This window comes from Streptomyces sp. WAC 04229 (genome assembly GCF_003947455.1).
In the GTDB taxonomy this organism is placed as follows: Bacteria; Actinomycetota; Actinomycetes; order Streptomycetales; family Streptomycetaceae; genus Streptomyces.
In genome coordinates, this window is record NZ_QHJH01000002.1 from 1 (window position 1) to 57,671 (window position 57,671).

Here is a 57,671-nt window from a genome sequence, read left to right on the forward strand (position 1 = left end):
CGCCGCACCCACCCCTCCAGCGCAGCCCGCTCCTCATCCGACAGGATCAGCTCGGCCTTCGGCCGCCCAGTACGCGCCATCAGGCAACCCTACACATCTGAACAGAATTCCTGACTCAGAAGACTAGCAGGACTTTCACGTCCAAGGCCTGTCCCGGGCTCAGCGTTTTCACCGCTGAGCACCCGAGGAGATGCCCGGGCACCGGAACCGGTGTGACGCTGACGGCATGACCGTCATCCCGCGCATGACCGAGTCGGGCACCACGCCGCCCTCCCTCCCTCGCCCCCTTCCCGCCCCGTCCGAGTTGTCCGAAGGGGCCCGGGCCGTCGCGTCCGGGCCCTTCGCACGCCGACGTGCCGGGGCAGCACAGTGACCCGGCCGCTGACCGGGGACGAATACGTCGAGAGCCTCCGCGACGACCGTGAGGTCTTCCTCAACGGCGAGCGGGTCAAGGACGTCACCACACACCCCGCCTTCCGCAACCCGGTGCGGATGACCGCCCGGCTCTACGACGCGCTGCACGATCCGGCGCAGCGCGACGTGCTGACCGCCCCCACCGACACCGGCTCGGGCGGCTTCACCCACCCCTTCTTCCGCACCCCGCGCACCGTCGACGACATGGTCGCCGACCAGCGGGCCATCGCGGCCTGGGCCCGGATGAGCTACGGCTGGATGGGCCGCAGCCCCGACTACAAGGCGTCGTTCCTCGGCACCCTCGGCGCCAACTCCGGCTTCTACGCGCCGTACAGCGGCAACGCCGAGCGCTGGTACCGGGAGTCGCAGGAGAAGGTGCTCTTCTGGAACCACGCCATCGTGCACCCGCCCGTGGACCGCAACCGCGCCCCCGACCAGGTCGCCGACGTGTACATCCGGGTCGAACGCGAGACGGACGCCGGGCTCGTCGTCAGCGGCGCCAAGGTGGTCGCCACCGGCTCGGCACTGAGCCACTACAACTTCATCGCCCACTTCGGCCTGCCGGTCCGCAAGAAGGAGTTCGCCCTGATCGCCACCGTGCCGATGGGCGCGGCCGGGGTGAAGCTGATCTGCCGCCCGTCGTACGGGGCGAACGCCGCCGCCGTCGGCACCCCGTTCGACTACCCGCTGTCGTCGCGGCTCGACGAGAACGACACCATCCTGGTCCTCGACCAGGTGCTGGTGCCCTGGGAAAACGTGTTCGTCTACGGAGACCTCGGCAAGGTCCAGATGTTCGCCGGCCAGTCCGGATTCTCCGAGCGCTTCACCTTCCACGGCTGCACCCGGCTCGCCGTCAAGCTCGAGTTCCTCGCCGGCCTCCTGGCCAAGGCCCTGGAACTCACCGGCACCAAGGACTTCCGCGGCGTGCAGAGCCGCCTCGGCGAGGTGCTCGCCTGGCGCAACCTGTTCTGGGGGCTCTCCGACGCGGCCGCCCGCAACCCGGTGGAGTGGAAGAACGGCGCACTGCTGCCCAACCCGCAGTACGGCATGGCGTACCGCTGGTTCATGCAGGTCGGCTATCCACGGGTCAAGGAGATCATCCAGCAGGACGTGGCAAGCGGGCTCATCTACGTGAACTCCAGCGCCGACGACTTCCGCAGCCCGGAGATACGGCCCTACCTCGACCGGTATCTGCGCGGCTCGGACGGCTCGGACGCCGAGCAGCGGGTCAAGGTGATGAAGCTGCTCTGGGATGCGACCGGCACCGAGTTCGGCGGTCGGCACGAGCTCTACGAGCGCAACTACGCCGGCAACCACGAGAGCACCCGGGTCGAACTGCTGCACGCACAGACCGCGACGGGCCTCCTCGACGGTTACAAGGCGTTCGCCGAACAGTGCCTGGCCGAGTACGACCTGGACGGCTGGACCGCCCCCGACCTGTGGGCACCGGAACGCTGAGAGCCCGCGGGGCGCCGGGGCGCGGACACCGGCTCTGAGAGCGTGCGGGCAAAAAAGACGGAAAGGCGGAAAGGGCGGAGGGGGAGGAAACGGTGCAACCCCTCCTCGTATCGTGCTCTCTTCGCCCCGTGGGCACGCTGAGAGGAGACCCGCGGCCCGCCGTGGCGACACGCTCACGGCATGACAGCCGATGCCGTACACCACCTCGTCCGGCAGCCCGGGCCCGAAGGCGCTGCCCTGCTCTGGGACTCCGAGGAGTTCACCACGGAAGACCTGCACGACCGGTCCGTCCGCATCGCCGCCGCGCTCGCCGGTCTCGCCGGCCGCCCGGTCGCGGTACGGGTGCCGCCCGGACCGGACCGCTACGCGGCGCTGCTCGGCGTGCTGCGCGCCGGGGCGCACGTCGTCTGGTTCGACACCGGGGCCGCCGGTGAGCGCGCCCGGATGATTTTGGACGACGTCCGCCCGGCCGCGGTGCTGACCGCGGGCCCCCCGGACGCCCTCGTCGCCTGGTACGCCGGGCACACCGGGACCGCACCCCTGGACGTGACGGAACTGCCCGCTGCGGCCGCGCCCGATCAAGAGGTCCGGCCCGACGACTGGGCGTACATCGCGCACACGTCCGGCTCCACCGGCCGCCCCAAGGGGGTGCCGCAGACGCACGCCGCGTTGGCCCAGTTCGGCCGCTGGTTCGCCGATGCCTTCGGCCTCGCCCCCGGCGTCCGGGTCGCCCAGTGGGTGCACCCCGAGCACGACCCGGCGATCTGCGAGACGTTCGCCGCTCTCTTCTCGGGGGCGACGCTGTGCCCCGTACCGCCGAAGATCCGCGCTCACCCGGCCCGGCTGCTCGACTGGCTCGCCGAGACGCAGGTCGACGTGCTCCAGACCGTCCCGAGCTTCGCGCGCGAGCTGGCCCGCGCGAGCGACGGGCGGCCGCAGCCGGTGCGGCGACTGGTCCTGATGGGCGAGGCGATCTCGCCGGACCTGGTCGGGGCGCTGCACGCCGGGTCCCCGGACATCGAGCTGTACAACCTCTACGGCCCCACCGAGACGATCGCCGCGACCTGGCACCGCATCCCGCGCGGCGCGGCCGGCCCGGTCCCCGTCGGCCGGGCCATTCCTGGCCGGGAGGTGCTGCTCCTCGACGACGCGGACCGCGAGGCGGACGAGGGCGAGATGGTGGTGCGCAGCCCGTACGTCACCCCGGGCTATCTGCGGGGCGGCCGCGAAGGTCCCGCGTTCCGTCCCGTCCCCGGGTGCGGCCCCGGCCCCTGGTACCGCACCGGCGACCGGGGGCGGAGACGGCCGGACGGACTCCTGGAGTTCCGCGGCCGGCACGACGCGCAGGTGAAGATCCAGGGCCACCGCATCGAACTCGCCGAGGTCGAGGCTGTCCTCGACGGGCACTCCTCGGTCGCCGAGTGCACCGTGCTGGCCGCCCGCAACGACGACGGCCTCGTCACCTCGCTCATGGCGTACGTGGTGTCGCGGGAGGAGGAGCCGCCGCAGCGCCAGTGGCGGGCGTCTGTGCGGCAGCGGTTCGGTGACGTGCGGCTGCCGATCAGGTTCCGGATCGTGCCGGGCGCGTTGCCGCGCACCGCGACCGGCAAGGTCGATGGTCGCCGGCTGACGGAGAGCCGGGGAGAGCCGGTGCTGTGACGACAGGTGCGCCGGGGAGGTCTTCCGGGCGGTTGGCCGCGCGGTGGTTCGCTCCGGCCGCCGAGGGGGTGGGTGGTGGCTGAGACGGTCCGCCACAAAGGGCCCGTCGTGCAGGGGAGGTTGCACGACGGGCCCTTTGTGGCGGACCGGCTGAGCTCAGCGCCTGCGTACGAACCCCGGGCGGGGCCCGCACGCGGGCTCTCAGCGCGTCCGGGCGAGAGCCGGCTGCCGCGGCGGGGCGGCGGCGGGCCGGGTGAAGGCGCCGCGCAGAACGCGCCACAGCACGGCTGGGCGCATCAGCGACTGCGGGGTGTCGACCATGCCGGCGGCCCGCAGGTACGCCGTGGTGACCTTCGGGTCCCGGGTCGCCGCCACCTGGACGAGCCGCAGGTAGCGCTGGACCATGCGCATCTTCAGGGAACGGTTGCCGGGGACGTCCGGGAAGTTCAGGTCGACCGTCGTGGTCATCTCCCAGGGCGCGTCGATGCAGTCGCGGGCCAGGTCGCGGAAGTACGTCGCCGGGTCGGGCTCACCGGCCGGGCGCAGGTGTCGGCGCAGCGTCAGCGCGGAGATCGCGGCCACGGTCATGCCCTGCGCGTACACCGGGTTGAAGCTGGTGACCGCGTCCCCGGTGACGACCAGGCCGGCCGGCAGCCGGGACATCCGCTCGTACCGGCGGCGCAGCGTGACCGGGTAGTGGAAGGGCACCGGATCGTCGACCGGGCGGGCCGTCTTCAGGGCGTCGGCGATGTCCGGGATCGCCAGCGACCGGACGAACTCGTAGAAGCCCTCCTGGTCGGTCGGAGGATGGTCGCCGAGCAGGCCGTACGTCGTCAGCTCGACCCGGCCGTGGTCGGTCTGCGTGAAGATCGCGCCACGCGGGGAGCCCGGGTACGCGACCGGGATGATGGCCAGGTCGCCGCGCCACGGGTCATCGTCCAGCTCGTAGTGCTGCGTGACGTACCCGAGGTTGATCTTGATGCGTTCCTCGGGGACCGTCCCGTAGCCGAACCGCTTCAGCATCGCCGGGGTCCGCGAGCCGCGGCCGGTGGCGTCGACGACCAGGTCGGCCTCGATGACGACCTCGCGCCGGTCGTCGTCCAGGTCGGCCAGCCGGGCCCCGGTGATCCGGGAGTGGTCCGGCGTGGCTTCGAGGCCGACGATGTCGTGGCGTTCGACGAACCGCACCCGGGGCAGCCGCTCCACGCGCTCCCGCAGGTGACGTTCCATCAGCGGGGCCGTGGCCGGTACCGCGATGTAGCCGATGTCCTCACGGACCAGCGGCTGCCCGTTGAAGAACCAGCGGCACGAGCCGGCGTAGTCGCCGGTCGGACAGCCGTCGGCGACGAGTCCGTCGACGAAGCCGGGGAACAGCTCCTCGGTGACCTGGAGGCCGCGGACGTGCATGGCGTTGATGTGCCGGCCCTGTGGGCGGCCGCGGCGCGGTCCCCGCTCGCCGACCAGTCGGTCACGGTCGACGATCAGGACCTCGTCGTACTGCTCGGTCAGGACGCGCGCGGCGAACAGGCCGGCGTAGCTGCCGCCGAGCACCAGCGCCCGGCGTGGCTTCTTGCCCATCAGTGGTCCACCCTTCCTCGTGACCGCTCGGCCCGTTGGCGGCGGCGTGGGGCGCAGGGCGTCGAGGACTACGGAACCTCGCTGGATCCGCCCATGCGGTGGAGCGTCGCAGTCAGGCGGACGGCCCCACATCTTTCCGCGTGCCTTCCTGCGGTACGAGCCGCCCGACCGTCCGGCGGGCTGCGGAGAACGCTGCCCAGGAGGTCAGTTCGATCAGCTGCGCGTCGTCCGCGCGGCATTCCGCGACAAGCTCGGGGGTGACGCGGTAGGACGCGACGGCGGTCGTCAGCGCCAGGCGCGCGGCCGGTCGGTCCTGCGCGGGCAGCGGTTGGACCGCCCCCTCCAGCCATCCGGGGAAGTCCACCGGCGGAGTACCGGAGTCCGGGTCGTCGAGCCGGGTTTCGACGAGTGCGCGCACCCCGGCCGGGACACTCCGCTCACCGGCGGCGGCGATGGCGGCGGCCCCCCGGTGCACGGCCTCGGCGATGTGCGGTACGGGTGCGGCCCAGCCGGTGTCCGCGGGCGGCGCCGCCGGGCACAGCAGGCCGAGCGACTCGCCCGGGGCGACCTGGACCCGGCCGAGCCGTCTCATGACCGAGGCCGCAGTGCGCCGCAGGACCCGTTCGGCGGGCTGCGGCACGGAGGGCAGCGGCGAGTCCCGGAGGAACACGTTGACCATGCGGTTGATGTAGTGGAAGGTCAGCGCGACCCCGGCGAATTCGGGCCGCTGTTCGGCCGGGAACGGCTCCGGCCCCCGGCCGGTCCGCGCCCAGCGGACCAGGGCGCGCAGCCCGGGGTCGGAGATCTCGTCGGTCCCGTCGGCCGCGATGCGGGCGGCGTCCGGTCCGGCCAGCAGTCCGGTAAGGGCGGCACCGTGCACGTCCACGCAGTAGGGGCAGCGGTTGGCCAGCGACACCGCCGCGGCCACCGCCTCCTTGTCGGCGCGGCCGGCCAGGCCCGGTACGAGCAGTGTCTCCCGCAGGATGCTCCAGCACGCCGCGAGCACGTCGGGTGCCGCGGCGTGCAGGGCGAGCGGCGGGGCGAGCATCCCGAAGTCGGCCTCGACCTGGCGGTAGACACGCGCCACGGGTTCGGCGGCGGCCCCCGGTGGTATCGGCCGGACGAACCGGAGGTGTGCGGGCACGACGCGCCGGGTCGCCGTCCTGAGCAGTCTTCCCATGGCGGGCCTCCTAAGCGAAGGTGTGGGCGGCGAAGGTGTGGGCGATCTCGGTGAGGTAGCGGCCGTAGTCCGACTGCCACATGCGGGCGCCGAGTTCGTAGCAGGTCTCGGCGTCGATGTAGCCCATGCGCAGCGCGATCTCCTCCAGGCAGGCCACCCGCACCCCCTGACGTTCCTGGATCACCTGCACGTACTGGCTGGCGGCGGTCAGGGTGTCGTGCGTCCCGCAGTCCATCCAGGTGTAGCCGCGGCTGAGCGGTACGAGTCTGGCCCGGCCCTGCCGCAGGTACTCCTGGTTGACGTCGGTGATCTCCAGCTCGCCGCGCTCCGAGGGCCGCAGCCCGGCGGCGATGCCGACGACGTCGTCGTCGTAGAGGTAGAGGCCCGTGATGGCCTGGTCGGAGCGCGGGCTGCGGGGTTTCTCGCAGATCGACAGCAGCCGGCCGGTGTCGTCGGTCTCGGCGATGCCGTACCGCCCGGGATCCGCGACGGAGTAGCCGAACAGCGTGCAGCCGTCGACCGCACGGGTCTCCCGCTGCAGCACGTTGTAGAAACCCGCGCCGTGGAAGAGGTTGTCGCCGAGGACCAGCGCGGACCGGTCGTGCCCGATGTGGTCGGCGCCGATCAGGAATGCCTCGGCGATGCCGCGCGGCTCCTTCTGCTCGGCGTAGCTGATGTTCAGGCCGAGCCGGGACCCGTCACCGAGCAGGTCCTGGATGCGCGGGACCACGTCGGGGTTCGAGATGATCAGGATGTCCCGGACACCGGCCAGCATCAGCACCGAGACCGGGTAGTACAGCATCGGCTTGTCGTGGACGGCCAGCAGCTGCTTGGACGTCGCCAGCGTCAGCGGGTAGAGCCGTGTGCCGCTGCCGCCGGCGAGAACGATTCCCTTCACCTTCCGCTCCGTTCGTCGAGTCGGATCTGGCGGAGACGCAGGCTCCGAGTATGTGGCGGGCGACCCGCGGCCGGATCTCCTGGAATGCGGTCTGCACATGCCCCGCGAGGTGGCCCGGCGGTGCGCATTCTCAAAGGCGTGACCCGCCGGGGAACGGCGTGATACTCCACTGCGCCGGGCCGCCCAGGCCCATCACCCTCATCGAGGAGGCTTCGACGATGATCGTCGAGCAGGACACCGAGACACTGCGGGGATTCCGGGCCGATGACGCCAACTTCAGGCTGACACTGTGGGATCCGCGGACCAACGGGGTGCGCTACCTGAAGACGCTGCTGTACAGCGCCGCCGGCCGGCTGAGCCCGCTGGAACGGGAGCAGCTGCGCCGCATCAGCCCCCGTGACGTCGGCGGCCCGATCACCGTCCGGCACGGCGGCGAAGAGATCGACATGGACTACCTGCGGGCGGTGCAGGAGGTCGGCTACCTCGCCGAGCAGGTCCGGCTGGACGGTGCGCGGATCGTCGAGATCGGCGCCGGGTACGGCCGTACGGGCCATGCGCTGATGACCGCCCACGACGTCGCGGAGTACCACATCGTCGAGCAGGAGGAGTCGCTGCCGCTGGCCCGCGCCTACCTGCGCACGGTGCTCGGCCCCGAACAGTTCGCCAAGGTGTCGTTCCACTCGGCCACGGACGCCGCGGACACCTTCCCGTACGACGTCGACCTGGCCGTCAACATCGACTCGTTCGCCTGCATGCCGCCGGACGCGGTACGCGGCTACCTCCGGCTCGTCGACGAGCGGTGCCGGGCGTTCTACGTCAACGGGCCGGTCGGCAAGTTCCTCGACAAGGAGCTGGACAACCACGCGCGGGGCGCCGACGAGGTGGCCACCGCGCTGAGCAACGGACTGCTGACCGAGGTCATCGACATCTTCGACAGCGAGGCCGTGCACGAGCAGTCCCGCCGGTTCGTGTCCGTCTACGCCCCGGGCGACCGCTGGGAGTGCGCCGCCGAGGCCGCCACACCGGTGTGGAGCTACTACTGGCAGGCGCTGTACCGCTCCTCCAAGCGGCGGCACGCCGCGTAGTCGGGCAGCAGACCGGCGTCCAGCGCCTCGTCGAGACTGGGCGCCGCCTGGTCGCGCGGCGACAGAACGGGTTCGATGTCGCCGGGGATCGGCAGCGCGAGCCGCGGGTCGAAGGGATCGAGCGCCAGCTCGTTCTCGGGCCGGTACTCCAGCGACAGGAGGTAGTTCATCACCGTGTGGTCCTCGAGGGCGACGAACAGGTGGCCCACCCCGAGCGGGAAGTACAGGGCCGGGCTGTCCTCCCGGCCGAGCTCCACGACGTCGTAACTCCCGAACGTCGGCGAGCCGACCCGCAGGTCGACCACGAAGTCCAGGGCGCGGCCGTGCGCACAGTAGACGTACTTGGCGGTGCCCGGCGGGGTCGCGGTGTAGTGCAGGCCCCGCACCGCACCGCGGCGCGAGACGCTGAAGTTGACCTGGGCCACCGGGAAGAGCGGATGTGCGGCCGCGGGCGTGAACGCCGACGACCGCAACGGCGTACGGAAGACACCGCGCTCGTCGGGGAACGACGGCACGGCGAAGGCCAGGGCACCGCCCACCAGCCGGGTGGGCGTGGTCTCGTCAGTCACCGCACCAGGGTTACCGAGGCACGCGCGGCAGGGCCACTCGCCGATTGCGGGCCGTGGCACGCTGGGAGATGCCCGCGCGGCGACCGGCGGCGACGATCAGGACATGGATCGGATTCTGGTCACCGGCGGGGCAGGTTTCATCGGCTCGCAGTACGTCCGCGCGCTGCTCACGGACGGCAGCCCGCCCGCGACGGTCACCGTGCTCGACAAGCTGACCTACGCGGGCCGCTTCGACAACCTCGCCCCCGTCGCGCAACACCCCTCGTTCCGCTTCGTGCGGGGCGATGTCTGCGACGTCCCTCTGGTCGACACCCTGGTGGCCGAACACGAGCAGATCGTGCACTTCGCGGCGGAGTCGCACGTGGACCGGGCGATCGCCGACGGCACTGCCTTCGCCCGGACCAACGTGCTCGGCACCCAGACCCTCCTGGAGGCCACCGCCCGCCGCCACGGCGATGCCGCCGTGTTCGTGCACGTCTCGACCGACGAGGTGTACGGCTCGGTGCCCACCGGCAGCAGCAGCGAGCGGGATCTCCTCGACCCGAGCTCGCCGTACTCGGCGACCAAGGCGGCGAGCGACCTGCTCGCCCTCGCCTACCACCGCACCCACGGCGTGGACGTGCGGGTCACCCGGTGCGCCAACAACTACGGCCCCTACCAGCACCCGGAGAAGTTCATCGCACGGTGCATCACGAATCTGCTCGACGGCGGGGACGTACCGCTGTACGGCGACGGGCTGAACGTGCGGGACTGGCTGCACGTGGCCGACCACGCCCGGGCGCTCGACCTGGTGCGCACCAAGGGCGCGGCCGGCGAGATCTACAACATCGGCGACGGCACCGAGCTGCCCAACCGGGAGATCGCCGAGCGGCTGGTCGCGCTCTGCGGCCGGGGCCGCATCCGCCGGGTCGCGGACCGCCCCGGTCACGACCGGCGCTACTCGGTGGACTGCTCGAAGATCGCCGGCCTGCTGGGGTTCGTGCCCCGGCACGACTTCGACACGGGCCTCGAGCAGACCGTGCGCTGGTACGCCGACCACCGCGCGTGGTGGGCGCCGCCGACCTCCGGGAAATCCGTCGGCTGAGCGTGCGCGGCTCCGCAATCAGAGAGATGACCCCGGGTGGCGCGCCGACCACTATGGGATTTCGCCCCGAAGTCCGGGGAATTGCGGAGCCGGATGCCGATGAGAGCGCATGGACCGGCCCCTTTCCGGCGCGCTTGCGACGACCGGCCGTCGAACAATCGGGACAGAAGACAACCATTCGGAGGTGTCGCCAGCCATGGCACTGGCCACGCAGGACATTGATATCGCTCAGGTCGAATACCGGACTGCCGGATATCATCGCCACACCGAGTCGCTCAGCGCCGATGAAACAGGCAGAATCCGCGACAGCATCGACCGGATCAGCCGTCAGACCCGTCCCGAGGTGGTGTTCGAGAAGGACACCGAGGTCGTGCGGGCGGTCCACGGCTGCCATCTCTTCGACGAGACGAGCGCGCGGCTGGTGCGGCACCCGCTGCTCCTCGGCCTGGCCGAGTCGATCATCGGCGAGCCGGTCTACGTCTACCAGTTCAAGGTCAACCTGAAGCAGCCCTTCGAGGGCGCGGCCTGGCCGTGGCACCAGGACTACACGTTCTGGCGGAACGAGGACGGCATGACCGACGACCGTGCGGTCAACATCGCCGTCCTCCTCGACGACACCCACGAGGGCAACGGCCCGCTGCAGGTCCTGCCGGGAACCCATGAGCTGGGGCTGGTCGAGACGGCCGGCCGAGCGGGGCGTTCGGGCGACTGGCGCCAACACGTCGCGGCGGACCTCGAGTACACGGTCCCCGACGACGTCGCGGAGCGGCTGCGGGAGGAGTACGGCAAGGAGCTGATCGTCGGCCCGGCCGGCTCGGTCTTCGCCTTCCACCCCAGCATCGTGCACGCCTCGTCGTCGAACCGTTCCCCGGACCGCCGGGCGATGCTGCTGATCACCTACAACGCGGTGAGCAACGCCCCCCATTCGTCGCCGCGCCCGGAATTCCTGGTCAGCAAGGACACGACACCGGTGACCGCATTCGCCGGCACCACTCTTTGAGAGGCCATGCCTGAACTCCCGTCGACTGACATGCTGTCAGGCGACGGGAGTTCAGGCATGGCCTCTGCTCTTGCGTGTCAGTGAACGGGGAAGACTCCGCCCGTCGGGCCCGGAGAACGACCGGCGAATACCGGGGAATGTCCGGACCCCCGGGAAGGAACCTCCCCGGAAAGGAAACCTCCGCGGAAGCAACGGCTTTGACGGCGTCTCAGCTGTATGGTCTACGCCATGGACATGGAGAAACTGAGAGCGGAGGGCCGGGCCCTCATCGACAGAAACAGTTTCATGACCCTGGGAACCGCGAACGCCGACGGCGAACCCTGGGCGTCCCCGGTCTACTACGTGGCCGACGGATACGCGACGTTCTACTGGATCTCGTCCCCCGAGGCGACCCAGGTCCGCAACATCGCGGCACGGCCCCAGGTCGGCATCGTGGTGTTCAACTCGCAGCAGGTGCCGGGCTCGGACGAAGCGGTGTACATGTCCGCCACGGCATGCGAGCTGACCGGGGACGAACTGGACCGGGGCCTGGAGATCTACCTGGACAAGGCACCGTTCAGCCGGGGCCCCGAGGTCTTCCGGCCCCCCGGCCGGTACCGGGCGTACCGGGCCACGGTGACCGAACACTCCATGCTCTGCCCGCATGCGTCCAGCGAGCCCTGCCCCGAGCACGGCCGTGTCTCCGACCACCGCATGGCAGTGTCCCTCTGACCCCGAACCTCTGACCCCGAACCTCTGAAGCCGAATCTCTGACGCCGACTCTCTGATTCCGAACCTCTGACGTCGCGCCCTCAACACCGCGGTCGCCCGCACCCGTACGTCCGAACCCCCGTCATGTGCCCTCCGGAGGGCACATGACGGGGGTTCGGACGTACGGGCCCTACGAGGCCCGCTCCATCTCCCGGACCAGGCTCATCGGCCGCATGTCCGTCCAGGTCCGCTCGACGAAGTCGAGACTGCTCTGCCGGCTGTCCGCGGGCCGCGCGCACCGCCAGCCGTCCGGCACCCGGACCGCCTCCGGCCACAGCGAGTACTGGCCCTCGTCGTTGACCAGCACCAGGTACCGGCCGTCGGCGTCCTCGAACGGGTTCGTCATCGTGTCTCCTTCAGCTCGGCGGCGATGATCGGACCGATCTCGGTGAGCGGGCCCTGACGCATCATCGTCGTGTGGTGGCAGTCGATCCGGTACTCGTTGATCTCCCCGTCGACGTGGCCGAGCCAGGAGTCGACGGCCGGTGCGCCATCGCGGGCGGCGGTCAGGTAGACGACGTTCCCGTGGAACACCCCCGGCGGGGTCTCGTGCAGCAGCCGGTGCGTGTGCAGGCCGCTGTCCACCAGGACGTCCAGGTCCTCACCGGTGACACCCACGTCGTCGCCGATCGCACGGGCGATCGCGGCACGGTCCATCCGGCCGTCCGCGGGAGCGGAGTCGAGCAGGGCGAGGAACCGCACCTGCTCACCGTCGCGCTGCAGCCGACACGCCAGCGCGTGCGCGATCGTCCCGCCCGCCGACCAGCCGAGCAGGTGGTACGGGCCGGCCGGCTGGACCGAGCGGAGCTGCGCCAGATAGTCGTCGACCATCGCGTCCAGGTCCGCCGCAGTCTCTTCCCGGCGCGCCTGCAACCCGTACAGGGGATGGCCCGGCAGGTGCGGCAGCAGGCCCGCGTAGCACCAGCTGAGCCCGGAGACCGGGTGCACGCAGAACAGCGCGGGCGCGGTGCCGACGGCCCGGACGGGTAGCAGCACGTCGACCGCGGCGTTCGCCGGGACGGCCAGGTCGAGCTGCTCCGCGAGCGCCTCGGGCGTGGGCGCCGCGAACAGCGTCCGCATGTTCAGCTCGGCGCCGAGTGCGGACTGGATCCGCTTCAACAGCTTCACCGCAAGCAGGGAATGGCCGCCGAGTTCGAAGAACCCGTCGTCGACCCCGACCCGCTCCAGCCCGAGCACCTCCGCGAACAGACCGCACAGCGCGACCTCACGGGCGGTACGGGCGGGCCGGTTCGCGACGCCGGCCTCCGGCGCGGGCAGCGCCTTGCGGTCGATCTTGCGGCTGGGCGTCAGCGGGAACGCGCCCAGGAGCACCACGGCCGACGGCACCAGATGCGCCGGGACCCGCTCCCGCATCCATGCGCGCAGCTCCGCCGGGGCGGTCTCCGCACCGGTGGTGGTCACGTAGGCGACCAGACGGCGGTCGCCCGGCCGGTCCTCGCGGACCACGGCGGCGGCCTGGCTCACCGAGGGGTGGCCGGTGAGCACCGCCTCGACCTCGCCCAGCTCGATGCGGAAACCGCGGATCTTCACCTGGTCGTCGGTGCGGCCCAGATACTCCAGCGTGCCGTCGCCCCGCCACCGCACCAGGTCACCGGTGCGGTACATCCGGGCGCCGCCGCTGCCGTACGGGTCGGCGACGAACCGTTCCGCGGTGACGGCGGGCCGGCGCAGATAGCCGCGGGCCAGCCCGGGCCCGGCGAGATACAGCTCACCGGGTACCCCCGGCGGCACCGGCCGCAGCGTCCCGTCGAGGACGTACAGGCGCATGTCCCGCACCGCACGCCCCATCGGCGGCGCGCCGCTACCGCTCAGCGGGTCGCTGACGGTGCCCACCACGGTCGCCTCGGTCGGCCCGTACACGTTGATGAGGGTCCGGCCGTCCGACCAGGTCGCCGCCACACCGGCCGGGCAGGCCTCGCCGCCGACCATGACCGTCACCGACGCCGGGACCTCCGCCGGGTCCAGCTCCGCGAGCGACGACGGCGGCAGGCACATGTGGGTGATCCCGTGCCGCCGGATCAGGCCGGTCAACGCGGGCCCGGGCAGCAGCTGTTCCGGCGGCGCGAGCACCAGCCGGGCGCCGGAGAGCAGGCCGAGGGACAGGTCCCACACCGACGCGTCGAAGCTCGGCGAGGCGAACTGCAGGACCACGTCGCCCGGACCGGTCCCGATGCGCTCGCGCTGGGTCGCGGCGAACGCGGCCAGACCGGCGTGCGAGACGACCACACCCTTGGGCCGGCCGGTCGACCCGGACGTGTGGATCAGGTAGGCCGGGTTGCGCAGGTCGACGGCGGCGGGCACCGGCCCGTCGGCCGGGGCCTCGGGCAGCGCGTCGAGGCGGAGCACCGGGCAGTCGAGCCGGGGCAGCACCGCGGCGGTCTCCCCGGTGCTGACGACGAGCGCGGGCGCGGCGTCGGACAGCAGGTAGGCGATCCGCTCGGCCGGATACCCGGGGTCGACCGGCATGTACGCCGCACCGGCCTTCTGCACCGCGAGCAGCGCGGCGACCATCTCCGCCGACCGCGGCAGGGCCAGGCCGACCACGTCCTCCGGTCCGGCCCCGTGCGCCGCGAAGAGCCGGGCCAGGTCGTCGGCGCGGGTGTCGAGTTCGGCGTACGTCCACTCCACCCGGCCGTCGGCCACCGCGATCTCGTCCGGGTACGCGGCCACCGTGTCCGCGAACAGCTCCGGGAACGTGCGAGGCGGCACCGGCGCAGGGGACGCGTCGGGCAGGACACGGCGCCGCTCGTCGTCGGAGAGCAGCTCGAACGCGGACACCCTGGTGTCGGGTTCGGCGGCCGCGGCGGTCAGCAGCCGCAGCAGCCGCTCGGCCAGCGCGGCGACGGTGGACGCGTCGAACAGGTCCGTCCGGTACTCCAGGGAGCCGTCGACACCGTCGTCGGTCTCGCTGAAGTTGAACGTAAGGTCGAACTTGGCGTTGACGCCGCCCACCGGCTCCGGCTCGACCCGCAGACCGGGCAGCACCACCTCGGCCCGGCCGGTGTTCTGGAGCACGAACGCCACCTGGAACAGCGGGTGCGCGGCCGGCGACCGGACCGGGTTGAGGATCTCCACGAGCCGGTCGTACGGCAGGTCCTGATGGGCCAGCGCCGCCAGGTCCCGTTCCTTGACCCGGGCCAGCAGGTCGCGGAACGTCGGATCGCCCGAGGTGTCGGTGCGCAGCACGAGCGTGTTGACGAAGAAGCCGACCAGGTCGTCGAGCGCCTCGTCCTGGCGCCCGGCCACCACCGTGCCGATCGGCAGGTCGGTACCGGCGCCCGACCGGGTCAGGAGTGTCGCCAGTCCGGCCTGCAGCACCATGAACAACGTGCAGCCGTGTTCCTGGGCGAGCCCGGCCAGCGCGCCGTGCACCTCGGCGGGGATGCGGAAGTCCAGGACTCCGCTGTGCCCGTCGGCGCTCGCCCCGCGCGGCCTGTCCAGGGGCAGGTCGAGGAGCTCCGGCGCGCCGGCCAGGGTGTCGCTCCAGAAGGCGATCTGCCGGGCCAGGGTGCTCTGCGGGTCGTCCTCGTCGCCGAGGATCTCCCGCTGCCAGAGCGTGTAGTCGGCGTACTGAACGGGCAGCGGACGCCAGTCGGGGGCGGCCCCGGTGAGGCGGGCCCGGTACGCGGTGCCGAGGTCCTCGACCAGCGGTGCGAGGGACCAGCCGTCACCGGCGATGTGGTGCAGCACCACGACGAGGACGTGCTCGTCGTCGGCGAGCCGGAACAGGTGCGCCCGCCACGGAAGTTCGGACCCCAGGTCGAAGCCGGTGGTGCAGGCCCTCCCGACGGCCTCCTCCAGGCCGGCACGCGCCACGTCCGTGACGGTCATCTCCGGCCGGGCGCCCGGCCCGGCCAGGACGACCTGGCGCGGCTCCCCGTCCACTTCGGGCAGCACGGTCCGCAGCGCCTCGTGCCGGCCGGTCACGTCGGCGAGGGCCTGCCGCAGCGCGCCGGGGTCGAGCGTGCCGGTCAGCCTGAGCGCGAACGGCAGGTTGTACGTCGAGTCCGACCCGGTGAGGCGGTCGAGGAACCACAGCCGTTGCTGGGCGAACGACAACGGCAGGATCTCCGGCCGCTCGAAGACGCGCAGCGCGCTGTCGCAGGCGCGGCCCGCCGCGGCGAGCTGCTCGGCGAGCCCCGCCACGGTCGGCGTCTCGAACAGCGCTCGCACCGGGAGGTCCGCGTCGAACGCGGAGCGGATCCGGGTGATCAGCCGGGTGGCCAGCAGCGAGTGCCCGCCCAGCGCGAAGAAGTCGTCGTCGATGCCGACCGGCGGTACCGCGAGCAGGTCGGCGAACAGGTCGGCGAGCGTGCGCTCCGCCGGGGTGCGCGGCGCCCGGGACGCCGCCGCGGCGGCGAACACCGGCGCGGGCAGCGCCTTCCGGTCGGCCTTGCCGCTGGTGTTCAGCGGGATGCGGGCGAGCGGCACGACCGCCGCCGGGACCATGTAGTCCGGCAGCGACCGGGCGGTCCAGGCCCGCAGTTCGGCCGCGTCGGCATCGGCCGGGACCACGTAGGCAACCAGGCGTGCGTCGCCGGGCCGGTCCTCGCGCGCCACGACGACGGCCTGGGTGACCGCCGGGTGGCCTTCGAGGACCGTCTCGATCTCGCCCGGCTCGATCCGGAAGCCGCGGATCTTCACCTGGTCGTCGGTGCGGCCCAGATACTCCAGGGTGCTGTCGCCCCGCCACCGCACCAGGTCACCGGTGCGGTACATCCGCGAGCCCGGCTCGCCGTACGGGTCGGCGACGAACCGTGCGGCGGTCATCCCGGTCCGGCCCCGGTAGCCGCGGGCCAGCCCCGCACCCGCGTGATACAGCTCGCCCGCCACGCCCGGCGGCACCGGCTGCAAGTCCGGGCCCAGCACGTACGCACGGGTGTTGGCGAGCGGACGGCCCAGGGTGACCGGACGGCCGGCCACGATCGGACTGCCGAGGGTGTCGACCGTGCACTCGGTGGGCCCGTAGTAGTTGTAGCAGTCGGTCCGCGGCGCGGCACCGATCTCGTCCCACAGGGCGGCGTCGATGGCTTCACCGCCGACCGACAGGATTGCCGGGGCGTGCCCTCCGCCGTCGCCGCCGTCCAGGAGACCGGCGGCGATCAGCGGTTTCGCGTACGACGGGGTCACGTCCAGGAAGTCGATCCTCTCGTCCCGCACGTATCGGACGAGGGCCTCCGTGTCGGCGCGCAACTCCTCGTCGATGACGTGCAGGGTGTGCCCGTCGGCGAGCCACAGCAGCTCGTCCCACGACGTGTCGAAGGAGAACGACGCGGTGAGCGCCACCTGGACGGTCCCGGCCCGTGCGGCCAGCGGCGCGATCAGCGTGGTCCGGTGCTCGTGGAACAGGTTCACCACGTTGCGGTGCTCCACCACGACGGCCTTGGGCTTCCCCGTCGAACCGGAGGTGTAGATCAGATAGGCCGGGTGGCGCGGGTCCAGGGGCCGCACCCGCTCCGCCGGGTCGAGGTCACCGTCCGGGAAACCGGCGAGCACCTCGTCGTCGAGCCCGGTGACGACGACGGCGGGTGCCGCGTCCTCCAGCATCGCGCCGGCCCGGTCGCGGGGCATGGCGAGGTCGACCGGAACGTAGGCGGCCCCGGACTTGAGCACCCCGAGGAGCGCCACCACCATGTCGGCCGTACGGGGCAGGACCAGCGCCACCCGGTCCTCCGGGCCGACCCCTTGCGCGATCAGATGACGGGCCACCCGGTTCGCGCGGGCGTGCAGTTCGGCGTGGGTGAGCCTGCCGTCCCGGGCCACGACGGCGACCTGGTCCGGCACGCGGCGTGCGGCCCGCTCGAACATCTCCGGCACGGTCACCGGCTCGACCGGGCAAGCGGTGTCGTTCCACTCCTCCAGGAGCCGCCGCCGCTCCGCCGAGTCGAGGAGCTCGCAACTGCCGAGCGCGGCACCCGGATTCGCGGCCAGCGCGGTCAGGAGCGTCTCGAAGTGGCGCAGCAGCCGATCGGCGGTCGCGGCGTCGAACAGGTCGGTGTTGTACTCCAGGCGGCACAGCAGGCCGTCGTCGCGCTGGTAGATGTCCAGCGACAGGTCGACCTGGGAGCTGCCGAGCCCGGAGCCCGGCCGGTCATGCGCCGCGACCCCGGTCAGGTCGAGCGGGTCGTCGTTGAGGTTCAGCAGGTTGAACATCACCTGGAACAGCGGGTTGCGGCTGGGGTCACGGGCCGGGTTGAGCTCCTCGACGAGCCGCTCGAACGGCACCTCCTGGTGCGCGAAAGCACCCACCGCCGTCTCCCGTACCCGGGCCAGCAGGTCGGTGAAGGACAGTGTGCGGTCGAGTTCGGTGCGCAGCACCAGCGTGTTGACGAAGAAGCCGATCATCCGCTCCAGCTCGACCTCGGTGCGCCCCGCCACCGGGGTGCCCACGCAGATGTCGGTCGCGCCGGTGTACCGGTGCAGCAGGGCCTGGTAGCCGCCGAGCAGCGTCATGAAGAGCGTCGTGTCGTGGCTGCGGCCCAGCCGTTCGAGGTCGGCGCGCAGCCCGGCCGGGAGCTGTCGGTCGGCGACCGCGCCGTTGTTGGTCTGTACCCGCGGCCGGGGCCGGTCGGTCGGCAGTTCCAGGGCGGCGGGGATGCCGGCGAGCTGCTCGGTCCAGTAGGGCAGGCCGCTGTCGAGGATGCCGGGCATCCGGTCGCGCTGCCACAGCGTGTAGTCGCCGTACTGGACGGGCAGCGGCGGCAGCGGCGACTCCCGGCCGTCCCGGAACGCGTTGTACAGGCGGCTGATCTCGTCGCAGAGCACGTCGAGGGACCAGCCGTCGATCACGATGTGGTGCACGCACAGGGCGAGCACGTACCGGTCGGTGCCGGTACGGAACACGGTGACCCGCAGCATCGGCCCCGCCGCCAGGTCGAAGGGGCGCCGCAGATCGTCGGTGATCCGCTGCTCCTGCCCTGCCTCGTCCAGGCCCGTCACGTCGACCAGCGGTATCTCCACCGGCACGGGCGGCAGCACCTTCTGCACCGGCTCGCCGTCCTGCTCGGGCAGCACCGTGCGCAGCACCTCGTGCCGCCGCACCACCTCGGTGACGGCGTCGCGCAGCGGCCCCATTCTCAGATCGCCCGTCAGGTCGAGGACGAGCGGAATGGCGTACGCGAGGTCCGCACCGGACTGTTCGAGGAACCACAGCCGCCGCTGCATGAACGCGGCGGGCAGCGGCTCGTCCGACACGGGCCGGGGGACGACGGCCTGCCGCCGGGCCAGACCGGAGCCGCCGATCGCACGGGCCAGTCCGGCGACCGTCGGGTTGTCGAGGACCGACTCGATCGGCAGCTCCGTCTCGAAGCGGGCCCGCAGGCGGGAGCCGAGCTGGGTGGCGAGCAGGGAGTGCCCGCCCAGTTCGAAGAAGTCGTCGTGGACGCCGACGGCGGCCAGCCCGAGGAGCTCGCACCAGATCGCCGCGACGGCCTCCTCGGTCGCGTCCCGGGGCCCGTCGAGGACCTCGTCGGCGGCCTCCGTCTCCGCCGCCCCGGGCACGGTCTCCACGGCGGGCGGGGGTTCTTCGTCGAGGAGCCACCAGCGGCCGTCGCGCCAGGCGTGCACCGCACCGACAGCGGCCGGCGCCCGCACCGGGGCCGGCGCCTGTTCCTCCAGGTCGAACACGGTGACCCGAGCGGTCTCCCGCAGCCGGGCCACGAGGTCGGGCACCGGTCCTGCGCCGACGAGGCCGCTGCCCACCAGCAGCAGCCGCACCCCTGCGACGGCGGCCTGCCCGGCGAGTTCCGGCAGTGCGTCCCGTACGGAGGGGTCGTCGACCGCGACGGCGACGGCCGGCACGACCGCGCCCTCGGTGGCGGCGACCGCCCCGTCCGCCGCGGCGGACCGCACGGTGCCCGTGTCGCCGGCCAGCGTGGCGATCAGCCCCGGCGCGGGCAGGTCGCCGACCGTGACGACGACGTCGTGCTCCCGCCGGCCCGCGGCCGGATTCCCGGTGGGCCGGACGCGATTGCTCTCGCAATCGATCGGCTCGAACGGGTGCGGCGGCAGGGCGCACAGCTGCGGCGCGTCGAGGAGGTCCTCGACGGGAATGTCGAAGCCGCGCTCCCACAGCCTGCCGAGCGCGGCGAGGAGGTTCTCCTCCTCGCTCTTCTCGGCGCTTCCGCTGACCGGCACCGCCAGGTGCTCGCCGGTCCAGGCCGCATGCCCGCGCAGCATCCGGGTCAAGGTCTGGCCGGGGCCGAGCTCGACGAAGACCCGGCAGGAGCTGTCGAGGAGGGTGTCCGCGCAGTCGGACAGCCGCACCGTGCCGGCCGCGTGGTCGGCCCAGTAGGCGCCGCCCGAGGTGACCGCCGGATCGGCCCAGCCGCCGGTGACGTTGGACAGGTACGGCAGGGTGGGGGTCGTGTGCGGGATCTCCTCGACGATCCGGCCGAGCCGTTCGGCGGCCGGCCTGACCGCCTCCGTGTGGAAGGCGCCGTTGATGTCGAGGATCTGGTCGCCGAACCCGTCGGCCTTCAGCCGGTCGACCTCCTCGACCGGGCCGGCCAGCACCGAGTAGCGGGGCGCCTCGATCGCCACGGCCAGGCCAGGCCGCGCGGCGAGCAGTTCCCGCACCTCGTCCGGGGACGCCTTGACGGTCAGCATCCGGCCCGGCCCGACGCCGCTCAGGATGGTGCCGCGTTCGTGCACCAGACGCAGTGCGTCCGAGGGGGACCACCGTCCGGCGACGGCCGCGGCGACGAGTTCACCGGCGCTGTGCCCCAGCATGGCCTTCGGCTCGATGCCGTACGCCTGCAGCTGCCGGGCGAGGGAGAACCCGATGGCGAACAGCGCGAGCTGCTCGTTCACCATGCTCCGCAGCCAGTCCAGGCCGGGGTCCGGGCGCAGCACGACGCCGAGGTCGATGCCGTAGCGGCTGTGGCACTCGGCGGAGAGCGCGTCGAACGTCTCGCGGAACACCGGCAGCCTGCGGTGCGCGGCGCCGCCGAATCCGGAGCGCAGCACGCTGGTACCGGGGAACAGGAACGCGATGTCCCGCTCGGCAGAGACCCGGGCGACCGGCGGCGCCGCACGCAGCGCCTCGGCCGCCTCGGCCCGGTCGGTCGCGACCACGGCGCTGCGGTGGTCGAAGCGCCGCCGCCCGGTGGCCAGGGTGAACGCCACGTCGTCCTGCGGGTCGGCGGACGACTCCAAGTGCTCGGCGAGTGCGGTGCGCTGGCTGCGGACGGCCGCCGCCGAAGCTCCCGACAGGCAGAAGACACGGGGCTTCGCGGAGTCCGTACGCCTGCGGACCGGCGGCGACTCCAGGACGACGTGCGCGTTGGTGCCGCCCACGCCGAAGGCGCTCACCCCGGCGAGGACCGGCCCTTCGGCGGGCAGGGGGGCCAGCTCGGTGGCGATCCGGAACGGCGACGTGTCCAGTTCCAGGCCCGGGTTCGGATCCCGGAAGTGCAGCGTCGGCACGAGCTCCCGGTGCTGCAGCATGAGCGCCGTCTTGATCAGCCCGGCCGCGCCGGCCGCGGCACCGGTGTGGCCGATGTTGCTCTTCACCGCGCCGAGCCGGCAGTAGCCGACCCGGTCGGTGGACTCACGGAACGCGGCGGTCAGCGCGGCCACCTCGACGGGGTCGCCGACCCGCGTGGCGGTGCCGTGCGCCTCCACGTACGCGATGTCGTCGGCCTCCACACCGGCCTGGGCGTGCGCGTACTGGATGGCGTCGCGCTGGCCGGCGAACGAGGGCGCGCTGAAGCCGATCTTCTCCCCGCCGTCGTTGTTCAGCGCCGAGCCGCGGATCACCGCGACGATCCGGTTGCCGTCCTTGACCGCGTCCTCCAGCCGCCGCAGCACCACCACGGCCACGCCGCTGCTGCCGACCGTGCCGCTGGCGGCCGCGTCGAACGGGCGGCAGTGGCCGTCCGCGGACTCGACGTACCCCTCCTCGTACAGGTAGCCGGTGACCTGCGGCAGCCACAGCGAGGCGCCCCCGGCGAGGGCCGCGTCGCACTCGTAGTTGAGGAGGCTCTGCGCGGCCTGGTGCACCGCCACCAGCGACGTCGAGCACGCTGTCTGCACGGTGAGCGCCGGGCCGCGCAGCCCCAGCTTGTACGCGACCCGGGTGGCGAGGAAGTCCTTGTCGTAGCCGATCATGCTGGACAGTCCGTCGCCCCCGGTGCCCTGCAGCTCCGGGTTCATCATGTCGCAGCCCGCGTACACACCGACCCAGCCGTCGAAGCGCTGCGGGTCGATCCCGGCGTCGTCGAGCGCCGTCGACGCCGACTCCAGGAAGACCCGCTGCTGCGGGTCCATCGCCGCGGCCTCGGCCGGGCTGTAGCCGAAGAACCTGCGGTCGAAGAACTCACCGCCCGTCAGCACACCGCGGGCGGGAACATAGCGCGGATGCCGGGCCAGCGCTGGATCCACCCCGGCGGCGATCAGCTCGTCGAGGCCGAACCGGCTGATGCCTTCGACACCGTTGCGCAGGTTTCGCCAGAACCGGCCGGCGTTCTCAGCCCCGGGCAGCCGGGCGGCCAGCCCGACGATGGCCACGGCATTGGACTCGCTCATGCGTCCTCTCCAACCTTTGTCGGGCGGGCGGTGCGGGCACGACGGGCCCGCCGCGCCTGTACGGCGCGGCTGCGGACCTGGGCGGCCGAGGAGGACGGCTCGCCGTTGCCGGCGGCCAGGGACCGGGCCAGCGCGTGCACGGTGGGATGTTCGAACAGGCGCCGGATCGGCAGGGTCAGGGACAGCTCGCTCTCCAGCCGGGCGTGCAGCGTGCCGAGGAGCAGCGAATTGCCGCCGAGGTCGAAGAAGTTGTCGTGCGTACCGACCGCGTCGAGGCCGAGCACCGCCGACCACACACCGGCGATCCGCCGCTCCGTCTCCGACTCCGGCGCCGTCCAAGCGATCTCACCGACCCGGTCGGCGCGCTGAGGCCGGGGCAGCGCCTCCGTGTCGAGCTTCCCGCGATGGTTCAGCGGCAGCTCGGGCAGCCACACCACGGCACTCGGCACCATGAACTCGGGCAGCCGCGACTTCAATCGCGTCAGCACCGCCGGTGTGTCCGCACGCTCGCCCGCCACGGCCACCAGATAGGCGACCAGCGGCGCCGCCTCACCCGGACGGCCGCGCACCACCGCCTGACGCACCGCGGGGTCGGCCAGCAACTGCGTCTCGACCTCGGCGGGTTCGACCCGGTAGCCGCGGATCTTCAGCTGCCGGTCCAGGCGGCCCAGATATTCGAGGGTGCCGTCCGGCAGCCAGCGAGCCCGGTCCCCGGTGCGGTACACCCAGCCGGGATTGCCGTCCGGATCGCGGTCACTGAACCGCTCCCCGGTCAGGTCCTCCCGGCCCCAGTAGCCCTGCGCGACGGTCGCCCCGCCGACGAACAGCTCGCCGGGCATCCCCACCGGGCAGCGTCGCCCCGCCGCGTCCAGGATGTACGGGCGTACACCGTCGAGGGGCCGGCCGATGCAGTTCAGCACCGTCGCCGTCGACACGTCGAGGACATGGCTGGTCGTGATGAACGTCTCGGTCGGCCCGTACGCGTCGCAGACCCCGTACGGGACGGCCGGCGGGAGCGTGGTCAGCGCCGAGCCGGCGAAGAACAGCCAGCGCAGCGCCGGCAGTTCGGTGCCCGCCGCCCACAGCGCCTCGGCCACGGGTGTCGGCGCGAAGAACATCGTCACGCCCTGCTCGCCGAGCCATGAGGTGAGTTCGGGGACTACGACGGGACGTTCGTACGGCAGCAGTTCCGCGCCGCCGCACAGCGCGGGCCACAACTCGTGCTGCGTCGTGTCGAACGCGACGCTGTGGATCTGGCTGACCCGGTCGCCGGGCCGCACGTCGAAGGCGTCGATGTGCCAGCGGGTCACGTGCGCGAGGCTCCCGTGCCGGTACGCGACACCCTTCGGCTCACCGGTGGTGCCCGACGTATACAGGATGTACGCCGTCGCATCCGGGCCCGGCAGCGCCGCCGGGGCGTTCTTGGTGAGCGTGCCGACGCTGTCGTCGACCGTGCCGATGTCGACGACCTCGACGCCCGGCGGCACGGCACCGGCGGCCTCGGCGGGCAGGTCGGTGACGACCGCGCACGCACCGGCGTTGCCGAGGATGAACCGGATCCGGTCCTCCGGGTACTCCGGATCGAGCGGGCAGATCGCCAGCCCTGCCTTCCACCCGGCCAGCATCGATACGACGAGGTCGGCCCCGCGAGGCAGCAGCAGCGCAACCACCGTGCGGTCACCGGCCAGCGGCCGCAGCACCGCCGCCAGCGCGTCGGCCCGCGCGTCGAGCGCGGCGTAGCTGAGGACACCGCTGCGCGAGCGGAGCGCCGGCGCGTCCGGCTGCTGGGCGCACCGCTGCGCGAACAGCGCCGGAACCGTCGTTTCCGCATCCGCCGGGGCGGACTCCTCGAACCGGGCGAGCTCCTCCCGTTCGGGGGCGCCGAGCAGGTCGACCGTGCCGACCGGCTGGTCCGCGACCTCGGCGAACGATTCGACGAACCGGCCCAGCCAGGCGGCCATCCGCTCCGCCTCACCGCCGGTGAGCCGGTCACCGCGGTACAGGATCGTGCCCCGCAGCCTGCCGTCGGTCTCCTCGAAGCCGACGGTCAGCCCGAACTTCCCGGCGTACCCGGCCCCCGCGTGGTCCAGTTCGACAGGCGTGAGCGCGGCCCCGCCGACCGGCATGGCGGCCGCTCCCGCCGCGGTCGCGGCCAGCGTGACGTCCGCGTACGGAGTCCAGCCCGGGCGGCGCGGCGGCCGCAGCCGGCTCACCACGTCCTCGAACGGCACCCGGTCCAGGTCGAACGCGCCGAGCACGGTCTCCCGCATGGCGAGCGCCAGGTCCAGCACCGTGGTGTCCGGATCGCACTCCGAGCGCAGCACAAGCGTGTTGAGGCACGGCCCGAGCAGGTCGGGGAACTCGTCCCGGTTGGCGACCGGGCAGCCGAACGCGACGTCCTCCTGCCCGGTCCACCGGTGCAGCAGCGCGGCGAGCCCGGTCGCGGCGACCATGAACCAGGACAGTCCGTGCTCCCCGCGCATCCGGCGCAGCCCGTCCAGCGCCCCGGGCCCGAGCGGGATGGTCACCGAACCGGGCGGCGAGGTCTGCAACGGCGGAGTCAGTGCCGGGAACGCCGGTGTCCCGGAGAGCCGCCGCTCCCACGCGTCCAGCGCCTCACGGCCGTGCGCACTGTCCCGTTCCCCGGCCTGTGCCATCGCGAAGTCCCGGAACTGCGGACGGCCGGACGGCAGCAGCTCGGCCAACGGCACCTCGGGCAGGTCGGCGAGCCCGTCGAGGACCCGGCCGAGCCGCTCGGCGAGCCGCCGGGCACGGGCGGCGGTGTGCCGGTCCCCGCGATACGACAGCACCGCGGTGAGCCGTTCGTGGTCCTCCACGAACGTCACGGTGAGACCGAACTTCGTCTCGTGCTGCCAGCGGTCGAACGGCAGCGCCGCCATCGTCGCCGGGCCCAGCGCCTGCCGGGTGCGCGGCACGGACACCAGGTTCAGCATGACGTCCAGGTACGGGGTGCGCCCGGACCGCCGCTGCGGGGCCAGTTCGGACAGCACCTCGGGCAGCGGCGCCGCCTGGTACTCGAACGCGTCGAGCATGCTGTCGCGCACCTCGCCGAGCAGGTCGGCGAACGTCGTCGCCGCCTCGGCCCGCGATCGCAGCACCACCGTGTTCAGACAGGGCCCCAGCAGGTCGTCGAGGTCGTCGCCCTCCCGGTTGGCCATCGGCAGCCCGAACGTGACGTCGCCGCCTTCGTCCGCACGGTGCAGCCACGCGGCGACCGCCGCGACCGCCACCATGTACCAGGACACCCGGTGCTCGTCGCGGAGCGCGGCCGTGCGGCGGGCGAAGTCCGGCGCGAACGGGACCGGCACCGCGCCGTGCGCCTCCGGGCGCCGCGGCGGCGCGCCGAGGGCGAGGGTCTCGGGCGCGCCGGTCAGCCGGTCCACCCAGTGGCCGACGGCGTCCGGGTCCTCGTCCCACCGGGCCTGCGCGAACTGCACCACGGGCGGCAGCTCACCGACGGTCCCACCGAGGGCGCGCGCATAGAAGTGGGCGAGGTCGCGTTCCAGCGTCGGCACCGACTGCGCGTCGAACGCGATGTGGTGGAAGCACAGCAGCAGCGTGTGCGCGTCCGGTCCGGTCCGCACCAGGCGGGCCCGCAGCAGCCGCCCGGCCGCGAGGTCGAACGGCGTCGACGCCTCCCGGTCGGTCAGGACGGCCAGGTCCTCGGTGTCACGGACCAGTTCAGGCGTCCACGGTTCGGTGACGACCTGGTGGAGCCGCCCGTCGTGGTGGTGGAACGCGGTCCGCAGGATCTCGTGCCGTTCGACGAGCGCGCCCAGCGCGGTCCGCAGCGCCCCCGGGTCGAGGTCGCCGGTGATCCGCCACGACAGGGGAACGTTGTAGGCGGGACCGGTGCAGTCCATCTGCTCGGCCAGCCACATCTGTTCCTGCATGCTCGTCGCGGGCACACCGGACGCCGCCGTCTCCGGCTGCTCCACGAGCCGGTCTTCGGCCCGCGTGTCCAGGTGCGCGGCGAGTTCGTCGAGCCGCGGCACACGGTACAGGTCACGGACGGAGAGGCGGATCCCGGTGCGGGCGGCGATCGCCCCGGTGAGCCGGGGCACCAGCAGGGAGTGCCCGCCGATCTCGAAGAACGAGTCACCGGCGCCCGGCGGCGGACAGCCGAGGACCTCTGTGAAGATCTGGGCGAGGAGTTGTTCCGTCGGTGTCGACGGCTCGGCGCGGGGCGCGGTCGGCAGCCCGCCGCCCTGGGCGCGCAGCGCGTTGCGGTCCACCTTGCCGTTGCCGGTCAGCGGGAAGCGCTCCACGATCCGGAAGACCGCGGGCACCATGTACGAAGGAAGCCGGGTCGAGAGATGGGCGCGCAGGTCGGCGGCCGACGGCGGCTCCCCGTCGCACACCAGGTACCCGGCGAGCGTGTCGGCGTCGTCGAGGAGTACCGCCGCGTCCGCCACGTCGGGCCGTTCCCGCAGGAGCGCCTCGATCTCACCCGGCTCCACCCGGAATCCGTGCAGTTTGATCTGGTTGTCCACCCGGTTGACGTACGCGAGCTGCCCGTCCGGCAGCATCCGCACGAGGTCACCGGTGCCGTAGATGATGCCGCCCTCCGGGTCTGCCGGGTCGGTGCGGAACCTCTCGGCGGTCAGCTCGGGCCGGCGCAGATATCCGGCGGCGACACCGTCACCGCCGATCCACAGCTCGCCCGGTTCCCCCGCCGGTACGGGCCGCAGCTTCTCGTCGAGGACGTGCAGGGTGGTGTTGGTGACCGGCTGGCCCAGCGTGACCGGGCCGGTGGCCGCGACCAGTCCCGCGGTCGACCAGATGGTGGTCTCGGTGGGGCCGTACAGGTTCCACAACGCCCGCGAGCGGCGGTGCAGCTCGTCGGCGAGGGGCCGCGGCAGCGCCTCCCCACCACAGAGGACGTTCAGTTCGGGGTCGCCCTCCCACCCCGCGGCGAGCAGCATCCGCCACGTCGCCGGTGTCGCCTGCATGTGGGTGGGGCGGGCACGGGCCAGATGCCGCACGAGCAGGTCACCGTCGCGGGCCACCTCCGCGGAGGCGACGTCGACGGTGCCGCCGGTGATCAGCGGGAGGAACAGTTCGAGGGCGGCGATGTCGAAGCAGACCGTGGTGAGGGCCAGCATCGTGTCGCGGTCGCCGAACCCGGGCCGGACCGCCATGGACCGCAGCAGGTTCGCCAGACCACGATGCGTGACCTGCACGCCCTTCGGCCTGCCCGTGGAACCCGAGGTGTAGATGACGTATGCGAGGTCTTCGCCGCCCACCGGGACCGGCACGGCGAGCGGTGCGGCCGTGAGGACCTCGCCCAACAGGACGGTCTCGACGCCGGTGGCGGCCAGCTCGGCGCCCGGGGCCCGGTCGGCGATGAGCAGCGCCGCCCGGGAGTCGTCGAGCATGCCGGCGATCCGCTCGTCCGGGTAGATCGGGTCGAGCGGCACATACGCGGCACCCGAAAGCAGCACACCCAGCAGCGTCGGCACCAGGTCCGCCGACCGGTCGAGGTACACCCCGACGAGGTCGCCCCGCCCCAGCCCGCGCGCCGCGAGATGACCGGCCACCGCGTGCGCCCGGCGGCCGAGTTCGGCATAGCTGAGCGTGCTGCCCTCGTGCACCAGCGCCGTGTCGTCCGGGGTGCGCGCGGCCTGCCCGAGGAACAGCGCGGGCAGCGGCAGCGCCTCCTCCTGCCACACGGGCGTCGCGGTCGGGGCGGTACCCACGCCCAGCTCGGCGGCGGCCACGTCGTAGCGCTCGCGCAGCTCACGCAGGAACACCTGGGTGGACGTGGCGTCCCAGATCAGGTGGTGGGCGCAGAGGAACAACACCTGCCGCTGTCCGTCGAGTTGGGCCAGGCCGATGCGCAGCAGCCGCCGTCCTCCCAGGTCGAACGGCCTGCGGGAGCCCGCACGTATCCACGCCTCGACGGCGTGCTCCGGCTCGCCCCGCAGGTCGGCCCGGTCGACGACCGGCGTCCAGGCCTCGCCGACCTGCTGGAACAGGCGTCCGTCACGCTCGGCGAACGTCGTACGCAGGATCTCGTGCCGCTCGATCAGCACCGCCACGGCCCGCTCCAGCGCCTCCGCGGAGAGCGTGCCCCGCACCCGCCACGCGTACGGCACGTTGTAGAGTCCGCCGCCCGGTTCGAGACGCTCGGCGAACCACATGCGTTCCTGGACGCTTGTCGCCGGCGTGCCGACGGTCGTCGTGCTCATACTTCGGTCCTCCTGAGGTCGTCGACAGCGGCGGCGAACGCCTCAGCCGTGGGTTGGTCGAACAGCGTGCGCACGCTCAGCCGGACACCGAGGACACGGCGCAGCCTGGCCACCACGCGTGTGGCGAGCAGCGAATCGCCGCCCAGATGGAAGAAGTTGTCGGCCATACCGACCTCGCCCGCACCGAGCTGCTCGGCCCAGACACGGCACACCGCCGCCTCCAGGTCCGTGCGCGGCGCGACACCGGCGGCGCGTTCGGCCCGCACCGGCTGCGGCAGCCGCGCACGGTCGACCTTGCCGCTGGCGTTCAGCGGGAACTGGTCGAGCAGCACGAAGTCGCTCGGCACCATGTACGGGGGCAGCGCGGCGGCCAGCTGGTTCTGCAGCTCCGGCACGGACAGCTCGGCACCCACGTGCGGCACCGCGTAGGCGACGAGCCGGGGCCCGTCGTCGTCCCGGTGCGCCAGCACCAGCGCCGACCGCACCCCGGGGCAGCCGGTGAGCCGCGCCTCGATCTCGCCCGGCTCGATCCGGTAGCCGCGGATCTTCACCTGGTCGTCGCTGCGGCCGAGGAACTCCAGCGTGCCGTCGGGCAGCCACCGCACCATGTCACCGGTGCGGTACAGCAGCGCCCCGTCCTCGCCGTACGGATCGGGCACGAACCGCTCGGCCGTCAGGTCCGGCGCCCCCACGTAGCCGTGGGCGAGACCGAGGCCCGCGACGAGCAGCTCACCGGGCACCCCGGCGGGCACCAGCCGCAGCTGCGGGTCGGTGACGTAGCAGCGGGAACCACGGACGGGCCTGCCGATGGGGATCGACACGGCGTCCGGCGGCACCTCGGTGATCAGGTGCGTGGTGCTGAACGTGGTGTTCTCCGTCGGCCCGTACCCGTTGAGGAGCCGCCCCGGCGCGTTCCGCGGCTCCAGCACGGTACGGATCACCGCGGGGTCGAGTGCTTCGCCGCCCACGAGGACCGTGCCGACCCCGGCGACCGCGTCCGGCACCTCGCCGACGGTGTGGTTGAACAGCGACGACGTCATCCACAGCACGGTGATGCCCTGCTCCCGCAGCGCGGCCGCGAACACCGCGGGCTCCACCACGGTCTCCTTCGGCAGGACGACCGCCTCGGCGCCGGTGAGCAGGGCGCCCCAGATCTCGAACGTGGCGGCGTCGAACGAGATGCTGCTGCTGTGCGCGACCCGGTCACCGGGCCCGATGTCGGCATAGTCGGTCTCGTGCACCAGCCGCACCACCGCCCGGTGCGGCACACGCACCCCCTTGGGACGGCCCGTCGACCCGGAGGTGTACATGACGTACGCCAGATCCTCCGGCCCCGGCACCCCCCGCGCCGCACGGCCCGTGGCCTCGGGCAGCCGGTCCATCAGCACCCGCGGCCCCGTCCAGGCCGCGGTCTTCTCCGCGTACGGGCTGCCGGTCACCACCGCCACGGCACCGGCATCGGCAAGGAGATCGCCGAGCCGCTCCGCCGGATAGCCGGGGTCGAGCGGCAGGTAGTGGCCGCCCGCCTTGAGGATGCCCAGCAGCGCTGCCACCTGGTCCGCGGAGCGGTCCAGGCAGACACCGACACACACCGGGCCGTCGAACCCGGCGAGCGCGGCCGCGACCCGTTCGGCCCGCGCGTCCAGTTCGGCGTACGTGAGGACCTCGGCCCCTTCGCGTACGGCGGGCGCGTCGGGGCGCAGCACGACCTGCTCGGCGAACAGCTCCGGCACCGATCTGCCCGGGCCGTGTGCCGGCGCGGCCGCGTTGCCCCGGGCGAGGAGTTCGGCCTCTTCGTCGGCGGTGAGCAGCGGCAGCGCGGACACCGGCCGGTCCGGGCCGGCGGCGGCACCGGCCAGGATCCGTTCGAGGTGTGCAAGGAGACGCTCCACGGTGGAGCGGTCGAACAGGTCCTGCCGGTAGTCGACGTCGACGACGAGTTCACCGCCGGCCTCGAAGGCCATCACGTCGAGTTCGAACTTGACGACACCGGGATCGAAGACGAACTCGGTGACCGTCGAGCCGGGCACCCGCAGCGGATCGGCGGGCGTGTTGAGGAACGACAGCACGACATTGACCAGCGGCGGCCTGCTCAGATCACGGTCGGGGCCGTGCAGGTCGGCGAGCCGCTCGAACGGCAGGTCCTGGTTCTCCTGGGCCTGCAGCGCCGTCTCCTGCACCTGCCCGAGCAGCTCACCGAACGACGGGTCACCCGTCAGGTCCGTACGCAGCACGACCGTGTTGACGAAAAACCCCAGGAGTTCCTCCAGCTCGGGGCGATCGCGGTGGGCCAGGGCCGCGCCGAGGAGTACGTCCCGCTGCCCGGTGTGCCGGGCCAGCAGCGCCGACAACCCGGCGGCGACGGCCGCGAAGAGCGTCACGTCGTACCGGGCGGCCAGCCCACGCACCGCGGAGAGCACCTCGGCGGGAATACGCCGCCGCACCCGCGCCCCGTCCCAGCGCTGCACCGGTGGCCGCGGCCGGTCCGTGAGCAGCCCGAGCGGCTCACAGCCCGCCAACTTGTCGCGCCAGTAGGTGAGTTGACCGTCCAAGACGTCCTCGTCGAGGGTCTCCCGCTGCGAGCGGGCGAAGTCGGTGTACTGCAGCGGCGGCTCGCCCAGCGGCGAATCCATGTCGAGGAGGTACGCCTCGTACAGCTCGGACACCTCACGCAGCAGCAGCGACAGGGTCCACTGGTCGGCCACCACGTGGTGGAGGCAGAGCACCAGCACGTGGTCGTCGTCGTCGATACGCAGCAGACCTGCCCGCAGCAAGGGGCCCCTGCGCAGCTCGAACGGCCGCAGCACCTGATCCCGGGCCAGCTCCGCGGCGCGCGCGAGCCGCTCCTCCACCGGCCCGCCGCCGACCGGCGTCACCGGCACCTCGACCGGCTCGCAGGCCTGGATCCGGTGCACCGGCCGACCGCCGGGCCCGTCGGTGACCGCGGCCCGCAACACCTCGTGCCGACGCACCACCTCGGTCAGCGCCCGCGCCAGCAGACCGGGCGCGAGCGGCCCCCGAACACGGTGCGCGGACGGAATGTTGTAGCCGGCGGCACCGGGATGCAGCTGGTCGAGGAACCACAACCGCTGCTGGGCGAAGGTGAGCGGGGCATCCATCAGCTGACCTCCGTGTGATCGACAAGGCTCGTCCCGGACACCGCGAGGCGACCGGCGATCGCCGCCACGGAAGGCTCCTCGAGCAGTCGGCGTACGGGGACACGCACACCGAACTCGTGCATGATCCGCGACGAGAGCTGGGCGAAAGTCAGCGAGTGCGCGCCGAGCGTCCGCAGATCGTCGTCCCGGCCGACCCCACGGCCGAGCAGCTCCTCGACCAGCCCGGTCACGGCCTCCTCGGCGGCGCTCCGCGGCCCGTCCGCACCACGCCGCGGCCCGTCGAGCCACGACGGCAACGGCAATGCGTTGCGGTCCACCTTGCCGACCGGCGTCAACGGCATCCGGTCGAGGAGGACCAGCAGGTCGGGCATCTCGTGCGGTACGAACCGGGCGGCGAGCACCTCACGCAACTCGTCCCGCAGCCGCTCGTCACCCGCCTCGTCCGGCACCCGGTTCACCGTCTCGACGGGTGTCGCGGCCGGGCCGGGCCAGGGCAGCCGCACCGGCTCGGGCACCGTGTCGTGCAGCCACACCGCGTCCAGCGCACCGTCGGCGCGCCCGGCGGCCCAGCTGAGCCGCACCCGGTAGGGCAGCCCGAGGGTGAGCGCCCGCAGATCGACCGGCGACGGCGCCCCGCCCGGCCGGGCCCGCGCCCGCAGCTCACCGGCGGTCACCTGCCCGGCCATGCCGCGCCACGCCGCGAAGCGCGCCGCCAGCTCCGCGTACGGAATGCCCCGGACACCGAACACCCGCGGCTCGCCACCACGCAGCACCGCACGGATCGCCGCCAGGTCGACCTCGCCGCCGTAGTCCCGCCACTCGAAGCCGGGAGCCGCCGGGACCTCGCCCGCCCGGACCAGCACATCGAACCGGCCGGGGTCGGCACGGTCGTACCGCGGCACGATCTCCACCGATCCCGCCGGCAGGTCCGCGAACACCACCGGATGCACAGCCTGCCCGGCATCGTCCCGGTTCCGCCGGTAGGCCCGCCAGCGCAGCTCGTCGGCGGTGGTGCCGTCCACCGCCGTCGCCAGCTCGGCCCGCCACGCGGCGGGCTCCAGCAAAGGCAGCGACCGCACCCCGCTCACCAGCACCGTGTCGCCGTGCCGCTGCGCCGCGCCGATCGCGGCGAGCAGACCAGCGGCACCATCCACGGCGTGCGCATCGACCAGCACCAGGTCGTAGGCCCCCCGCACGTCAGGTGTCAGCGAGTCCCGCCGCTCATGGACGTCACACACCGCGTCGAGGCCCGGCACACCCGGCCCGATCTCCAGCACGGACCGTGGCGCGAGAGCCCGCACGGCGGCGACCGTGGTGACCGCGCCCCCGGCCGGCCCCGGCGGCACCGACCAGCCCGCCACACCTCCCGGGCCGGCCTTCTCGACGTACGCAACCAACCGTGCGGCCTGCCCCGCGGGCCGCACAGCGGCCACCGCGACCTGCCGCACACCGGGGTGCCGCATCAACGCCCGCTCGACCTCGTCGGGTTCGATGCGATGCCCGCGGACCTTCACCTGCCGGTCGATCCGCCCGAGGAACTCGAACTGCCCGTCCGCTCCGAGCCGCGCCAGGTCTCCGGTTCGGTAGGTGCGCAGCCCGCCGTGCACGCCGAACCGCCGGCTCGTCAGCTCGGGCCTGCGCAGATAACCTCGGGCCACACCGGGACCGGCCACCACGATCTCACCGGCCTCACCCGCGGGCACGGGTCGGCCCTGCGGGTCGAGCAGGCGCACATCCACCCCGCCCAACGGCCGCCCGATCGGGACCGGCCCGTCCGCCGTGGCCTCGTCGGCGACCACCGCGGACGTCACGTACACCGTCGTCTCGGTCGGACCGTAGATGTTCACGAGCCGGAACGGCAGGCCGGGCCGGGGGCGGCGCCGCAGCGCCTCACCGCCCGTCACCAGCCAGCGCAGCGCCAACGTCTCGAGGCCCGGCTGGGCCAGCACGATCTCGGCGAGCGCGGTGGTCAGGAAACACACCGTGATCGCATGGTGCCGCAACGCTCGGACCAGCCGCTCGGGGTCGGCCCGGTCGTCGTCCGAGACCGCGACGGCATGCCCGCCCACGCTCAGCAGTGGCCACAGATCGAGGATCGACGCGTCGAAACTCAGCGGGGCGGCCAGCGAACCCCGGTCGGCCGCGGTGAGCTCGAGCGCCTCCGCATGCCAGCGGCAGAGGTCGGCGATCCCGCCGTGCTCGAGCTGCACCCCCTTGGGTGCGCCCGTCGACGCCGACGTGTACATCAGACAGGCCAGGTCGTCCCGGCGCACCTCGACGTCCGGCGGCGTGGCGGGACACGCGGCGATCAGCGCCGCATCGGCGTACGGGTCCACCACTGTTCCGGCGGCCGCATCCTGCCCCGTGATGACCACCAGGGCGCCGCTGTCCTCCAGCATGTACCGCAGACGCGCTTCCGGATAGCTGGTGTCCAGCGGCAACGCGGCACCCCCGGCCCGGTGCACGCCCAGCAGCGCCACATAGTGCTCCAGGCCACGGTCCAGGTGGATGGCGACGACCACGCCCCGCTCCACGCCGATCCCGCGCAGATGGTGGGCCAGCCGGTTGGCCCGCTCGTCCAGCTCGCGGTAGGACAGCACACCGTCGGCGCAGGTGATCGCCGGTGCCTGAGGAGTACGGCGGGCCCAGTATGTGACCGCGTGATGTACGGGCCGCCCCCCGCCGTCCATCCGGTCCGCTCGTGAGGCAACCCGCTCGTCCACTGCGTTCCCTTCCCGCGGCTGTCGATTACCGGCCCGAGCCTCGCTTCGGTCGTCCCGGTCTGTCGTCTTCCGTCATGCGCACTGCCGGCGACCCGGCCGAAACTGCGCAACACGGAAGATGAAGCCCTCCGCCGCACCCCGCGATGCTGAGCGGACACGGGCGAAAGGAGCGGTGACGACTGTGACGGCGACGGAGGAGCAGGACACCGGGCGGCAGGGCCGACCCGGATGGACCCGACGCGGCTTCTGGCAGGGGCCGGTCGGCTCGGTCTACGTCGCGACCCTCGTGCTGTCGGTCGGCCGTGGCGCCTGGTACGCCTGCTGGGCGCTGTTCTTCCTACGGTCCGTCGAGCTGTCGCCGGCTCAGTTCGGCGTCGGCATCACCGCTGCGGGTCTCGTCGGTATGGTCGCCGGCATGCCGGTCGGCTACCTCGCCGACCGCATCGGGCCCCGCGAGGTGCTGATGGCCGTTGCGGCGGTCCAGGGCCTGGCCACCATGTCCCTGGCGCTGGTGCACAACTTCTGGACAGCCATGCTCGCGACCACTGTCGTGGTGACGGCGGAGAAGGCGTCCCCGGGCATCCGCATCGCCGTGCTCTCCGGCCTGACCGACGGCCCCGACCGGCTCAAATCGATCAGCAACTGCCACGTCATCAAGGAGATCGGCGCGGTCGCCGGCTCCGTCATCGGCATCGTGGTGCTGACCCTCGACAACCGCCCCGGCTACGTGGGGATGGTGCTGGTCTGCGGAGCGGCCAGCCTTGCTTTCGCCGCCCTGATCGCGCGCGTCCCGCACGTCGAGTCGCTCCGGGAACGCCAGGTCACACGCAAGATGCTGGTGCTGCGCGACCGCCCGTTCCTGGTCCTCACCGTCCTCAACGGCGTCCTCGCGCTCAACTGGGGCGTGCTCGACGCGGGCCTGCCCGTCTGGATCACCTCTCACACCCAGGCGCCACCCTGGACCATGGGCGTCCTGCTGGCCTTCAACGGTGTGGTCATCGTGCTGCTGCTCAACCGCTTCACCCAGGCAGCCACCACCGTCAGAGGCGCGGGACGCATGTCGGCTCTGGCCGGGATCGCTCTTGCGGTGTCCTGCCTGGTCTTCGCGACCACGGACGGCGCCACCGCCGGCACCGTCATCGCCCTGCTGTTCGTCGCGGCCACGGTCCACACCCTCGGCGAACTCTTCTTCGTCGCCGGCGGGTACGGCCTCTCCGTGGGCATGACCCGCGAAGACGCCCACGGCGAGTACCAGGGCATGTTCGGCGTCGGCGAAGGCGCCGCGATGATGCTCGCCCCCGGTCTGCTCACGGCGCTGCTCGCCGGATGGGGCTCACCGGGCTGGGTGCTGCTCGCCGGCCTGTTCCTCGCCTCCGGAGCCGGACTCCTGTACACCAGCCGCTGGTCGATCCGCCTGGAACAACGCCGCGGTACGACCGCCGCGAAGGAACTGCAGCCGGTCGACTGACAGCCCCTCATGGCGGGGAGCGCCCCGGATCGAGTTCACGATCTCTCGCCGCTCGTGGCGCGGTGGGCGCCCGAAGTGGCGATGGTCGCCGAGCCTGCTCCTTCGGTCCACACCCGCACGCCAGGATCAACCGAGAGCAGGCGAGACCAGCAGCACGAACAGGGCAATGGGCGAGAGCAGCATCGTCGACACGTGCGCGAGCAGAGCTTTCGGCATGCGCAGCACGGCGAAAGACGTCGCACCTACCACCAGCCAGCCGAAGTACAGCTTCCCGGCAGACTGCCAAGCGGCGGTTTCCTCCGCTCGGGTGGTCGGCTCCGTGCCGACGACCCCTATGGACGCCAGGAGCAGCACGGCACACACAAGCAGGTCACCGAGAACGACGATCGAAGTCACGGGCCCGCCCGCGAGTTTGGCTTGGACCCAGGGTCGTATGGCACTCATGAGATCCGGAGCCTACCCATGCCGGCCTGACCTGTGGACGATCGTCCCGTCCCGACGGAGGTTGGCGGAGACCCTGCGCTCGGCTGACAAATGACAGGGCTGGACCGGAGACTGATGACCTGCGTCCGACGCACGTGCTTCGGATCAGTGTGCTGTCTGCCCGAACGGTGAGTCGGGCAAAATGACGGGGGCGGAGATGTCGGCATCAGGTAATCGGGGTCTGTCGAGGGGTGCGCTGATCCGGCAGCGCGCGAAGGCGCGGTTCGTGGGTCGGCGGGCGCAGTTGGCGCTGTTCGCGGAGAACTTGTCGAAGGACCCCCAGTCCGAGGAGGACCCGGCGGAGTTTCTGTTCCATGTGCGTGGTGTGGGTGGCGTGGGGAAGTCCACCCTGCTGCGGCAGTGGCAGGAGGCGGCGAGGCGTGCGGACGCGGTGACCGCGGTGGTGGACGAGAACGACGTTCACGGGGTGCAGCAGGCCTTGGTCGAGCTGGTCAGGCAGTTGGCCGAGCAGGCCGGTCCGTGCAAGGAGTTCGACAAGGCGGTCGAGCACTTCCGGCGGGAGCAGGCGGCGCGGGGGGAGCCGGTGCCCGTGGAGGGCGAGGTGTCGGTGTCGAGCCGAGTGGTGACGCAGGCTGCGTTGGGAGCGGCTTCGCTGATTCCGGGGGCTGGTGTCGTGACGGCGATGGCCAACCCGGATGCGGCGGCCCTGGGGCTGGACCGGCTCCGGTCGGCATCCCAGGCCCGTGCCAGGCGGCGGGGCGCGCGGGGTGATGAGGCGGGTTTGAGCCGGGCCTTTGTCGCGGAGCTGGAGCGGTTGTCCCGTCGCCATCGGTGGGTGGTGCTGTTCTTCGACACGTGGGAGCAGACTGCCCGCTACCTGGACGGGTGGTTGCTGAGTCTGCTGGATGAAGAGTTCGGTCCGGTGCCGGCGAATGTGATCGTCGTACTGGCGGGCCGGGACGAACTCGTGGAGCGGGAGTGGGCACCGCTGCGGGATCAGGTCACTGACGTGCCGTTGGAGGTCTTCACCGAGGTCGAGACGCGCGCGCTGCTCACCGCGCGGGGCGTGACCGATCCGGGCGTGATGGAAGCGGTGCTGCGGCTGTCCATGGGGCTGCCGCTGCTCGTGGAACTCCTCGCCCTGGCCCGTCCCGACACAGGAGCGGAAGTGGAGACGGGCGCGGACGTCGCGGACGCTGCGGTGGAGCGGTTCGTGCAGTGGATCACGGATCCCGTGCAACGCGAGGCCGTGCGGTCATGCGCGCTGCCGCTGCAGCTGAACGAGGACGTCTTCGCTGCCGCTGCCGGCCCCGGGGCGGAGGGGTTGTGGGAGTGGCTCTGCCGGCAGCCGTTCGTCAGCGGCCGCGGCGGCTTCAAGCACTACCACGCGGTGGTTCGCGCCAGCATGGTCCGCCAGCAGCGCGCCCATTCCCCTCAGAACTGGGTTTCGGCACATCTGCGGCTCGCGGACGCTCATGCCACCTGGCGTACTGCGGCCGAGGAACGGCTTTGCGAGGCCAAGCACTGGGAAGACCCGGAATGGCGCCGCCACCGCATGAACGAGACGTATCACCGGTTGTGCGCCCACCCCCCATCGCATCTGACACCCGCCATCGAAGAGGTGGTACACGCCGCGGGCCAGGATGAAGCAATCCTGCGGCAGTGGGTCGAGGCCGTGGACCAAGCCGCACATGACACCGCGGACGCCGCTCTTCTCGGCTGGTCCATACGCCTTCGAGGTGGACTCGCCGATGACGAGCCCGTCCTTGCCTGCCTCGGTGTGCTTGTCCACGGACGCCTCGGCGTGGCGGCCAGAAGCTGGGCCCACACCTACCGAGGTGAGCGCCTCTACCTCTCCGACCGCGACGAGGAGGCCCTCGTCGAGTTGGAACGCGCTGTCGCGCACGACGCCCGCAACGCCCACGCCTGGGCTGTTCGAGGGAGAGTCCACTGCTGGCTGGGCCGTAACGACGAGGCCGTCGCCGACTTCACCGCCGCGCTTGACATCGACCGCACACTCACCTGGGCCCTTGCCTACCGGGGAGAAGCCCACCGGCAGGCGGGCCGTTACGACGAGGCCGTCGCCGACTTCACCGCGGCGCTCGAAAGCGACCCCTCCGAGGCCTGGGCGCTGGCCTCCCGTGGCCAAGCACACCAGCAGGCCGGCCGATACGAGCAGGCGATCACCGACCTCACCGCCGCGCTCGACATCGACCCCGCACTCACCTGGGCAATCGCCTTCCGCGGCCACGCACATCAACAAGCCGGCCGGCTCGACCAGGCCATCACCGACCTCACCGCCGCGCTCGACATCGACCCCGGCTACACCTGGGCACTCGGCCAGCGTGGTGAAACCCACCGGCAGGCGGGCCGTTTCGGCGAGGCCGTCGCCGACTTCACCGCGGCGCTCGAAAGCGACCCCTCCTGGGCCTGGGCGCTGGCCTCCCGTGGCCAAGCACACCAGCAGGCCGGCCGATACGAGCAGGCGATCACCGACCTCACCGCCGCGCTCGCACTCGATCCCGGCTACACCTGGGCACTCAGCCAGCGTGGTGAAACCCACCGGCAGGCGGGCCGTTTCGACGAGGCCGTCGCCGACTTCACCGCGGCGCTCGACATCGACCCCACCTACGCCTGGGCGCTCGCCTCCCGCGGAGAAACCCACCAGCAAGCCGGCCACTACGACCGGGCCGTCGCCGACATCACCGCGGCGCTCGACATCGACCCCACACTCGCCTGGGCACTCAGCATCCGTGGCAGAGCACATCGGCAGGCAGGGCACCACGAAAAGGCGCGAGTGGACCTGGAGCAGGCAGTGGCGGTGAGCTCGGAAGACCTCTCCTCCAGGTTCGAGAAGATGATGTTCGACACTGTGGAGGGTCGGCTCGAATCGTGTGCGGAACAGTGGAGTGATCTGCTCGCGTCTCCCTTGTTCTCGCCGGACGAAGTCGACGTCACGGTGACGGGCCTGTTCCGCGCCTTGCTCGTCGAACCGGAAAACCGTGTGACGGAGGCAACGCGGGAGCTGCTCGCCGCGCTTCCGGGGTCGGGCAACCTCGCCGAGATATTGAGCTACTTGGCGGAACTGACAGCCGTTGGAGGTGAGGTGGCCGACCGCGCACGACTGTGCCATCACCTGATCGTCGAGCATCGCAGCACGCAAGACGAATGATCCACGAGCGCGGCGGCCGCGAGCCGGCCGTCGAACCATGCCCCGGCTCACGATCCCGTGGCGCAGAGGGCGGGCAGAGCGGCGCGGGCAGCGACCGGTCCCCTGTTCCGGTCGCGGCCCCGCACGCGGGGGTGCCCGGGGCGGTCACGAGCCGCAGCAGCCGCCCGCCGGGGCCTTCTCGGCAGCCGCCCCGATCGTGGCGGGCGCGCCGAGCTGGACGAGCTGCTGGGTGGGCGCGCAGCCGCCGGCGTCGGCCTCCCGGGCTTCGGGGGTGTCGAAGAGGCCGGCGCCGCCGCAGACTCCGGTCTCGGGCAGGGCGAGTGCGACCCGGTCGGCGGACTCGACGTCGCCGGCGATCGCGGCGGCGACGGAGCGGACCTGCTCGTAGCCGGTCATCGCCAGGAACGTCGGGGCGCGGCCGTAGGACTTCATTCCGACCAGGTACACGCCCGTCTCCGGGTGGGAGAGCTCGCGGTGGCCGTGCGGGTAGACGGTGCCGCAGGAGTGCTGGTTGGGGTCGATCAGCGGAGCCAGCGCGACCGGCGCCTGGAGTCGCTCGTCCAGGCCCAGGCGCAGCTCGTCGAGGAAGGACAGATCGGGGCGGAAGCCGGTCAGGACGATGACCTCGTCGACCGGGTCGAGGCGGCGGCCGTCCTCGCCGACCAGGATCGCGCGGCCCTCGGTGTCGCGCTCGATCGCTTCGGTGCGGAAGCCGGTGACCGCGTCCGCGTAGCCCTCGTCGAGGGCGGCCTTCGCCGCCAGGCCCAGGGCCCCGCGGGCCGGGAGCTGGTCGGCCTCGCCACCCCCGAACGTGGAGCCCGAGATGCCCCGGCGCAGCATCCACACGCCCTTCGTCCCCGCGCCGTCCTCGGACTTGGCGAGGTCGGCCAGGTAGGCGAGCGCGGTGAAGGCGGAGGCGCCGGAGCCGATCACGGCGATGCGCTTGCCCGCGTACCGGGCGCGCACAGCCGGGTCCGTGAGGTCCGGGACGCGGTAGGTGATCCGGTCCGCGGCGGCCTTCTCGCCGAGCGCGGGCAGTCCGCTGCCGCCGGCCGGGGACGGGGTGGTCCAGGTCCCGGAGGCGTCGATGACGGCGCGGGCGAAGAGGCGCTCCTCGCGGCCGTCGGCGTGGGCGACGTGCGCGACGAAGGGCTGCTGCTCGCGGTCGGCGTCCACGATGCGGTCCCGGCCCGTGCGGGAGACGCCGGTGACGATCGCGTTGTAGCGGACGCGGTCACCGAGGACGTCGGCGAGCGGCTGCAGGTACAGCTCGGTCCAGTCGCCGCCGGAGGGGTAGGCCGCCGGGTCGGGCCGTGTCCAGCCGGTGGCGGCGAGGAGCTTCTCGGCGACCGGGTCGACGACCTCGCCCCAGGTGGAGAAAAGGCGTACGTGCGCCCACTCGCGCACCGCGGCGCCGGCTCGCTGACCGGCTTCCAGGATCAGGGGCTCGATGCCCCGGTCGACGAGGTGGGCGGCGGCGGCCAGACCGGCGGGTCCGGCCCCGATCACGACGACGGGCAGCTCGGTGGTGGCGGGCGCGTTCACGACGACTCCTTGCGTGTTTCGACACCTGTCGATGGCTTGCGCGGCCCAGCATGACACCTGTATCGATGAACGTCAACATAGACATTCATCGAAGTTAGAGGTTCTGGTGATGGATTGCGTCGACGTCGCCGTGATCGGCGGTGGGCAGCCCGGCTGGTCGCCGCCGACGCGCTGCTGCGCCGCGGGCTGCGGCCGGTGCTGCTGGGGGGTGTTTGGCCGGGAGGGCGGCCGGGCCGTCACCGCGAGGGCTTGGCCGTCAGGGTGCCGGGCCGGCGTTGGTCGGGCTGGAGTGGCAGTGCGGCCTGTCGTCGAACTCGCCGTGCGGGGTGGGTCGGGACGCGGGTCGGATGGCCCGGCGCCCGGCCGCCTGCCTCGCGCGCCGGTGAGAATCTCCTGCACTGGTTCGATGTGTGTCAACATAGACGCATGTCGAATGCGAAGGTGCTGCCGCTGCTCGAGCCCGCCGAGGTCCGGGGCGTGGCGCCGTGCTGCCCGCCGCTGACCGAGCGCCCGATGACCGCGGAGGAGGCCGAGACGGCCGCGCGGATGTTCAAGGCGCTCGGTGACCCGGTCCGGCTGCGGCTGTTCTCCGCCGTGGCCTCGCACGAGGGGGGTGAGGCGTGCGTGTGCGACATCAGCGACGTCGGCGTCTCCCAGCCCACCGTGTCCCACCACCTGAAGAAGCTGAAGGAAGCCGGCCTGCTCACCTCCGAGCGGCGCGGCACCTGGGTGTACTACCGCGTCGAGCCGTCGGTGCTCGCCGCGATGGGCAAGCTGCTGACGACACCGGCCGTCGCCTGACGAGTGGACGGGCGGGGGATGTGGCGAGCGCGGAACGCATTACGCGGGCCGCGACTCACCCAGGGACCACCTGATCGTCACAGGAGCTGTGCGACCGCGCGGGCGGCGTCACGCGCCGGGCGGCCGACGCGGATGAGGGTGGCGGAAGCCGGGCCGGTGCCGGGCGCAAGCCGGTGCACCAAATGACCGTGTCCGCCAGGGTGTGGCTGGCGTCGCCCCACCGGACGCCGTCGGCGGTGAGCCGGGCGAACACCGGCATCGCGGTCGGGAGGCCGCCGCCGACCACCACCACCTCCGTGTGCTGCGTCACGGGGGCGTCGTGACAGCGTCGGCGGCGAACCGCCGTCGCCAGGAGAGGGCGACGTAGACCAGGCCGATCAGCACCGGGACCTCGATGAGCGGTCCGACGACACCGGAGAGGGCCTGTCCGGAGGTGACGCCGAAGGTGGCGATGGCGACCGCGATGGCCAGCTCGAAGTTGTTGCCCGCAGCCGTGAAGGCCAGGGTCGTAGTGCGGTCGTATGCCAGGCCCAGGCTCTTGCCGAGGAGGAAGGTGCCGAAGAACATGACCGCGAAGTAGACCAGCAGTGGCAGCGCGATCCGGGCGACGTCCAGCGGCTGTGAGGTGATCGTCTTCCCCTGGAGGGCGAAGAGGACGACGATCGTGAACAGCAGCCCGTACAGGGCCCAAGGGCCGATCTTCGGCAGGAACTCCGCCTCGTAGGCGGTGCGGCCCAGTTTGTGCTCGCCGATGCGGCGGGTGAGGAAGCCGGCCAGCAGCGGGATGCCGAGGAAGATGATGACGTTCAGCGCGATGTGCCAGACGGACACGTCCAGGCCCTGGCCGTCGCCGAGGTTCGTCCACCGGGGCAGCAGGTCGAGGTAGAACCAGCCCAGCAGGCCGAAGGCGACTACCTGGAACACCGAGTTCAGCGCGACGAGGACGGCTGCGGCTTGGCGGTCGCCGCAGGCGAGGTCGTTCCAGATGATGACCATGGCGATGCAGCGGGCGAGACCGACGATGACAAGGCCGGTGCGGTACTCGGGCAGGTCCGGCAGGAAGATCCAGGCCAGCGCGAACATCACCGCCGGGCCGACGACCCAGTTGATGACCAGCGAGGAGACCAGCAGTCTGCGGTCGCCGGTGATGCGGTCGAGCCGGTCATAGCGGACCTTGGCGAGGACCGGGTACATCATGACCAGCAGGCCGACGGCGATCGGCAGGGAGATCCCGCCGATCTCGATCTTCGCGAGCGCGTCGTTCATGCCCGGGATGATCCGGCCCAGGCCCAGGCCGACGGCCATGGCGGCGAGGATCCACACGGCGAGGTAGCGGTCGAGGGTGGAGAGCTTCCTGACGACCGAGTCGTCCCCGGCCGCGTCGGTGCTCCGGGTGCGGGCGGTGGTGGGCCCGGTGGCCGTCACGGGCAGGCCCTCTTGTTCTCGGCGGCGATACGGGCGGACTCGGCCAGCGCGGCAATCTGCTCGGAGAGCCCGGCCAAGACCTCGGGCTTGAGCCTGTAGTAGGTGAAGCGGCCACACGGCTCGGTCTCCACGATCCCGGCCTCGCGCAGCACCTTCATGTGGTTGGACAGATTGGTCTGCTTGGCTCCGGTCTCCTCGACCAGGTGCGTCGTGCAGAGCGTCTCGCGCGCCAGCAGGGTCACGATCTTCAAGCGGAGCGGATCGCCCAGCGCCCGAATCACATCAGGATCGACTGAAGTCAGCATGCGCTGATATTCTCACATCATCATTCGCTGATATCAGCGGGGGCTGAAGTCATCGGCGGCCGGGTTCCGCCATGCGACGAGAGGGAACGATCACCATGGCCGACAAGCCGTCCGTCCTGTTCGTCTGCGTCCACAACGCCGGCCGCTCCCAGATGGCCGCCGCGTGGCTGACCCACCTGGCCGGAGACCGCGTCGAGGTCCGCTCCGCCGGCTCCAGCCCCGGTGACCGGGTCAACCCGGCCGCCGTCGAGGCCATGGCCGAGGTCGGCATCGACATCTCCGAGGAGACGCCGAAGGCCCTCACCGTCGACGCGGTCCGCGAGTCGGACGTCTGCATCACCATGGGCTGCGGCGACACCTGCCCCGTCTTCCCCGGCAAGCGCTACCTGGACTGGACGCTCGAGGACCCGGCCGGACAGGGCGTCGAGGCCGTCCGCCCCATCCGCGACGAGATCAAGACCCTTGTTGAGGTGCTGATCGCCGAGATCGCCCCGAGGCCGGAGGCCTCGGCGTGAGTGAGATGCGCGAGATCGTCATCATCGGCTCCGGCCCCGCCGGATGCACCGCCGCCCACCATGCCGCCCACTCAGGCCCCTGCTGTCCGGCGGCAGCATCTTCCTCACAGCCCGCGTGAGGGAACGGGCCGTCCGCTACCCACCGGCGCCCGCGGGTGGGTCGGCGAAGACACCCTTGAGCATTCCGGTGGCCTGCCCCACCTCGATCAGGTAGCCGTCCGGGTCCCGCATGTAGCAGCGCACCTCCGCCTTGCGATCGATCGGCTCGGTCACGAACCGCGCCCCCTTCGCGCTCGCATCCGCATAGAAGGCGGCGATGTCGGCCACCCGAACGTTGAGGAAGCTGGACACCCTCGCCGGATCCCCCGGCGGCTCCAGCGAGATGCCGGGCTTGTCGGGGGTGGGTCCGCCCCCGGGATTCATGATGATCCAGCTGTTGGCGACCTTCACGATGGCCGGGTTCTCCTCCAGCACGATCTCCCCGCCCAGGACATCGGCGTAGAAGCGCCGGGAGACCGCCACGTCGCGGACGGTCAGGAAGTGAGTGAGGACCAGCCCCTCGGCCGGAGCCGGCAGGTCTTGCTGCGCCATCGTCCTTACCTCCCGAACGGAGTGTGGGGATCGAACGGACATGAGCCGAGTGCCCGCCTCCGGCCGCGCCCAGGCATCCCGCACCCCGCTCGCTTCGCCCCCGGTGGGCGTGGCGCAGTCGGCAAACCCCCTGGGCCGACCTACGGTGCTGGTCGCGGCGCTCTCGAACCGCTCACCACGCACCCAAGGGGAACCGATCATGGCAGGACCCGGAACGGAAGCAGGCGCGAGGTCCACAGACGGGAAAGGGCCCCGTTTCGACGGGCTGCGGGCACTGTTCATCAACGCCACCCTCAAACGGTCACCTGAGGTCAGCAACACCGACGGCCTCATCGACCGCAGCGTGGAGATCATGCGGCACCACGGAGCGCGGGCCGACATCGTCCGGGCCGCCGACCACGACGTCGCCACCGGCGTCTGGCCGGACATGACCGAGCACGGCGCCGCAACGGACGAGTGGCCCCAGCTCTACCGTCGCGTGATGGACGCGGACATCCTCGTCCTGTGCGGCCCCGTATGGCTCGGTGACAACAGCTCCGTCATGAAGCGCGTCGTCGAGCGCCTGTACGCCTGTTCCAGCGTGCTCAACGACGCAGGTCAGTACGCGTACTACGGCCGGGCCGCCGGCTGCCTGATCACCGGCAACGAAGACGGCGCCAAGCACTGCGCCATGAACGTCCTCTACAGCCTGCAGCACCTGGGCTACACCATCCCGCCGCAGGCCGACGCGGCCTGGGTCGGAGAGGCGGGACCGGGACCGTCCTATCTGGACGCCGGCTCCGGCGGGCCGGACAATGAATTCACCAACCGCAACACCACATTCATGACATACAACCTGCTCCACCTGGCGGCGATGCTGCGCGCGGCCGGAGGCATCCCGCCATACGGCAACCAGCGCACCGCATGGGACGCCGGCTGCCGCGCCGACTCCAGCAACCCGGAACACCGATAGCGAAGCGGAGGTGGACGCCGTGGGCCTCCAGCACTCACCCACCGCATCCGAGTCCTCGCACCGCGCAGCATGGCCCTCGCTACGGGTGGCCGACTGGACCGAAACCCGTGACACCCTGCACATGTGGACCCAGATCGTAGGCAAGCTGCGGCTGGCCCACGCCCCCATGGTCAACCACTGGTGGCAGGTGACCCTCTACGTCACCCCGAGGGGCCTGACGACCAGCTCGGTGCCCTACGGCGACGGCGCCTTCGATGCGGAGTTCGACTTCGTCGACCACCGGCTCGTCATCCGCAGCAGCGAGGGCGCGAGCCGCGACGTGGCCCTGGAGCCCAAGTCGGTCGCGACCTTCTACGCCGAAACCATGCAGGCCCTGGGCGCGCTGGGCATCCAAGCTGCCTTCCAACGGCGGCCCAACGAGGTGGAACCCTCCATCCCGTTCGCCGAGGACGAGCAGCACCGCTCCTACGACGCGACGGCGGCACACCTCTTCTGGCGCCAACTGCTCCAGGCCAACCGCCTCCTGGGCCGCTTCCGCGCGGAGTTCGTGGGCAAGGTCAGCCCCGTTCACTTCTTCTGGGGCGCCATGGACCTGGCATCCACCCGCTTCTCCGGCCGGGCCGCTCCCACCCATCCGGGCGGCGCCCCGAACTGCGGTGACTGGGTGATGGTGGAAGGCTACTCACGGGAACTCTCCAGCTGTGGATTCTGGCCCGGCGGAGGCGCCGAAGGTGCCTTCTACTCCTATGCGTACCCCGAGCCGGACGGCTTCGCCGCACATCCGGTGCGCCCCGACGGCGCCTACTACAGCACCGAGAACGGACAGTTCCTGCTGCCGTACGAGACCGTGCGCACCGCGCGCGATCCCGACCACGCGCTGATGGAATTCCTGCACACCACCTACGAGGCCGCTGCCGACCTCGGCGACTGGGACCGCGCCACACTGGAGAGTGATCCGCGCCGCTGGGACCGAACTGCATCACGAGCAGACCAGTAAGGTGCCGCCGGTGACGTCGAAGACGTGACCTGCCAGGCCGCGGGTATCACCGGCCGGACTCCTACACCCTCCGGCGGCATCGGCCAATGTCCTGGGCGCTGATCACTTGGCGTCCACAGTGCCCGGGATCCGACGCGTGACGGACGGATCCGCCCGGGGAAATGAGCAGCAGGGCGTGCCCGGCACGCGGTACGGTGCGCCGATGTCAGCGATCAAGAAGTTCCAAGTCACCTTTGACTGCCACGAGCCTGAGCGCGTCGCCCGCTTCTGGTGTGAAGCGTTGGGGTACGTCATGCCGCCGCCACCGGAGGGTTTCAGCACCTGGGACGATTTCAACCGCGCCCTTCCGCCTGAGAAGCGGGGATCGTGGTCCGCCTGCAGTGATCCCTCAGGTGTGGGCCCGCGCCTGTACTTTCAGCGCGTCCCCGAAGGCAAGACCGTGAAGAACCGGGTGCATCTCGACATCCGGGTCGGCACCGGGCTCGTGGGGGACGAGCGCCTCGCCGCACTCGAAGCAGAGTGCGCACGACTGGTCGCGCTCGGTGCGACCCACGTGCAAACGCTGTACGCCGATGAGGAAAACGAATCGTGCATCCCGATGCTGGACATCGAGGGCAACGAATTCTGTATCGACTGAACCCGGTTTCCGGACAGGGCGGGACGGGAACGGGCTGCTCGCGCTCGGGCAGTCCTCACGACTCGTGCAACCCGTGCGGCCGTTCTCATGGCGCGGGCCCGTGGCGTCACTCTTGATCGTCTTCTGAGCGGCGCCTAGGCTCCCATGCCCATGGAGACGGGGGAGCCGGACCGCGGGCGGCGGGGATGGTACGACAGGCCGGTCAGGCGTCGTATTGCCGCGGGTCTGCTGGCCGGGGCTGGTCTGGTCATGCTGGGCGTGCTGTTCGTCGTGCTGCCGGGGGTGGTGGTCGACCACGACCTCGCCGGGGCGAGCGTCGCCGCGCAGGACCGGCTGAAGGCGGTGAACGACGTCCGTACGACGCTTCTGCAGGTGGTCGGTGGCCTGGTCGTGCTCTTCGGCGCCTACGCCACCTGGCGGCAACTGCGGCTGAGTCAGGAGGGATTGCGTGCCACCCAGGAAGGCTACGTCACCGACCGATTCAGCCGCGCCGTCGACCAGCTCGGCAGCGACAAGCTGGATGTGCGCATCGGCGGGTTGCACGCGCTGTGGCGGATCGCGGAGCAGTCCACCCGAGACCGGGAGGCCATCATCTCCATTCAGGCCGCGTATCTGCGTACACACCTGCCCTGGCCGCCCGTGGGACCGGAGTCACCGGCGCCGGACGTGCCCATAAACGACATCGCACCGTTGGAGACCCGCACCGCCGACGCCCAGGTGGCGCTGACCGCGCTCGGCGTGCTCTGCCGGCGCCGGGAGGAGTCCTGGGTCAATCTCAGCGTCACTGACTTGCGCCGAGCCGACTGCGACGGGCTGTGGTTCCCCGAGGTCAACTTCGACCGCTCCTGCATGGAGGCGGCGAGTCTGTACCGTGTCAATCTGACACAGGCGTCCCTGGTCTCGGTCAACCTGCGGCACGCCGACCTCACCACCGGGGTCCTCCGTCGGGTCCGCTGCGTCCTGGCCGACCTGCGGGCCGCGAAGCTGGTCGAAACCGACTTGTGTGACGCCGACTTCACCGAGACCGACCTGCGCGAGGCGAACTTGCGCAAGGCCACCGCGCACGGTGCGGTCTTCCACCGCGCCGATCTCCGCATGGCTGACCTGCGCGGCACCGACTTGAGTAAGGCCAGTCTGGTCGAGGCACGCCTGACCGGCGCCCTGGCCAGTGAGCACACGCGCTGGCCCGCCGGCTTCGATCACACGGCTGCCGGGGTCGTCGACTCCGACGACCCCGGTCCCGAGCCCTCGCCCCTGCTCCAGCCGCCGGGGGTGACGTGGCAGGCACCGTCGCTGAGGTCCGCCCCCTGAACAAGGTGGTGAGGACCGCGGTGTCATCCGCTCACCGGGGGATGAGCCGGTCCCAGGGGAGGTCCGGGAACGGGTGGCCGAGATCCGTCCGGCATGACCGACGCCCGGCGCGCCCGCATCCGGCGCGTGCCCGTCAGGGGACACCCCCTACGAAACGCCGGTCACGTGAAGGTCGCCGCGTTCAACGTCGGACGGTGAACCTCACGGTCAGGGCAGGGTCCACTTCTGGTTGGCGCCGGTGTGGCAGGTCCACAGGTGGACCGGGGTTCCGTCGTTCCAGGTTCCGCCGGAGGCGTCGAGGCACTTGCCGGACTGCGGGTTGCGTACCGTGCCGTCGGCCTGGGGCTGCCAGGACTGCGCGCCGGAACCGTTGCAGGTCCAGAGCTGGACGCGCGTGCCGTCCGCGTTGCCGCCGCCCGAGACGTCGAGGCACTTGCCCAGCGCCGTCACCGTGCCGTCCCCGGGCAGCGCCCACCTCTGCGCGGCGGTGCCGTTGCACGTCCACAACTGGACCTTCGTCCCGTCCGCGGTCTGCGAGTTGTCGACGTCCAGGCACTTGCCGTTCACGCCCTTCACCTCACCCGTGCCGGACATCGCGCCCGGCATCCTGTTGAGCGTGTACCACGCCTCGGTGCTCCACAGGGACTCGCCGCCCGCGGAACTGAAGGGACGCGGTGAGCGGACATGGACCACCCGGTCGGCCTTGAGGCCGGGAATGGCCAGGGTGACCGTCCTGCCGTCGGCGGAGAGCGTGGCCGACCGGGCGGTGAGGGTCTCCTGGTCGATCTTGGGGCCGCCGTAGTCGGCGGTCGGGACGTAGCGCCACTGCTTGATCTTGTAGCGTCCGGCCAGGCCGGCCGCCGTCTCCTCGGACAGGGGCTGGGTGTACTCCAGCTCGAAGCCGCCGGGCACGGCGCGCATGGCGCGGATGTCGAACGCGTCCGCGCCGTTCGGCGTCAGCTTCTGGAGGCCGTGGCTGAGTTTGCCCTCCTGGCCCCAGTTGCCGCCCGCACCCAGGCCGCCCGCGTAGAGCGCTCCGTCCGGACCGATGCTGATCCGTGTGACGCCTGCCTCCAGGCCCTGGGTGAGGCGGAAGACGGCACCCTGGTACTCACCGCCGACCTTCTCCAGGTAGCCGCGCTGGACGCCGCCGTAGGTGACGTCGCCGAAGAGCATCTGCCCGGCGAACGGTCCCTCGGTCAACTGCAGTGGTGTGCTGGGCGAGTTGCCGATCTCGTTCTGCGGCAGCCACAGCACCGGCTGGGTCACCGGCTTGTTGTCGAAGGGGCCGTCCGGGTTGGTGTAGTGGTTGAAGAAGCGGTCCTGCTTGATGTGGACCAGCTTCGACGAGGGCAGCCACCCGCCCTGGTTGTCGGTGACGAAGATCCCGCCCTCGGGGCCCCACCCGATGCCGTTCGGCGTCCGCAGCCCGCCGGCGATGTAGTCGACCTTCCCCGTCTCCTTGTTCACCTTGATGGTGGTGCCGCGGTTCTGGGCCGGCTGCGGGTCGGTCGTCGCGCCGCCGTAGTCGATGGAGACGGAGAGGTTCAGGTAGAAGGAGCCGTCCTTGTAGAGCAGGCCGAAGGCGAACTCGTGGAAGTTGCCGCCGAAGGGCCAGGTCGCGACCCTGCGGTAGGTGTCGGTGACCTCGTCGCCGTTGGTGTCGTTCAGTTCGGTCAGCTCGTGCTTCTGGGAGACGTAGAGCTTTCCGTCGACGTATTTGATGCCCATCGGCTCCTTGAGGCCCGAGGCCACCTTCTTCGCCGTCACCTTGTCCGGGCCGGTGTTCCCGGTGACGTTGTCCAGGAGATAGACCTCGCCCGTGGTGTTGTTGCTGCCGCCCCAGGTGGTGATGGCCAGCCGGCCGTCCGGCAGCCAGTCCATCGCTGAGACCTGCGGCTCGAAACCCGCGGGACGCAGGTCGGTGAGGGTGTAGTTCGGATGCACTCCCGTCAGGGGCAGGCCGTCGCCCGGCGAGTCCGTGCCGCCCTCGCACTCCTTCTGGCCGGGCGCGGTCACGCGGACGACGTCGGCGTCCGTGCTGAGCGCCGAGTTCGGCACGACGGAGAAGCCGGAGGCGCCCGGGGGCTTCCAGGCCAGGGTCAGCTGCTGGCCACCGTCGCGCTCGAAGTGCTCGATGCGCAGTGAGTGGTACCCGGCCGTCAGCTCCGCGGTGCCGTCCTTCGGCTCGGGACCGTGCAGGCCGTCGTGATCGACGACCAGTTGGTCGTCGATCCAGAGGCGGGAACCGTCGTCGCTCGTGAGGCGGAAGGCGTAGCTGCCCGCCCCCGGGGCGTCGAGGTTGCCGAGCGCGTGCGTGACGAAGCCGCTTTCCAGGCCGAAGTCGTCGACCGAGGACCAGTCGATCACCGGCATCAGCTTGTCGATGTTGGGCGTCTGGCCGGCCTTGAGGGTGCAGATCCCGCTCAACGGGGTCTGCACGTCGAAGACGCGCAGGGTGACGCCCGGTTCCTGCGGGGGCGGATCGGCGGCGGCCGCGTCCTGTGCCGGGGCGGGAGACGACGACAGTCCGACGGCCAGCAGGGAGGCGACGAGCGAGCCGGCCAGGCGTCTGCCCAGGCGGTGAGGGTGCGGGCGTGGATACACGTGACCTCCTGACGGTCCCCCGGAGCGGAGGGACTCGGTCGGATGGGTGGGAGATCCACCGCGGCCGGGACGCGCCGTCGTCCCGGACTCGGCAGGGTGCGGACGGGGACTGGAGCCGCCCCCGCGTCTGGCTCGGTGAGGTGTCTCAGGAACGTGCGGTCTCCGTCGGGGCCGGTTCCTCAGGCCCGGTTCCTCAGGGGAGGGCCCACTTCTGGTTGGCGCCGGTGTGGCAGGTCCACAGGTGGACCGGCGTTCCGTCGTTCCAGGTTCCGCCGGAGGCGTCGAGGCACTTGCCGGACTGCGGGTTGCGTACCGTGCCGTCGGCCTGGGGCTGCCAGGACTGCGCGCCGGTGCCGTTGCAGGTCCAGAGCTGGACGCGGGTGCCGTCCGCGCTGCCACCGCCGGAGACGTCGAGGCACTTCCCCAGTGCCTTCACCGTGCCGTCTCCCTGCACCGTCCACTGCTGCGCGGCGGTGCCGTTGCACGTCCACAACTGGACCTTCGTACCGTCCGCGGTCTGCGAGTTGTCGACGTCCAGGCACTTGCCGTTCACGCCCTTCACCTCGCCCGCGGACGGACCGGCGTTCAGTACCTTGGCCCGGATGTTGCGGAACGACACCGTGTCGCCGTCACCGTGGTTCTGGATGCCGACGTGTCCCTGGCGGAGGCTGCGGGCGGGGTCGGTGTTGGTGAAGTCGTTGATCTTGCGGCCGTTGAGGAAGATCTCCAGCCGTTCGCCGGTGACGCGGAGTTCGTAGGTGTTCCAATCTCCGGGCGGGTTGAGCGCGGCGTCCCGTGCGGCGATGTCCGCCGCCTGGAACCCGTACACGGAGCCCGTGGTGCGGTCCGGGGAGTCCGTGGCGTCGATCTGGATCTCGTAGCCGTTGTCGACCGCGGACCAGGGGTCGTCGGAGGCCGGGAAGCCGAGGAAGACACCGGAGTTGGAGTCGTCGTCCATCTTCCAGTCCAGCTTCACGGAGTAGTCACCGGTGAACTCCCTGGCGGTGTACCACATCATGCCGAGGCCGCCGTACGACGTCAGGGAGTCGTCGGCGAGCGTGAAGCCGCCGGGGCCCGCCTGGCTCCAGCCGCTGGTGCCGGAGCCGTCGAAGAGGCTGGTGTAGCCGGTCTCCGGACGGCAGTCCGCCTCGGTCACGCCGGCCGCCCACCGGACACCGCCGAGCAGGTGGCGGCGGAACTCGGCCTGTCCGTAGGACTCGTCGGTGTGGCCGCCACCGGTGTAGAAGGCACGGCCGCCTTCGTAGTCCTTGCACCAGGCGATCGGATGGTCGCCCGACATGGAGCCGCCGGAGTAGCTCGACTCGTCCAGCGAGGCCAGGACGCGGGCGGAGGCACGCGGGTTGGTGCGGTAGTTGTACCACTCGTCGGTGCGCTGCCAGGCCCGGTCGAGATGGGCGGTGGCGTCGTGGGCCCGGTCCTCGACCCGGACGGTGGCGGACTGGACGGCGGGATGGGACTGGAAGAGGGCGCCCGCCAGACCCTCGTAGAACGGCCAGTCGTACTCGGTGTCGGCCGCCGCGTGCACGCCGACGTAGCCGCCGCCGTTGTTGATGTACTGCTCGAAGGCCGTCTGCTGGGCGTCGTTCAGCACGTCACCCGTGGTCGACAGGAAGACCACCGCCTCGTAGGGGGCCAGCCCGGCGGTCGTGAAGGCTCCCGCGTCCTCGGTGGCGTCGACGGTGAAGTTGTTGGCCGTTCCCAGTTCGCGCAGGGCCGCCAGTCCGTCGTCGATCGAAGAGTGGCGGAATCCGGCCGTCTTGGAGAAGACCAGGACCTCGTAATGGGGGTCGGCGGCTGCCGGCGCCGCCCGAGCGGTGGGCGCCGACGGCGGAGACGGTCTCTCGGGCGCTGCCACGGCGTACGGCGTGGCACTCAGCGCTGCCGCCGCGATCAGGGCCAGGGTGCCGATCAGTTTTCTGTGCAAGACGGCGTCATCTCCTTCATTGAGAGGGGGACGGACTCACGGAGTTGCGCAGTGAGGGAGGGGGAGATCCCGTCGGAAGGCGTCTCGGACACCGGTCCCCCCCCCGCACCGCGCACGAGGGCGGTGCGGGGTTCAACGGGCATGCCGGGGCGCGTCGCCGGGGCATCCCGGACGAGATGACGGGCGAGTCGCCCCGGCGAAGCTCACATCGCGAGATCGGGCACGGGACGGGGCCCGGAGTTCCCGGCCGTCAGGCCTCGACGTCCGGGCATGCTGTGCCGCGGTGGGGGACGCACGACGTGGGAGTGTCCGCCGGCGGCACCTGGGTGCGGCGCCGGCCTGGGGTGCTGCTTCCTAACGGTCGTTTCGTGCGCACAGGTGTCTCCCGAAGCTGTGAGGGGTTCAGGCATGCATGCCCGTCAGATGGCATGTGTGGGGAGTACTGGCGCGCGCCGTCGCGCCGATGTGCGGCCGTCGGCAGGTCATGACATGGCCGCAACAAAGAAGCTAGCGGTCATCGGGTGACTGCGTAAGACCTTCAGCGCGAAACACGGCTACTTTTCCCTTGATCGGGACAAAGGGGGTCCTTGAGGGCGTTCGGGTGCCGTGCTGCCTCATCTCGTCCCGCGCCCGGCTGAGGGGCAGGTCCTTCAGCGCCGTACCGGTCCGCGGTACGGCGGACGCCGGGCTCAGCCCCAGGTCTGGCCGGCCGGTTCCTTGATGGTGCGGTTGATCCTGTTGAAGAAGTTCGTCAGCGCGATCTCCAGGTTGATCGCGCCGATCTGTTCCTCGGTGAAGTGGGCGCCGGCCTCTTCCCAGATCGCGTCGGTGACTCCCTCCGCGCCGTCCTGCAACCGGGTGGCGGCCTCGGCCAGCGCCAGTGCCGCACGCTCCGCGTCGGTGTAGAACGGCGCCTCCCGCCACGCCACCACGTTGTGCAGCCGCTCGTCGCTTTCACCGGTCTTCTTCCCGCCGGCGACACTGGCGAAGACGCACGCCGAGCAGCTGTTGATCTGGCTGACGCGCAGGTGGACCAGCGTGAGCAGCTTCGGGTCGACACCCCCGGCCGCGATCGCCTTGTGCAGGTGCCCGATCGCCTTCCACACGTCGGGGTTGTCGCCGTTCTTGTTCTTCAGTCGGTTCTGCATGGCAGGGTGCTCTCCTTGGTCGGGGTTACCTTGCGGGGCTGGTGCCCGTCACCCCTATGACGGAGCAGCTACCAGGGAGGTAACACCATGTCCGGCGCCCATCCCGCCGATCCGATCGCCGAGGCCTTCGAGACGCACCGAGCCCGGCTCACGGCCGTCGCCTACCGCGTACTCGGCTCGCACGCCGACGCGGACGACGCGGTCCAGGAGGCGTGGCTGCGGCTGTCCCGCCAGGACGCCGACGGCATCGACAATCTCGGCGGCTGGCTGACCACCGTGGTCGGCCGCATCAGCCTCGATCTCCTCCGCTCCGGCCGCACTCGTCCGACGGTGCCCCTCGACGACCGGCTGCCCGAACTCACCGTGACGCTCGACGACGGTTCGACTCCGGAAGAGCTCGTGGCACTGGGCGACTCGGTGGGCCTGGCGCTGCTGACGGTCCTGGACTCGCTGCGTCCCGACGAGCGCCTCGCGTTCGTGCTGCACGACGTGTTCGCCGTACCCCACGGGGAGATCGGCACCATCCTCGGCAGGTCGACCGACGCGACCAAGATGCTCACCAGTCGCGCCCGCCGCAAGGTGCGCGCCGCCCGGCAGTCGGCGAGCGACCGGCAGCGGCGGCGCGAGGTGGTCGGGGCGTTCTTGGCCGCGGCCCGCGAGGGCAGGTTCGAGCGGCTGCTGGAACTTCTCCATCCCGAGGTGGAGTTCACCGTGCACGCCCCGGGCGGACGGTTCGTCACGATCGGAGCCACCGAGGTCGCAGGCCGTGCCCGCGTGGCAGGCGGCGCGGCACACGGGCGTCCCGTGACCGTCGACGGGCGCCCCGGCGTCATCGCCTGGAACGAGGACGGCATCCCGCTGTCGCTGCTCACGTTCACCGTCGCCGACGGCCGCATCACCGAGATCACCGCCGTCGTCGACCCGGCCGAACTCGCGCTGATGGACTTGCCGGACCTGGTGTGACCGTCCGGTCACCGGCAATGGCCCGACGCGCTTCTGATGACGGTGCGCACTGGCGGCGACACGAAGTGTCGCCGGTGGGCCGGACTGTTCGACCGCGACCTGATCGGCATCTCACGTTCTAGTATGAAATAAGCTGTAAACGGCTTTAACAGCACTTTCCTCCGGCAGAGGAGGGCTTTCACCGTGTCTGCCAGGTATCTGCCCGTCTCGGAACACGGGCTGATCGGGGACCTGCGCAGTGCTGCTCTCGTGGGGACGAACGGCACGATCGACTGGTACTGCTGCTCCCGATTCGACGCTCCCAGTGTGTTCGCCTCGATCCTCGACGCCGAGAAGGGAGGGAGCTTCGAGCTCGCGCCGGACGTGCCGGCCCGCACGAAGCAGTTCTACTTCCCCGACACCAACGTGCTCATCACCCGTTTCTTCGCCAACGACGGTGTGGCCGAGATCCAGGACTTCATGCCGATCGTCGACAATTCCCGTGAGGCCGACCGGCATCGGCTGATCCGCAGAGTGGTCTGCGTCCGCGGATCACTGCCCTTCCGGGCGGGCGTCTCACCACGGTTCGGGTACGCGACCGAGCCGCACACCATCCGCACCGAGCACGGCTGTCCGGTCTTCGAGTCGGCCTCGCTCTCCCTCGCGCTGACCTCCAGCGTCCCGGTGGAGCACGACGGCCGTGACGTGTGGTCGCTGTTCAAGCTCCACGAGGGCGAGAGCGCCGTCTTCGCACTCGACCGTGTCGGGGAGAGCGTCGCCCCCCGGGTCTGCGCCGTGGCCGAGGCGGAGGAACTGTTCCAGGCCACCGTCCGGTACTGGCGGGGGTGGCTGTCCACGTCGCGCTACCGCGGCCGCTGGCGCGAGATGGTGCACCGCTCCGCACTGACGCTCAAGCTGCTCACCTACGTCCCGACCGGCGCCATGGTGGCGGCACCCACGACGAGCCTGCCCGAGCAGATCGGCGGCGAACGGAACTGGGACTACCGGTACGTCTGGATCCGCGACGCGGCCTTCTGCGTCTACGCGCTCCTGCGGCTCGGTTTCACCGAGGAGGCGCAGGCTTTCATGCGCTTCCTGACCGAGTACGCCCACCCCTCCGACTCCGGAAACGGACCTTTGCAGATCATGTACGGCGTCGACGGTCGCCGGGACCTGGCCGAGCGTGAGCTGCCCGGTCTCGAGGGCTACCGGGGCTCTTCCCCCGTCCGCGTGGGCAACAAGGCGGTCGGCCAGCTGCAGCTGGACATATACGGAGCCCTCGTCGACTCGATCTACCTCTACGACAAGTGGGGAGAGCCGATATCCAGCGCCCACTGGGACACGGTCTGCGGCCTGGTCGACTGGGTCTGCGACAACTGGGACCGGCCGGACGAGGGCATCTGGGAGACCCGCGGCGGACGCAAGAGCTACCTCTACTCCCGACTGATGTGCTGGGTGGCGATCGAGCGGGCGATGCGCCTGGCCCGGCGCCGCGGGCTGCCGGCCGACGACGCGCGCTGGAGCGGCACGCGCGACGCCGTCTACCGCCAGATCATGGACCGCGGCTGGTCGGCCGAACGGAAGGCGTTCCTCCAGCATTACGGCGACAGCGTCCTCGACGCCTCCGTGCTGATGATGCCGCTGGCCAAGTTCATCTCCCCCACGGATCCGAAGTGGCTGTCGACGCTGGACACACTGGGGGAGGAGCTGGTCGCGGACTCCCTGGTCTACCGGTATGACGCGCAGGCCAGTCCGGACGGGGTGCGGGGCGAGGAGGGAACGTTCTCGATCTGCTCCTTCTGGTACGTCGAGGCACTGAGCCGCGCCGGACGCCTGGAGGAGGCGCAGCTGGCGTTCGAGAAGATGCTCACGTACGCGAACCATCTCGGGCTGTACGCGGAGGAAATCGGCCACACTGGTGAGCAGAGCGGCAACTTCCCGCAGGCGTTCACCCATCTCGGCCTGATCAGCGCGGCCTTCAACCTCGACCGGGCGCTGGGCTGAACGGCGCGGCATCGGCGAAGGGACGCCGACGCGTCCGACAACCGCGCACGGCAGGAGTTCGACACCCGGCATACCGCGGATCCCTCGTCCCGCGATCACGTGATCCGGGGTAGCGTCCTCGGCATGGACTTTCGTACCACTGTTGAGCGGGCTCAACTCCTCAGGCAACTGCACGCCCAGCACCAGCCGTTGGTGCTGCCCACCGTCTGGGACGTGTGGTCCGCGCGGACGGCGGCCGGCGCGGGGTTCCCCGCGCTGACGATCGGCAGCCATCCGCTCGCCGACTCCCGGGGAGCCGAGGACCGGGAGGGGCAGACGTTCGAGGAGGTGCTCGCCGCGGTCAGGCCCGTCATCGCGGCGGTCGACGTCCCCGTGTCCGTGGACCTGGAGGCCGGGTACGGACAGGAGCCCGCGGATCTCATCGCCGGGCTCACCGAGGCCGGCGGCGTCGGTCTCAACCTCGAGGACACCGTCCACTCGGAGGGCGGACGCGTGCGCAGTACACAGGAGCACGCGAGCTACATCGCCGGCCTGCGGAAGGCGGCCGACGACGCGGGGATCCCGGTCTGGGTCAACGGGCGCACC

33 protein-coding genes and 1 pseudogene (1 of these 34 running past the window's edge) are annotated in these 57,671 nt (G+C 71.5%); 17 read left to right on the forward strand and 17 right to left on the reverse strand.

Annotation, left to right across the window (positions count from 1 at the left end):
* The first annotated feature begins 369 nt into the window (after positions 1 to 369).
* Complete coding sequence (locus DMH12_RS00610) at positions 370 to 1,872, forward strand: 4-hydroxyphenylacetate 3-hydroxylase family protein (protein WP_125489519.1); 1,503 nt, start codon at positions 370 to 372, stop codon at positions 1,870 to 1,872.
* A 180-nt stretch (positions 1,873 to 2,052) separates the two neighbouring features.
* A complete protein-coding gene (locus DMH12_RS00615; RefSeq protein ID WP_125489520.1) occupies positions 2,053 to 3,531 on the forward strand; it encodes an amino acid adenylation domain-containing protein in 1,479 nt (492 codons plus the stop codon).
* 201 nt (positions 3,532 to 3,732) lie between these two features.
* Here the strand turns inward: DMH12_RS00615 and DMH12_RS00620 are convergent, their stop codons facing one another.
* From DMH12_RS00620 to rfbA, 3 genes are all read right to left on the reverse strand, one after another.
* The gene (locus DMH12_RS00620) at positions 3,733 to 5,109 is read right to left on the reverse strand and encodes an NAD(P)/FAD-dependent oxidoreductase (RefSeq protein ID WP_125489521.1); all 1,377 of its coding nucleotides are present in this window, start codon (positions 5,107 to 5,109) and stop codon (positions 3,733 to 3,735) included.
* A gap of 112 nt (positions 5,110 to 5,221) precedes the next feature.
* Complete coding sequence (locus DMH12_RS00625; RefSeq protein ID WP_125489522.1) at positions 5,222 to 6,289, reverse strand: carboxymuconolactone decarboxylase family protein; 1,068 nt, start codon at positions 6,287 to 6,289, stop codon at positions 5,222 to 5,224.
* A gap of 10 nt (positions 6,290 to 6,299) precedes the next feature.
* Positions 6,300 to 7,187 (reverse strand): glucose-1-phosphate thymidylyltransferase RfbA, encoded by an 888-nt coding sequence (gene rfbA, locus DMH12_RS00630; RefSeq protein WP_125489523.1) that lies wholly within the window; start codon positions 7,185 to 7,187, stop codon positions 6,300 to 6,302.
* Positions 7,188 to 7,405: 218 nt separating this feature from the next.
* Here rfbA and DMH12_RS00635 point away from each other — a divergent pair, with 218 nt between their 5' ends.
* Positions 7,406 to 8,272: a putative sugar O-methyltransferase gene (locus DMH12_RS00635; protein ID WP_125489524.1), complete on the forward strand. Its 867-nt coding sequence runs from the start codon at positions 7,406 to 7,408 to the stop codon at positions 8,270 to 8,272.
* On the opposite strand, the gene DMH12_RS00640 is transcribed toward DMH12_RS00635, so the two are convergent.
* The gene (locus DMH12_RS00640) at positions 8,224 to 8,841 is read right to left on the reverse strand and encodes a dTDP-4-dehydrorhamnose 3,5-epimerase (protein ID WP_312023889.1); all 618 of its coding nucleotides are present in this window, start codon (positions 8,839 to 8,841) and stop codon (positions 8,224 to 8,226) included. The two genes, DMH12_RS00635 and DMH12_RS00640, sit on opposite strands and share 49 nt — an antisense overlap.
* Positions 8,842 to 8,944: 103 nt before the next feature.
* On the opposite strand from DMH12_RS00640, the gene rfbB reads away from it, so the two are divergent.
* The 3 genes from rfbB to DMH12_RS00655 all read left to right on the forward strand — a co-directional run bounded on the left by rfbB (position 8,945) and on the right by DMH12_RS00655 (position 11,636).
* On the forward strand, positions 8,945 to 9,925 hold the full coding sequence (rfbB, locus tag DMH12_RS00645) for a dTDP-glucose 4,6-dehydratase (RefSeq protein WP_125489525.1): 981 nt from the start codon (positions 8,945 to 8,947) through the stop codon (positions 9,923 to 9,925).
* 109 nt (positions 9,926 to 10,034) lie between these two features.
* Positions 10,035 to 10,925 (forward strand): phytanoyl-CoA dioxygenase family protein, encoded by an 891-nt coding sequence (locus tag DMH12_RS00650; RefSeq protein ID WP_260473958.1) that lies wholly within the window; start codon positions 10,035 to 10,037, stop codon positions 10,923 to 10,925.
* A 234-nt stretch (positions 10,926 to 11,159) separates the two neighbouring features.
* Positions 11,160 to 11,636: a pyridoxamine 5'-phosphate oxidase family protein gene (locus DMH12_RS00655; protein WP_260473962.1), complete on the forward strand. Its 477-nt coding sequence runs from the start codon at positions 11,160 to 11,162 to the stop codon at positions 11,634 to 11,636.
* Between the two features lie 169 nt (positions 11,637 to 11,805).
* Here the strand turns inward: DMH12_RS00655 and DMH12_RS00660 are convergent, their stop codons facing one another.
* The 5 genes from DMH12_RS00660 to DMH12_RS00680 are packed head-to-tail and all read right to left on the reverse strand — an operon-like array spanning position 11,806 to position 34,277.
* Positions 11,806 to 12,021 (reverse strand): MbtH family protein, encoded by a 216-nt coding sequence (locus tag DMH12_RS00660; protein WP_125489528.1) that lies wholly within the window; start codon positions 12,019 to 12,021, stop codon positions 11,806 to 11,808.
* Positions 12,018 to 22,223 carry a non-ribosomal peptide synthetase/type I polyketide synthase gene (locus DMH12_RS00665; RefSeq protein ID WP_125489529.1) on the reverse strand — a complete coding sequence of 3,402 codons (10,206 nt, stop codon included), beginning with the start codon at positions 22,221 to 22,223 and terminating at the stop codon, positions 12,018 to 12,020. The genes DMH12_RS00660 and DMH12_RS00665 overlap by 4 nt, the downstream gene beginning before the upstream one ends.
* Positions 22,220 to 28,435, reverse strand: coding sequence for a non-ribosomal peptide synthetase (locus DMH12_RS00670; protein WP_125489530.1), 6,216 nt, complete (start codon positions 28,433 to 28,435; stop codon positions 22,220 to 22,222). The genes DMH12_RS00665 and DMH12_RS00670 overlap by 4 nt, the downstream gene beginning before the upstream one ends.
* Positions 28,432 to 31,554, reverse strand: a complete 3,123-nt coding sequence (locus tag DMH12_RS00675; RefSeq protein WP_125489531.1) for a non-ribosomal peptide synthetase — start codon at positions 31,552 to 31,554, stop codon at positions 28,432 to 28,434. Before DMH12_RS00675 ends, DMH12_RS00670 begins: the two co-directional genes overlap by 4 nt.
* Positions 31,554 to 34,277 carry an amino acid adenylation domain-containing protein gene (locus DMH12_RS00680; RefSeq protein WP_125489532.1) on the reverse strand — a complete coding sequence of 908 codons (2,724 nt, stop codon included), beginning with the start codon at positions 34,275 to 34,277 and terminating at the stop codon, positions 31,554 to 31,556. Before DMH12_RS00680 ends, DMH12_RS00675 begins: the two co-directional genes overlap by 1 nt.
* A gap of 172 nt (positions 34,278 to 34,449) precedes the next feature.
* On the opposite strand from DMH12_RS00680, the gene DMH12_RS00685 reads away from it, so the two are divergent.
* A complete protein-coding gene (locus DMH12_RS00685; RefSeq protein ID WP_185832078.1) occupies positions 34,450 to 35,745 on the forward strand; it encodes an MFS transporter in 1,296 nt (431 codons plus the stop codon).
* A gap of 126 nt (positions 35,746 to 35,871) precedes the next feature.
* Here the strand turns inward: DMH12_RS00685 and DMH12_RS00690 are convergent, their stop codons facing one another.
* Positions 35,872 to 36,141, reverse strand: a complete 270-nt coding sequence (locus DMH12_RS00690; RefSeq protein ID WP_260473959.1) for a hypothetical protein — start codon at positions 36,139 to 36,141, stop codon at positions 35,872 to 35,874.
* A gap of 229 nt (positions 36,142 to 36,370) precedes the next feature.
* On the opposite strand from DMH12_RS00690, the gene DMH12_RS00695 reads away from it, so the two are divergent.
* A complete protein-coding gene (locus tag DMH12_RS00695; RefSeq protein ID WP_260473960.1) occupies positions 36,371 to 39,361 on the forward strand; it encodes a tetratricopeptide repeat protein in 2,991 nt (996 codons plus the stop codon).
* 144 nt (positions 39,362 to 39,505) lie between these two features.
* Here DMH12_RS00695 and DMH12_RS00700 read toward each other — a convergent pair whose 3' ends face one another.
* A complete protein-coding gene (locus tag DMH12_RS00700; RefSeq protein WP_125489535.1) occupies positions 39,506 to 40,906 on the reverse strand; it encodes an NAD(P)-binding domain-containing protein in 1,401 nt (466 codons plus the stop codon).
* Between the two features lie 426 nt (positions 40,907 to 41,332).
* Between DMH12_RS00700 and DMH12_RS00710 the strand changes: the two genes are divergently transcribed.
* Entirely contained in the window at positions 41,333 to 41,707 is a 375-nt protein-coding gene (locus DMH12_RS00710) for a helix-turn-helix transcriptional regulator (RefSeq protein ID WP_125489536.1), read from the forward strand.
* A gap of 306 nt (positions 41,708 to 42,013) precedes the next feature.
* Here DMH12_RS00710 and arsB read toward each other — a convergent pair whose 3' ends face one another.
* Entirely contained in the window at positions 42,014 to 43,132 is a 1,119-nt protein-coding gene (gene arsB / locus DMH12_RS00720) for an ACR3 family arsenite efflux transporter (protein WP_125489537.1), read from the reverse strand.
* A complete protein-coding gene (locus tag DMH12_RS00725; protein ID WP_125489538.1) occupies positions 43,129 to 43,437 on the reverse strand; it encodes a helix-turn-helix transcriptional regulator in 309 nt (102 codons plus the stop codon). Before DMH12_RS00725 ends, arsB begins: the two co-directional genes overlap by 4 nt.
* 95 nt (positions 43,438 to 43,532) lie before the next feature.
* Between DMH12_RS00725 and DMH12_RS00730 the strand changes: the two genes are divergently transcribed.
* Positions 43,533 to 43,952 (forward strand): arsenate reductase ArsC, encoded by a 420-nt coding sequence (locus tag DMH12_RS00730; protein ID WP_125489539.1) that lies wholly within the window; start codon positions 43,533 to 43,535, stop codon positions 43,950 to 43,952.
* A gap of 135 nt (positions 43,953 to 44,087) precedes the next feature.
* Here the strand turns inward: DMH12_RS00730 and DMH12_RS00735 are convergent, their stop codons facing one another.
* Positions 44,088 to 44,543: a VOC family protein gene (locus tag DMH12_RS00735; protein ID WP_125489540.1), complete on the reverse strand. Its 456-nt coding sequence runs from the start codon at positions 44,541 to 44,543 to the stop codon at positions 44,088 to 44,090.
* Between the two features lie 199 nt (positions 44,544 to 44,742).
* Between DMH12_RS00735 and DMH12_RS00740 the strand changes: the two genes are divergently transcribed.
* From DMH12_RS00740 to DMH12_RS00755, 4 genes are all read left to right on the forward strand, one after another.
* A complete protein-coding gene (locus tag DMH12_RS00740; protein ID WP_125489541.1) occupies positions 44,743 to 45,495 on the forward strand; it encodes a flavodoxin family protein in 753 nt (250 codons plus the stop codon).
* Between the two features lie 19 nt (positions 45,496 to 45,514).
* Positions 45,515 to 46,492, forward strand: a complete 978-nt coding sequence (locus DMH12_RS00745; protein ID WP_125489620.1) for a DUF5996 family protein — start codon at positions 45,515 to 45,517, stop codon at positions 46,490 to 46,492.
* A gap of 202 nt (positions 46,493 to 46,694) precedes the next feature.
* On the forward strand, positions 46,695 to 47,129 hold the full coding sequence (locus DMH12_RS00750) for a VOC family protein (protein ID WP_125489542.1): 435 nt from the start codon (positions 46,695 to 46,697) through the stop codon (positions 47,127 to 47,129).
* A gap of 249 nt (positions 47,130 to 47,378) precedes the next feature.
* Entirely contained in the window at positions 47,379 to 48,440 is a 1,062-nt protein-coding gene (locus DMH12_RS00755; RefSeq protein ID WP_125489621.1) for a pentapeptide repeat-containing protein, read from the forward strand.
* A 207-nt stretch (positions 48,441 to 48,647) separates the two neighbouring features.
* Here DMH12_RS00755 and DMH12_RS00760 read toward each other — a convergent pair whose 3' ends face one another.
* The 3 genes from DMH12_RS00760 to DMH12_RS00770 form a co-directional block, all read right to left on the reverse strand.
* Positions 48,648 to 51,047 carry a ricin-type beta-trefoil lectin domain protein gene (locus DMH12_RS00760; protein ID WP_125489543.1) on the reverse strand — a complete coding sequence of 800 codons (2,400 nt, stop codon included), beginning with the start codon at positions 51,045 to 51,047 and terminating at the stop codon, positions 48,648 to 48,650.
* Positions 51,048 to 51,240: 193 nt separating this feature from the next.
* Positions 51,241 to 52,992, reverse strand: a complete 1,752-nt coding sequence (locus tag DMH12_RS00765) for a ThuA domain-containing protein (protein WP_185832079.1) — start codon at positions 52,990 to 52,992, stop codon at positions 51,241 to 51,243.
* Positions 52,993 to 53,681: 689 nt separating this feature from the next.
* The gene (locus DMH12_RS00770; RefSeq protein ID WP_125489544.1) at positions 53,682 to 54,140 is read right to left on the reverse strand and encodes a carboxymuconolactone decarboxylase family protein; all 459 of its coding nucleotides are present in this window, start codon (positions 54,138 to 54,140) and stop codon (positions 53,682 to 53,684) included.
* Between the two features lie 87 nt (positions 54,141 to 54,227).
* On the opposite strand from DMH12_RS00770, the gene DMH12_RS00775 reads away from it, so the two are divergent.
* The 3 genes and pseudogenes from DMH12_RS00775 to DMH12_RS00785 form a co-directional block, all read left to right on the forward strand.
* On the forward strand, positions 54,228 to 55,103 hold the full coding sequence (locus DMH12_RS00775; protein WP_125489545.1) for a sigma-70 family RNA polymerase sigma factor: 876 nt from the start codon (positions 54,228 to 54,230) through the stop codon (positions 55,101 to 55,103).
* A 177-nt stretch (positions 55,104 to 55,280) separates the two neighbouring features.
* Positions 55,281 to 57,086 (forward strand): annotated as a pseudogene (locus tag DMH12_RS00780) (glycoside hydrolase family 15 protein); the annotation flags it as partial.
* A 123-nt stretch (positions 57,087 to 57,209) separates the two neighbouring features.
* Positions 57,210 to 57,671, forward strand: the 5' portion of a protein-coding gene (locus DMH12_RS00785; protein ID WP_125489547.1) for an isocitrate lyase/phosphoenolpyruvate mutase family protein. Its footprint extends 300 nt past the window's final position; 462 of the gene's 762 nt are visible here — the first part of the coding sequence; it begins with the start codon at positions 57,210 to 57,212; the stop codon falls past the right edge of the window.

What these genes read in the sequence shown, in the direction of transcription:
- DMH12_RS00620 (WP_125489521.1), bottom strand. Translation starts at nt 5,109, where the DNA reads ATGGGCAAGAAGCCACGCCGGGCGCTGGTGCTCGGCGGCAGCTACGCC.
- DMH12_RS00770 (WP_125489544.1), bottom strand. Translation starts at nt 54,140, where the DNA reads ATGCAGAACCGACTGAAGAACAAGAACGGCGACAACCCCGACGTGTGG.
- DMH12_RS00665 (WP_125489529.1), bottom strand. Translation starts at nt 22,223, where the DNA reads ATGAGCGAGTCCAATGCCGTGGCCATCGTCGGGCTGGCCGCCCGGCTG.
- DMH12_RS00655 (WP_260473962.1), top strand. Translation starts at nt 11,160, where the DNA reads ATGGAGAAACTGAGAGCGGAGGGCCGGGCCCTCATCGACAGAAACAGT.
- DMH12_RS00735 (WP_125489540.1), bottom strand. Translation starts at nt 44,543, where the DNA reads ATGGCGCAGCAAGACCTGCCGGCTCCGGCCGAGGGGCTGGTCCTCACT.
- DMH12_RS00740 (WP_125489541.1), top strand. Translation starts at nt 44,743, where the DNA reads ATGGCAGGACCCGGAACGGAAGCAGGCGCGAGGTCCACAGACGGGAAA.
- DMH12_RS00755 (WP_125489621.1), top strand. Translation starts at nt 47,379, where the DNA reads ATGCTGGGCGTGCTGTTCGTCGTGCTGCCGGGGGTGGTGGTCGACCAC.
- DMH12_RS00650 (WP_260473958.1), top strand. Translation starts at nt 10,035, where the DNA reads ATGGACCGGCCCCTTTCCGGCGCGCTTGCGACGACCGGCCGTCGAACA.
- DMH12_RS00730 (WP_125489539.1), top strand. Translation starts at nt 43,533, where the DNA reads ATGGCCGACAAGCCGTCCGTCCTGTTCGTCTGCGTCCACAACGCCGGC.
- DMH12_RS00775 (WP_125489545.1), top strand. Translation starts at nt 54,228, where the DNA reads ATGTCCGGCGCCCATCCCGCCGATCCGATCGCCGAGGCCTTCGAGACG.
- DMH12_RS00675 (WP_125489531.1), bottom strand. Translation starts at nt 31,554, where the DNA reads ATGGATGCCCCGCTCACCTTCGCCCAGCAGCGGTTGTGGTTCCTCGAC.
- DMH12_RS00750 (WP_125489542.1), top strand. Translation starts at nt 46,695, where the DNA reads ATGTCAGCGATCAAGAAGTTCCAAGTCACCTTTGACTGCCACGAGCCT.
- DMH12_RS00625 (WP_125489522.1), bottom strand. Translation starts at nt 6,289, where the DNA reads ATGGGAAGACTGCTCAGGACGGCGACCCGGCGCGTCGTGCCCGCACAC.
- DMH12_RS00725 (WP_125489538.1), bottom strand. Translation starts at nt 43,437, where the DNA reads ATGCTGACTTCAGTCGATCCTGATGTGATTCGGGCGCTGGGCGATCCG.
- DMH12_RS00615 (WP_125489520.1), top strand. Translation starts at nt 2,053, where the DNA reads ATGACAGCCGATGCCGTACACCACCTCGTCCGGCAGCCCGGGCCCGAA.
- DMH12_RS00695 (WP_260473960.1), top strand. Translation starts at nt 36,371, where the DNA reads ATGACGGGGGCGGAGATGTCGGCATCAGGTAATCGGGGTCTGTCGAGG.
- DMH12_RS00635 (WP_125489524.1), top strand. Translation starts at nt 7,406, where the DNA reads ATGATCGTCGAGCAGGACACCGAGACACTGCGGGGATTCCGGGCCGAT.
- DMH12_RS00710 (WP_125489536.1), top strand. Translation starts at nt 41,333, where the DNA reads ATGTCGAATGCGAAGGTGCTGCCGCTGCTCGAGCCCGCCGAGGTCCGG.
- DMH12_RS00670 (WP_125489530.1), bottom strand. Translation starts at nt 28,435, where the DNA reads ATGAGCACGACGACCGTCGGCACGCCGGCGACAAGCGTCCAGGAACGC.
- DMH12_RS00660 (WP_125489528.1), bottom strand. Translation starts at nt 12,021, where the DNA reads ATGACGAACCCGTTCGAGGACGCCGACGGCCGGTACCTGGTGCTGGTC.
- rfbB (WP_125489525.1), top strand. Translation starts at nt 8,945, where the DNA reads ATGGATCGGATTCTGGTCACCGGCGGGGCAGGTTTCATCGGCTCGCAG.